The sequence below is a fragment of the Calothrix anomala FACHB-343 genome (genome assembly GCF_014696435.1).
GTDB lineage: Bacteria > Cyanobacteriota > Cyanobacteriia > Cyanobacteriales > Nostocaceae > Aulosira > Aulosira anomala_A.
Genome location: NZ_JACJQG010000018.1, coordinates 57,672 through 115,342 on the forward strand (window position 1 = coordinate 57,672; position 57,671 = coordinate 115,342).

44 protein-coding genes, 1 pseudogene and 1 CRISPR repeat array (2 of these 46 cut by a window edge) are annotated in these 57,671 nt (G+C 40.7%); of the genes and pseudogenes, 29 read left to right on the forward strand and 16 right to left on the reverse strand.

All coding sequences use genetic code 11. The annotated features are described in order from the left end of the window. Nucleotides 1–703 carry the 3' portion of a sucrose synthase gene (locus H6G08_RS12610; protein ID WP_190542602.1) on the forward strand. The gene continues 1,718 nt to the left of window position 1, outside the view, so 703 of the gene's 2,421 nt are visible here — the last part of the coding sequence; its start codon lies beyond the left edge, outside the window; it ends in the stop codon at nucleotides 701–703. 685 nt (nucleotides 704–1,388) lie between these two features. Here H6G08_RS12610 and H6G08_RS12615 read toward each other — a convergent pair. From H6G08_RS12615 to cax, 3 genes and pseudogenes are all read right to left on the reverse strand, one after another. After that, complete coding sequence (locus H6G08_RS12615) at nucleotides 1,389–1,919, reverse strand: peptidoglycan-binding domain-containing protein (protein WP_190542605.1); 531 nt, start codon at nucleotides 1,917–1,919, stop codon at nucleotides 1,389–1,391. 718 nt (nucleotides 1,920–2,637) lie between these two features. Next, nucleotides 2,638–2,838, reverse strand: a pseudogene (locus H6G08_RS12620) (peptidoglycan-binding domain-containing protein); the annotation flags it as partial. A gap of 193 nt (nucleotides 2,839–3,031) precedes the next feature. Then, the gene (cax, locus tag H6G08_RS12625; RefSeq protein ID WP_190542611.1) at nucleotides 3,032–4,123 is read right to left on the reverse strand and encodes a calcium/proton exchanger; all 1,092 of its coding nucleotides are present in this window, start codon (nucleotides 4,121–4,123) and stop codon (nucleotides 3,032–3,034) included. Between the two features lie 665 nt (nucleotides 4,124–4,788). Between cax and H6G08_RS12630 the strand changes: the two genes are divergently transcribed. After that, nucleotides 4,789–7,518 carry a DUF3536 domain-containing protein gene (locus H6G08_RS12630; protein ID WP_190542615.1) on the forward strand — a complete coding sequence of 910 codons (2,730 nt, stop codon included), beginning with the start codon at nucleotides 4,789–4,791 and terminating at the stop codon, nucleotides 7,516–7,518. Nucleotides 7,519–7,762: 244 nt separating this feature from the next. Here the strand turns inward: H6G08_RS12630 and psb34 are convergent, their stop codons facing one another. Continuing rightward, complete coding sequence (psb34, locus tag H6G08_RS12635; RefSeq protein ID WP_190542618.1) at nucleotides 7,763–7,933, reverse strand: photosystem II assembly protein Psb34; 171 nt, start codon at nucleotides 7,931–7,933, stop codon at nucleotides 7,763–7,765. Nucleotides 7,934–9,251: 1,318 nt separating this feature from the next. Then, nucleotides 9,252–13,970, reverse strand: coding sequence for a HEAT repeat domain-containing protein (locus H6G08_RS12640; RefSeq protein WP_190542621.1), 4,719 nt, complete (start codon nucleotides 13,968–13,970; stop codon nucleotides 9,252–9,254). Nucleotides 13,971–15,265: 1,295 nt separating this feature from the next. Between H6G08_RS12640 and H6G08_RS12645 the strand changes: the two genes are divergently transcribed. Further along, nucleotides 15,266–15,769, forward strand: coding sequence for a hypothetical protein (locus H6G08_RS12645; protein ID WP_190542625.1), 504 nt, complete (start codon nucleotides 15,266–15,268; stop codon nucleotides 15,767–15,769). Nucleotides 15,770–15,870: 101 nt separating this feature from the next. Here the strand turns inward: H6G08_RS12645 and H6G08_RS12650 are convergent, their stop codons facing one another. Beyond that, nucleotides 15,871–16,767, reverse strand: a complete 897-nt coding sequence (locus H6G08_RS12650) for a LysR family transcriptional regulator (protein ID WP_190542628.1) — start codon at nucleotides 16,765–16,767, stop codon at nucleotides 15,871–15,873. A gap of 108 nt (nucleotides 16,768–16,875) precedes the next feature. Between H6G08_RS12650 and ilvD the strand changes: the two genes are divergently transcribed. Both ilvD and H6G08_RS12660 read left to right on the forward strand, forming a co-directional pair. Then, a complete protein-coding gene (ilvD, locus tag H6G08_RS12655) occupies nucleotides 16,876–18,576 on the forward strand; it encodes a dihydroxy-acid dehydratase (protein WP_190542631.1) in 1,701 nt (566 codons plus the stop codon). A 289-nt stretch (nucleotides 18,577–18,865) separates the two neighbouring features. After that, nucleotides 18,866–19,072 (forward strand): hypothetical protein, encoded by a 207-nt coding sequence (locus H6G08_RS12660; RefSeq protein ID WP_096641579.1) that lies wholly within the window; start codon nucleotides 18,866–18,868, stop codon nucleotides 19,070–19,072. A 186-nt stretch (nucleotides 19,073–19,258) separates the two neighbouring features. On the opposite strand, the gene H6G08_RS12665 is transcribed toward H6G08_RS12660, so the two are convergent. After that, nucleotides 19,259–20,716, reverse strand: coding sequence for an AAA-like domain-containing protein (locus tag H6G08_RS12665; RefSeq protein WP_190542633.1), 1,458 nt, complete (start codon nucleotides 20,714–20,716; stop codon nucleotides 19,259–19,261). Nucleotides 20,717–21,093: 377 nt separating this feature from the next. Between H6G08_RS12665 and H6G08_RS12670 the strand changes: the two genes are divergently transcribed. Continuing rightward, entirely contained in the window at nucleotides 21,094–23,013 is a 1,920-nt protein-coding gene (locus H6G08_RS12670) for a calcium-binding protein (protein WP_190542637.1), read from the forward strand. Between the two features lie 130 nt (nucleotides 23,014–23,143). Here H6G08_RS12670 and H6G08_RS12675 read toward each other — a convergent pair whose 3' ends face one another. Continuing rightward, complete coding sequence (locus H6G08_RS12675) at nucleotides 23,144–23,614, reverse strand: anthrone oxygenase family protein (protein ID WP_190542640.1); 471 nt, start codon at nucleotides 23,612–23,614, stop codon at nucleotides 23,144–23,146. 282 nt (nucleotides 23,615–23,896) lie between these two features. Between H6G08_RS12675 and H6G08_RS12680 the strand changes: the two genes are divergently transcribed. Beyond that, on the forward strand, nucleotides 23,897–24,118 hold the full coding sequence (locus H6G08_RS12680; protein ID WP_199322530.1) for a hypothetical protein: 222 nt from the start codon (nucleotides 23,897–23,899) through the stop codon (nucleotides 24,116–24,118). 433 nt (nucleotides 24,119–24,551) lie between these two features. Here H6G08_RS12680 and H6G08_RS12685 read toward each other — a convergent pair whose 3' ends face one another. Next, complete coding sequence (locus H6G08_RS12685) at nucleotides 24,552–25,094, reverse strand: DUF4334 domain-containing protein (protein WP_190542642.1); 543 nt, start codon at nucleotides 25,092–25,094, stop codon at nucleotides 24,552–24,554. 278 nt (nucleotides 25,095–25,372) lie between these two features. Between H6G08_RS12685 and H6G08_RS12690 the strand changes: the two genes are divergently transcribed. Further along, nucleotides 25,373–27,805 carry a glycoside hydrolase family 31 protein gene (locus H6G08_RS12690; protein WP_190542645.1) on the forward strand — a complete coding sequence of 811 codons (2,433 nt, stop codon included), beginning with the start codon at nucleotides 25,373–25,375 and terminating at the stop codon, nucleotides 27,803–27,805. 1,378 nt (nucleotides 27,806–29,183) lie between these two features. On the opposite strand, the gene H6G08_RS12695 is transcribed toward H6G08_RS12690, so the two are convergent. Continuing rightward, nucleotides 29,184–30,248, reverse strand: coding sequence for a potassium channel family protein (locus tag H6G08_RS12695; protein ID WP_190542648.1), 1,065 nt, complete (start codon nucleotides 30,246–30,248; stop codon nucleotides 29,184–29,186). A 348-nt stretch (nucleotides 30,249–30,596) separates the two neighbouring features. Here H6G08_RS12695 and H6G08_RS12700 point away from each other — a divergent pair, with 348 nt between their 5' ends. The 5 genes from H6G08_RS12700 to H6G08_RS12720 all read left to right on the forward strand — a co-directional run bounded on the left by H6G08_RS12700 (nucleotide 30,597) and on the right by H6G08_RS12720 (nucleotide 35,960). Then, a complete protein-coding gene (locus H6G08_RS12700; RefSeq protein ID WP_190542651.1) occupies nucleotides 30,597–31,880 on the forward strand; it encodes an aspartate aminotransferase family protein in 1,284 nt (427 codons plus the stop codon). 228 nt (nucleotides 31,881–32,108) lie between these two features. After that, the gene (locus tag H6G08_RS12705; RefSeq protein ID WP_190542654.1) at nucleotides 32,109–32,816 is read left to right on the forward strand and encodes an ROK family protein; all 708 of its coding nucleotides are present in this window, start codon (nucleotides 32,109–32,111) and stop codon (nucleotides 32,814–32,816) included. A gap of 204 nt (nucleotides 32,817–33,020) precedes the next feature. Continuing rightward, nucleotides 33,021–34,034: an SDR family oxidoreductase gene (locus tag H6G08_RS12710; protein WP_190542656.1), complete on the forward strand. Its 1,014-nt coding sequence runs from the start codon at nucleotides 33,021–33,023 to the stop codon at nucleotides 34,032–34,034. Between the two features lie 382 nt (nucleotides 34,035–34,416). Next, nucleotides 34,417–35,313: a bile acid:sodium symporter family protein gene (locus H6G08_RS12715; RefSeq protein ID WP_190542659.1), complete on the forward strand. Its 897-nt coding sequence runs from the start codon at nucleotides 34,417–34,419 to the stop codon at nucleotides 35,311–35,313. Nucleotides 35,314–35,510: 197 nt separating this feature from the next. Further along, nucleotides 35,511–35,960, forward strand: coding sequence for a hypothetical protein (locus H6G08_RS12720; RefSeq protein WP_190542662.1), 450 nt, complete (start codon nucleotides 35,511–35,513; stop codon nucleotides 35,958–35,960). Between the two features lie 91 nt (nucleotides 35,961–36,051). Here H6G08_RS12720 and H6G08_RS38685 read toward each other — a convergent pair whose 3' ends face one another. Together H6G08_RS38685 and H6G08_RS12725 are read right to left on the reverse strand one after the other, a co-directional pair. Further along, on the reverse strand, nucleotides 36,052–36,213 hold the full coding sequence (locus tag H6G08_RS38685; RefSeq protein WP_390625607.1) for a zinc ribbon domain-containing protein: 162 nt from the start codon (nucleotides 36,211–36,213) through the stop codon (nucleotides 36,052–36,054). A 150-nt stretch (nucleotides 36,214–36,363) separates the two neighbouring features. Continuing rightward, nucleotides 36,364–37,233, reverse strand: coding sequence for a WYL domain-containing protein (locus H6G08_RS12725; RefSeq protein WP_190542666.1), 870 nt, complete (start codon nucleotides 37,231–37,233; stop codon nucleotides 36,364–36,366). A 97-nt stretch (nucleotides 37,234–37,330) separates the two neighbouring features. On the opposite strand from H6G08_RS12725, the gene cas3 reads away from it, so the two are divergent. From cas3 to cas5d, 9 genes are all read left to right on the forward strand, one after another. Beyond that, on the forward strand, nucleotides 37,331–39,508 hold the full coding sequence (gene cas3 / locus H6G08_RS12730) for a type I-D CRISPR-associated helicase Cas3' (protein WP_190542669.1): 2,178 nt from the start codon (nucleotides 37,331–37,333) through the stop codon (nucleotides 39,506–39,508). 234 nt (nucleotides 39,509–39,742) lie between these two features. Then, entirely contained in the window at nucleotides 39,743–40,075 is a 333-nt protein-coding gene (locus tag H6G08_RS12735; protein WP_190542672.1) for a hypothetical protein, read from the forward strand. 57 nt (nucleotides 40,076–40,132) lie between these two features. Continuing rightward, nucleotides 40,133–40,375, forward strand: a complete 243-nt coding sequence (locus tag H6G08_RS12740; protein WP_190542675.1) for a DUF433 domain-containing protein — start codon at nucleotides 40,133–40,135, stop codon at nucleotides 40,373–40,375. Nucleotides 40,376–40,380: 5 nt separating this feature from the next. After that, nucleotides 40,381–40,740: a DUF5615 family PIN-like protein gene (locus tag H6G08_RS12745; RefSeq protein WP_190542678.1), complete on the forward strand. Its 360-nt coding sequence runs from the start codon at nucleotides 40,381–40,383 to the stop codon at nucleotides 40,738–40,740. A gap of 138 nt (nucleotides 40,741–40,878) precedes the next feature. Next, nucleotides 40,879–41,331: a type VII toxin-antitoxin system MntA family adenylyltransferase antitoxin gene (gene mntA, locus H6G08_RS12750; RefSeq protein ID WP_190542682.1), complete on the forward strand. Its 453-nt coding sequence runs from the start codon at nucleotides 40,879–40,881 to the stop codon at nucleotides 41,329–41,331. Next, on the forward strand, nucleotides 41,328–41,771 hold the full coding sequence (hepT, locus tag H6G08_RS12755) for a type VII toxin-antitoxin system HepT family RNase toxin (protein ID WP_190542685.1): 444 nt from the start codon (nucleotides 41,328–41,330) through the stop codon (nucleotides 41,769–41,771). Before mntA ends, hepT begins: the two co-directional genes overlap by 4 nt. After that, the gene (cas10d, locus tag H6G08_RS12760; RefSeq protein WP_190542687.1) at nucleotides 41,764–45,126 is read left to right on the forward strand and encodes a type I-D CRISPR-associated protein Cas10d/Csc3; all 3,363 of its coding nucleotides are present in this window, start codon (nucleotides 41,764–41,766) and stop codon (nucleotides 45,124–45,126) included. The genes hepT and cas10d overlap by 8 nt, the downstream gene beginning before the upstream one ends. A gap of 68 nt (nucleotides 45,127–45,194) precedes the next feature. Then, nucleotides 45,195–46,205 (forward strand): type I-D CRISPR-associated protein Cas7/Csc2, encoded by a 1,011-nt coding sequence (cas7d, locus tag H6G08_RS12765; RefSeq protein ID WP_190542690.1) that lies wholly within the window; start codon nucleotides 45,195–45,197, stop codon nucleotides 46,203–46,205. Between the two features lie 5 nt (nucleotides 46,206–46,210). Beyond that, nucleotides 46,211–46,918 (forward strand): type I-D CRISPR-associated protein Cas5/Csc1, encoded by a 708-nt coding sequence (gene cas5d, locus H6G08_RS12770; RefSeq protein WP_190542693.1) that lies wholly within the window; start codon nucleotides 46,211–46,213, stop codon nucleotides 46,916–46,918. Here the strand turns inward: cas5d and H6G08_RS12775 are convergent. Continuing rightward, on the reverse strand, nucleotides 46,915–47,325 hold the full coding sequence (locus H6G08_RS12775) for a hypothetical protein (RefSeq protein ID WP_190542695.1): 411 nt from the start codon (nucleotides 47,323–47,325) through the stop codon (nucleotides 46,915–46,917). The two genes, cas5d and H6G08_RS12775, sit on opposite strands and share 4 nt — an antisense overlap. A 107-nt stretch (nucleotides 47,326–47,432) precedes the next feature. Between H6G08_RS12775 and cas6 the strand changes: the two genes are divergently transcribed. From cas6 to cas2, 4 genes are all read left to right on the forward strand, one after another. After that, complete coding sequence (cas6, locus tag H6G08_RS12780) at nucleotides 47,433–48,251, forward strand: CRISPR-associated endoribonuclease Cas6 (protein ID WP_190542698.1); 819 nt, start codon at nucleotides 47,433–47,435, stop codon at nucleotides 48,249–48,251. Between the two features lie 150 nt (nucleotides 48,252–48,401). Then, entirely contained in the window at nucleotides 48,402–48,995 is a 594-nt protein-coding gene (cas4, locus tag H6G08_RS12785; protein WP_190542701.1) for a CRISPR-associated protein Cas4, read from the forward strand. Between the two features lie 137 nt (nucleotides 48,996–49,132). After that, the gene (gene cas1d, locus H6G08_RS12790) at nucleotides 49,133–50,137 is read left to right on the forward strand and encodes a type I-D CRISPR-associated endonuclease Cas1d (RefSeq protein ID WP_190542705.1); all 1,005 of its coding nucleotides are present in this window, start codon (nucleotides 49,133–49,135) and stop codon (nucleotides 50,135–50,137) included. Between the two features lie 22 nt (nucleotides 50,138–50,159). After that, the gene (gene cas2 / locus H6G08_RS12795; RefSeq protein ID WP_096642015.1) at nucleotides 50,160–50,447 is read left to right on the forward strand and encodes a CRISPR-associated endonuclease Cas2; all 288 of its coding nucleotides are present in this window, start codon (nucleotides 50,160–50,162) and stop codon (nucleotides 50,445–50,447) included. Nucleotides 50,448–51,139: 692 nt separating this feature from the next. After that, nucleotides 51,140–51,820: direct repeats of the CRISPR family, unit length 37 nt; unit sequence GTTGAAATTTCATTTACTCCCTATTAGGGATTGAAAC. Between the two features lie 43 nt (nucleotides 51,821–51,863). Here the strand turns inward: cas2 and tbcS are convergent. The 3 genes from tbcS to H6G08_RS12810 all read right to left on the reverse strand — a co-directional run bounded on the left by tbcS (nucleotide 51,864) and on the right by H6G08_RS12810 (nucleotide 55,696). Further along, nucleotides 51,864–52,931: a tetraprenyl-beta-curcumene synthase gene (tbcS, locus tag H6G08_RS38690; protein WP_422614290.1), complete on the reverse strand. Its 1,068-nt coding sequence runs from the start codon at nucleotides 52,929–52,931 to the stop codon at nucleotides 51,864–51,866. A gap of 151 nt (nucleotides 52,932–53,082) precedes the next feature. Further along, the gene (locus H6G08_RS12805; protein WP_190542708.1) at nucleotides 53,083–53,298 is read right to left on the reverse strand and encodes a hypothetical protein; all 216 of its coding nucleotides are present in this window, start codon (nucleotides 53,296–53,298) and stop codon (nucleotides 53,083–53,085) included. A gap of 427 nt (nucleotides 53,299–53,725) precedes the next feature. After that, nucleotides 53,726–55,696 (reverse strand): SDR family NAD(P)-dependent oxidoreductase, encoded by a 1,971-nt coding sequence (locus tag H6G08_RS12810; protein WP_190542711.1) that lies wholly within the window; start codon nucleotides 55,694–55,696, stop codon nucleotides 53,726–53,728. Between the two features lie 588 nt (nucleotides 55,697–56,284). Between H6G08_RS12810 and H6G08_RS38695 the strand changes: the two genes are divergently transcribed. From H6G08_RS38695 to H6G08_RS12825, 3 genes are all read left to right on the forward strand, one after another. Next, nucleotides 56,285–56,500, forward strand: a complete 216-nt coding sequence (locus H6G08_RS38695) for a pentapeptide repeat-containing protein (protein ID WP_390625608.1) — start codon at nucleotides 56,285–56,287, stop codon at nucleotides 56,498–56,500. Between the two features lie 23 nt (nucleotides 56,501–56,523). Next, a complete protein-coding gene (locus tag H6G08_RS12820) occupies nucleotides 56,524–56,919 on the forward strand; it encodes a hypothetical protein (RefSeq protein WP_190542717.1) in 396 nt (131 codons plus the stop codon). 91 nt (nucleotides 56,920–57,010) lie between these two features. Beyond that, on the forward strand, nucleotides 57,011–57,671 hold the 5' portion of the coding sequence (locus H6G08_RS12825; RefSeq protein WP_190542720.1) for an FAD-dependent oxidoreductase. Its footprint extends 467 nt past the window's final position; the window shows 661 of its 1,128 coding nt (coding positions 1–661); the start codon lies at nucleotides 57,011–57,013; the stop codon falls past the right edge of the window.

Sequence of the window (57,671 nt, forward strand, 5' to 3'; positions counted from 1 at the left end):
AATGGCGCGTCTCGATAGAATTAAAAACCTCACAGGTTTAGCAGAATGCTTCGGGAAAAACCAAGAATTACAAGAGCATTGTAACTTAATTTTAGTAGCAGGTAAATTGCGCGTTGAAGAATCAGGAGATAACGAAGAAAGAGACGAAATTATCAAACTTTACCAAATAATTGACCAATACAATCTTCACGGTAAAATTCGCTGGTTAGGCGTGCGTTTATCTAAAACCGACTCAGGAGAAATTTACCGCGTCATCGCCGACCGTCAAGGTATATTTGTCCAACCAGCTTTATTTGAAGCTTTTGGTTTGACAATTCTTGAAGCCATGATTTCCGGGATACCAACTTTCGCCACACAATTTGGCGGCCCCTTAGAAATTATTCAAGACAAAGTAAATGGATTTTATATCAATCCCACCCAATTAGAAGAAACCGCCGCCAAAATTTTAGAATTTGTCAGCAAGTGCGAACATAATCCCGATTATTGGCACCAAATTTCTCAGCAGAGTATAGAGCGAGTTTACAGTACCTATACTTGGCGAATTCACACAAACAAGTTGCTATCTCTAGCCCGAATTTATGGCTTTTGGAACTTTACATCTCACGAAAACCGCGAAGACTTGCTGCGCTACATCGAGACTTTATTCTATTTAATTTACAAGCCAAGAGCGCAACAACTATTAGAGCAGCATAAGTATCGGTAGTTGGTCAATAGTTAATAGTCAATGGTCAACAGTCAATAGTCAATAGTCAATGGTCAATGGTAATTGATAGTAGGGGGAAATTTTTCTTCCTACTTTTTCTTATTTAGTTCAAAAAAATGTAGATAAATTAGTAGATAAATTGTAGGTTGGGTTGAACAAAGTGATACCCAACATAAGAGGTTGTTTGAAAAGTTTTTGGCTGTACCTTTTCACTTATTGATCCCCCCTACCCCCCCTTAAAAAAGGGGGGAAATACAATCAAAGTCCACGGCAGTTGCTTCAAGTCGGGAAACCCGCCCAACGCACTGCCTCCCCTTTTTAAGGGGGATTTAGGGGGATCTAAAACTTTTTGCTACCAACGACAGGACTTTTAAAACATCCTCTAAACTCGACTTTATCCATTTTTACGAAGCCCAAAACCCGACGCTGAAACCATTACGGGATGGTAGTTTTAGTTTTTGGACTTGAGTCCACATCAGTGACATGGAAAAAGTATTTGCCAAAAAACCAGGATTTTTGCCGGATAAGGAAAGCCAAGTTCTTAATTTTGGATAAAGTCGAGCTAAAGGCAGAAATATAAGCTTAACCTACTAGATATGTTACAAACATCAATTTCCTGATAATCATTACCAATGAGAAATGACCATTGACTATTGACCATTGACTATTGACCATTGACCATTGACTATAATGTCAACTCTCGCCAAGTTCTTTGACCGACAATTCCATCTACTAATAAACTCCGCCGATTTTGAAATGCTTTTACAGCTGCTTCTGTCAAAGGGCCAAATATCCCATCAATGCGCATTCCATAGCCATTAGCAATTAGTAGCTTTTGCAAGACTTTTACAGAAATACCTGAACTACCAAAACGTAAAATTGGCAAGGTTTGACTATTATAATTTTTGACTCTGGCTTTGACGATTAAACTATCTGCAATAACAGAGCGAGGATACCCTATAAGATTTCTGTCAAGTTCTTTTAATAAATGTTCTTGCTGTACTTGAGAAGATAATGGCTGACTTAGAGAATTACCATCTGTCTCTATAAATTCTGGTGGTGTAATTTGCGCAGTGGAAACTACCTGAAGTGACTGACTCTGGATAAAGTTCTGTATCTCGTTTTCTTCATGAAGCGTTTGCTGCTCTGGTATATCCAGTAAATATACTTGTCCTGTTGTTACCAAGCCCGTCATTAGCAGGCCAATTTCACTCATATAGTTCGTTCTACTAACACCAATATTCCTTTTGACATCAACAACTGCTATTATTCCGGAATAAAGTATAGGCAAAAATAAAAAAGATTCGGAGAATAATAGTAATTCATAATTTGTAATTAGCAATTAATAATTAATAAATATCAGATTGAATCTGGATTGACACTGGTTATACCAAATCAAATAATGTTGGCGACATATCAATATATTCTAGAGGGCATGGCACTGCCATAACCCTACAATCTGTCACATTATTTTTTTTAATTCGGATTAAATTTTTTATTGGCTAAAAATTGCGATCGTTTGCATACAAAATATGGTAGGTAAATAAATATATTCCCTACCTATAGAGCAATACGGTTCAGTTAGCCTCAAAAACAAGATTTGGTGTAGGTTGGGTTGAGGGACGAAACCCAACATTTCCAGGGGTTTGTTCGGTTTACACACGGTAAGCCCAACCTTGTATCTTAAGAGTATCGTTCGAGAAAACACTGTAAATCTAAATGTTTGACTTGAGAGATTTAATACTTAGGAGTCGTGTAAAAATAAATTGAACAATTTAATATTTGTAGTGCGGGCATCTTGCCCGCGCGAGCAAGATGCTCGCACTACTTATTTTTACTTGATGCCTTATTAGTTTGACGGGAGATTATATAATTTGATGTTAATTAGCATACAGTTACTTGAGGGTTAATTTCTCTGCTGAGTTCGACTGATGCTAATTAGCTAACTCGCGCCAAGTTCTTTGACCAACTATACCATCTGCCTTTAAATTTCGCTGACTTTGAAACGCTTTAACGGCAGTTTCAGTTAACGCACCAAAAACACCGTCAACTTTAATCGCATAGCGGTTATTTATTAACAGCCGTTGTAAAACTCTGACAGCATCACCCGCATCACCAAAACGTAGGTTTGGCAAACCGACGTTAGATGTAGCCTGTGTATTTAAAGGTTGTGCTTGATTTGTTTCCATAATTAGGGGCTAGGGAAGGGGACAAGGAGGACAATTGTACAGACGCGATTCATCGCGTCTCTGAGCAATGACCAATAAAAAACGATCGCTCTCGATTAAAGTGTAGGCGATCGCTCATAAAATTGAAGTTTGTTGGTAACTAACCAATACCCTCAATGATAGGATGGAAGTAGAAAGCTATACCTAAGACTGTATAAGCGGCTAATAATAGAGTTCCTTCCAGCCAATTAGATTTACCATCAGAACTGATACTATTGGCAATTAGCACCGATACTGCCACCGCGACTAATTCAAAAGGTTGAAAATTTAAATCCATTGGTTGACCTAGCACCCAGCCAGCTATCACTAATACGGGAGCAACAAATAAAGCTATTTGCATACTCGATCCCACAGCGACGGAAAGAGAAAGATCCATTTTATCTTTCATCGCTACAGTCACGGCGGTAGCATGTTCCGCAGCATTACCTACAATCGGGACAATAATTACCCCAGTAAATAGTGCTGTTAAACCTAACTGCGATGTCGCTACTTCTAAAGAATCAACGAGCATTTCTGACTCTAAGGCAACAAAGAGCGTACATACTAGCAATACACCACTCCATAGCCAAAGATTTGGCTTTTTATGGCTAATTTCTTCTTCTTCTACCTCTACCATACCCACATCATATAGATAAGAGTGGGTTTTCATGGAAAATAGCAGGGTGAGAGCATAGACCAAAATTAATACTATAGCCACAGCTACCGAGAAATTTTGGATAGTTTGTTCGCCAATACCAGTAGAGGTAATTTGCATCGCTGTGGGTAATAATATGGCAATTACCGCCAAATTCATAGCCGAAGCATTTACCCGCGCGACAATGGGCTGAAATGTCTGTTCTTTATGACGCAGTCCGCCTAAAAGCATAGAAAGACCCATCACTAGTAGTAAGTTACCAATAATCGACCCGGTAATACTGGCTTTAACTACATTGACAAATCCAGCATTTAGCGCCACCAGAGCAATAATTAGTTCCGTAGCATTCCCAAACGTTGCATTCAACAACCCCCCTAGAGAAGGGCCGACAACTACAGCTATTTCTTCTGTGGCTGTACCCATCCAAGCTGCTAAGGGGAGAATTGCTAATCCAGCTGTGATGAATACTACCAGTTCTCCCCATTCCAAATAATGGGCAGCCAAGGAAACTGGTATAAACAATAACAGTACGAGAAAGATAAGGTTTTTAACTGACATCGATCGCTTTGAGTTAAGGGCATTTAGTCACCGATTTAATAGTCAATGGTCAATGGTCAAGGGTCAATAGTCAACAGTATGGGCAGGGGGCAGGGGGCAGGGAGCAGGGAGCAGGGGGCAGGGGGCAGGGAGCAGGGGGCAGGGAGCAGGGGGACAAGGAAGACAAGGAGGACAAGGAAGACAAGGGGGACAAGGAGGACTAATGACTAATGACTAATGACCATTGACCATTGACCATTGACCATTGACCATTGACTATTGACTATTGACAATTCCGCGATTTTACGGTTTCGGTTTTGATGGCAGATATGTAATATAAGATTGAGTTTTAAGTAGGTTTTGCAATGTTTTGTAGCAAAACTATAACTAGAGGTTGATATTTTATCGTAAAAATGCGGTTTAATATATTAAAAGACAATTAAGTTTATTGGCTCGACCAAATAAACTCCCAAATAGGGGTTTTTCGATGGATAATAATTTAATTGCTTTTGGGAAAGGTCTGTGCGATAACGCAGATTTCCCGCTATACTAAAACCGCTTTCTTGGAAGGGCTGTATACCATCGTTGTTATCGGTACGGATTTTGGGTTAAAGCCTGTGAAGAAAGTTTTATAGATCCGTTTTTGTCGTAATTGCAAGTTTTTTTTGATTTTGGATAACAGATACATGACTTCTGCTGCTGAACTGCCAGCTAGCTCTGGCTCTACATTTACGTCACAATACGATGCGAAACACACCCCGCAAAGCGATCCCCTGAGAACGGCGACGGGTGTGTATGTCACGGTACACGGTCATTTTTACCAGCCACCGCGTGAAAATCCTTATCTAGACGCGATTGAACGCCAACCTAGCGCGTCGCCTTTTCACGATTGGAATGAGCGGATTCACTGGGAATGCTATCGTCCGAATGCCTTTGCTAGGGTGTTAAATGACCGGGGCGAAGTCATTGATATTGTGAATAATTACGAGTATTTGAGCTTTAATATCGGCCCCACGTTGATGTCGTGGCTAGAACGCTACGATGTGGAGGTTTATCAGCGAATTTTGGAGGCTGATGCTAAAAGTTCCCAGCGCTTGAATGGTCATGGTAATGCGATCGCGCAAGTATACAATCACATCATCATGCCTCTGGCTAACGAACGCGATAAGTATACGCAAATTCGTTGGGGCAAAGAAGACTTCCGCTCCCGCTTTGGGCGCGATCCCGAAGGTATGTGGTTGGCAGAAGCGGCTGTAGATTATGCCACTTTAGAGGCTTTGGTGGCGGAAGGAATTCGCTTTATTGTCCTCGCACCATCGCAAGCACAACGCTGTCGTCCGCTACCAACAAAAGACGATCCCCAGCCAGAATGGCATGAGGTTGGCGGTAGTCAGATTGATCCCACCCGTCCCTATCGTTGTTATTTAAAGCCGACATTGAGTATTGCATCCTCACCTCTCAATGCAGTCTCTGACAAGGCTACCTTGGATGATGCAGAATCCTTAGCTGGATTACCTTATATTGATATTTTCTTCTACGACGGCCCGATATCACGGGATATGGGTTTTAGTGATGTTGTCTATAGTTCCAATCATTTAGCAGCAAGGATCGGTTCTGCAGTCCGTGGGGATCATCGTCCAGCGCAATTAATTTCTGTCGCCACCGATGGGGAAACCTTTGGACATCATAAAAAAGGAACTGAGAAAACCTTAGCCTATGGTTTTATCAATGAGTTTCCTCAGCACGGTTGGACAGTAACTAACTATGCACATTACCTAAGTTTAAACAGTCCCGCTTGGGAAGTAGAATTAAAGCCCATCACCGCTTGGAGTTGCGCCCACGGTGTTGATAGATGGCAAGATGATTGTGGTTGCGGTGGTGAAGGCAGTCTTTGGCATCAAAAATGGCGTCGTCCCCTGCGAAATGCCTTAAATTGGCTGCGGGATCGGTTAATTGAAGTGTATGAAGAGTATGGAAAGCAATTTTTCCGCGATCCCTGGCTAGCAAGAGATGAGTATATTCAAGTAATTCGCGATCGCTCTGCTACCAATGTTAGCCGTTTTCTCAATCACCATCAAACTCACAAACTCACCGCCGCCGAACAAGTAGATGCTTTGCGTTTATTAGAAATGCAGCGTCATGCTTTGTTGATGTTTACTAGTTGTGGCTGGTTTTTTGAAGAACTTTCTCGCCCAGAAGGGACACAGATTCTCCGTTATGCTGCCCGTGCTTTAGAATTAGCTGGGGATGTGGCGGGGATGCAATTAGAAAAAGGCTTCCTCAAACGTTTAGGTTTAGCCCCTAGTAATATCGATCATTTCAAACATGGTGCGGAAGTTTATCGCCAATCAGTGTTAACTGCCCAAATTAGTTTAAAGCAGGTAGCAGCCCATTATGCGATTACTTCTTTGTTTGCCAATCATCGACCGACAGAAAGCTATAATTTCCTAACTGCACAAGATACTCATGGCAAACATCCCCATGTATCTCAAAAACATGTTTACTGCTACAGCGCTAATGAGTTAGATTACCAGCTACAACGCATGGGATCGCTAACTTTGGCGGTTGGTCATTTGCGCTTGGTGTCAGATATTACCTGGGAAAGTGAAGATTTAGTGTTTGCAGTTCTCCATTTAGGCGGCTGGGATTTTCACTGCTGCATTCAGCCTTTTGCGGGGAGACGAGACTACAGCCAAATTAAAGAAAAGCTGTTTGTGTCTTTAGAACAAGCTAGTGCAGCCAAAACTATTTTGATGATGACGCAGTTATTTAGTGACGAAACCTTTAGCTTAGAAAATCTCTTTGCTGAGGAACGCCACAGAATTATGCGGTTGTTGAGTCAAGAAACACTGACAAGACTAGACCAGCTTTATACTCAAACTTACCGGGATAATTACGGCATTATTGCAGCCTTTCACCGAGATGAATTAGCTGTACCGCGAGAATTGCAAGTAGCGGCGGAGATTGCCTTAGGTTATCGTTCTATGACAACATTGCGATCGCTTGAGCAAGATATCACCGATGTGCAATTAAGTTTAAGTTATATCGTGGAATTAGAAGCGATCGCCAACGAAGCCAAGCACATGCGCTGTCAGCTAGATATTCCCGAAGGTAAACAGATATTAGAACAGTTGATTATGCGCCTACTTTGGCAATTGTTGCACGATCCCAACGGCAATTGGGATGCAGATATCCAAGTTCTAGAACGGTTAATTGATACCGCATATCAGCTAAACTTGGGCATTTCCTTGCATCGATCCCAAGAACTGTATTTCAGCTGCTTGCAAACTCAAATATTACCCCTGTGTATTTCAAATATTAATCATGGGCGAGGTAATTCACAATGCGATCGCTTGTTGAAACTAGGACAAAAATTAGGCGTTGACATGAATGGCATGATCAATCAATTGCGTTAGTTAATCCCACAATCCCGCCGTCACCCTCCAAGGGTGCGGCTAATTGAACAAAACCCACCTGCGTGGGCTAAAAAAATTCAGCCTGCTTGAGCAGGCTTTGTAACGATAGCCCCAGGCTTCCAGCCTGCGGGCGTTATTTCGGTTATGCGAGAGAACTTTCTCCATAAATAAAACCCCGGTGACTAGCCGAGGCTGATGGGAGAAGTTTCAATGACGATTTGATAGCGATTAAGAAGGAAAAATTTTAGCTAACACCACAAGCAAACAATATCAACGCTGTAACTAATAAGGTTGCAACTGCGCCTTGGAAAGCGTAGCGACTTTGCTGTTCATCTGAAGGGTAAGCCGCGTAGTAAATTTCTGGTTCAGTTGCGTAGTTGTTGAGAATACCTTCTTCGTTAGTTGTTGTATACATGGTTTGCTGTTCCTGGTTATTACCTTATGTAACTAAATTTAACGATTTTGTTACGAATGGTCAATAGGAGTTGACAACAAAAGCCTGATAGTATCCATAAGGGTGACTTATTACAATTAGGACTTACGCAGTGTCAGATATTTTTCATGCTTTTTGTCAATGGTCAATAGTCCATAGTCCAAAAACCTGAATTTTGACTATTGACTTTTGACTTTTGACTACCCTTGTGAGGGTTTTTGTGTTCGGTGCGTAAGTCCTAACAATTTTCAGCTAAAAATACCACGCTCTCAGGGCACAGCATTGCTCATACGTGTCAGCTTATACCATTTTGAAAAAAGAACGCGACAGATGGGTAGTAGGGGCACGGCACCAGTAAGATAATTTGATATGCCAAAAGATTGCGGATGCCGTGCCCCTACAAAGAATTTATCTGTCTAAAAATAGCCTCTGTCTTATACCAATTTGAAGAATGATCGCTACAAATGTAGGTTGGGTTGAGGAACGAAACCCAACACCCCAACGCCTTGTATATGTTGGTGAAGTACCTACAGTGACGCTTCGCGTACACAGTAGGCTTCCCGTCTCATTCGCCGTTGCCTCGTTAAACTCATGTTTAATTTGGTCTTACACAGCGTCTCTGGTCTTGCGACCTTTATCTCCTCAAGGGAGAACCCAGGCAGCCGCCCATCTTCCATAGGCAGTTTAATTTTTGTTCGTACAACATTCCTCGGATTTACTGCAATGGCATACCATCTAGAAATGTTCTTTCCCCGATCTCTGATGTTGCTGCGGCAAGTCTTACTACTTTGAAGTTAGCCTTTGTGTTCCATACAGTCGAGTGGGTCATCGACCAAGTTAATCTTATCAAAAAGGCGTGATTCAATCAATATTTTGCTCGTTTCGTCGTTGTGGTCTGAGCGGTTTTCGCACTTGCCAAATATGGTCAGACCACACTCCTCAACTCACGCGCAATTCATCTCAACACTGACCTGGGTACAGGTACAGTGTGAGCCTTCTTGCTGTTTAAGGTAAATGAAGTACGCGCTTCGGGGCATGGCAGTGCCAGTGCCCCTACAATCAACGATATAATCTGTACTTCACCAACTAGCAATCTGCTGTATCTAGTCATCTTGAGATGACTTTAGCTATTAGCAAGGAACTTCAGTTCCTTGCGGTAACTGGGTTATGCGTTAAGTTGACACCAATCGGCACTGCCGTGCCCCTACGATAGATGTGGTTCAAATACCTGATAAACTACTGTAAAGTCTAATCTCCGCGTATTTGCGTCTCCCCTGAAAGCGCGTCAGCCCAAACCTGACTACGCTAGAGGAATTTCATAATAAGGTAACGGATTTTGCCCCGCGCCCATTAGCCAACGCGCATCTGGTTTCCACGCACCGTTGAGTTCTTCGCGGCGGCGGGTGTTAACTGTTAACTTATCGCCTGCAAACTTCAGCAGATTGTATTGCAGGGGATAACCGGGAACCCACTCGCGGACTGGTGCGCCAAATGTTCCGGCGCAGATGCGGTCAAGTTTGCGCCCGTTGGTGCTGAGGTCGTAACGGTATTGGCTGGTTTCGGCTTTGTGGATGTGTCCGTGGAGAAAGAAGCGGAAGCCAGAGACGGCTAACTGTTCCATAAAGCCTTGGTCTTTGATGCGGTCATCCCATGCGCTGTCTAGGGGATGATGCCAAACAGCAATTTTAATGCAGTTTCTATATTCTGGATTGCGGCGAATTTCACTGAGGGCGTTGCTGAGTGCATTCATGTTAATGCTGGCACGGGATTTGTAATGATGATCCAATTGCCAAGCGGAGTTTAGCCCTAGTATTAGCAGGTTTTGGTTGGGGAAATAATCGAGGGTGTATTGCTTGTCATATTCCAGGGGATAGGGTTTACCTTTGATGGTTTGGTAGAAGTTGCTGAAGTTTTCAAAGCGTCTTTTGTAATCTTCTGGCTTTACAACTGCAATGTAATTACCACTGTCATCAATAACGTGATTTTCATCCATTGACCCTTGATATTTTTTACGAAGTACTGGTGTGTAACCTTCTTCTTCTGATATTTTCCAATTCAGGTCATGATTACCGGGAACGATGATAATTTGCTCAGGTTTGAGGGGGAAATCTTGGCGGAGGTGGGAGAGAAATTCTTCAGCGATTTGGTATTCTTCGGGGGTGGAGTAGTTGGCGATGTCACCGGAGAGGATGAGGGTATCAAGGTGAGGAATGTTGAGTTCTTTTCGTAAATCGTTTGCTAGTTGGTTAGACCAAAGTTGGGCTTGATTGGGCGTGGTAAAGTGCAGGTCTGAGAGGTGGAGAATGTAATTTATTGTGCTGGGTAAGCTTGACGGAGTAATTGGAGATGGTGTTAATTTAGGCTGTAATTGATTGTCGGCAAACACACTACGCCAATTATCGGCAGGAATAGTTTTAATATTTTTACTTAATTTATTTAATTGCTCCTTAGCCTCTATTCCTAAATAATCGCTATTCGCCAAGCTGTCAATAAAATGTAAGAGGAAGTCGTACCCCTCCATCTCTAGCACATGGACTAAATGAACAGTGAATTGTAGGGAAGTACCTTCTAAATCTACTTTTTTAATCAATTCATTAAAATCCAAATATGACAATAATGTTTTTCGGTCTTTGACTGTATGGAAGTAATTTTCTAGTAAATCTATTAATTGTTTCTTAAGCGACATTTTATCTGGATAAACTCCTATATTCTGATAATTTTTTATGGTGTAGTTGTAATATTTACAGTTTTCTTGTATTGCTTCAAGTACTTGTAGTCCATAATGCAGCGTATCTCCATTATTTGCGGCTACAAACTCTTCATTTTTTAGCAGATTCATAATCTGGAGTATCGCCTGCTCAGATTTGATTTTTACCAGGGCTTCTTTCGCACTATAACGCACATTGGAGTCTTCATGTTCGAGCAATTTAATTAATCCCGGAATCACCTGCTCAGATTTGATTTCTCCCAGGGCATCTGCCGCACGACAACGCACATCGGAGTCTTCATGTTCGAGCAATTTAATTAATTCCGGTATCGCCTGCTCAGATTTGATTTCTCCCAGGGCATCTGCCGCAATTCTACGCACCCAGGAGTCTTCATCTTCGAGCAATTTAATTAATCCCGGTATCGCCTGCTCAGATTTGATTTTTACCAGGGCTTCTGCCGCAGTTTTACGCACCCAGGATTGTTCATCTTCGAGCAATTTAATTAATCCCGTTATCCCCTGCTCAGATTTGATTTTTACCAGGGCATATGCCGCACTAGAACGCACATCTGAGTCTTCATCTTCGAGCAATTTAATTAATCCCGGTATCGCCTGCTCAGATTTGATTTTTCCCAGGGCTTTTGCCGCACGATAACGCACATCGGAGTCTTCATCTTCGAGCAATTTAATTAATCCCGGTATCCCCTGCTCAGATTTGATTTCTTCCAGGGCATCTGCCGCACTATAACGCACCTCGGAGTCTTCATCTTCGAGCAATTGAATTAATCCCGGAATCGCCTGCTCAGATTTGATTTCTCCCAGGGCAGATGCCGCACGATAACGCACATCGGAGTCTTCATCTTCGAGCAATTTAATTAATCCCGGAATCGCCTGCTCAGATTTGATTTTTACCAGGGCATATGCCGCATGAGAACGCACATCGGAGTCTTCATGTTCGAGCAATTTAATTAATCCCGGTATCGCCTGCTCAGATTTGATTTCTCTCAGGGCTTGTGCCGCATGAGAACGCACATCGGAGTCTTCATGTTCGAGCAATTTAATTAATCCCGGTATCGCCTGCTCAGATTTGATTTCTCTCAGGGCTTGTGCCGCACGATCACGCACATTGGAGTCTTCATGTTCGAGCAATTTCATTAATCCCGTTATCCCCTGCTCAGATTTGATTTTTCCCAGGGCTTCTGCCGCAATTATACGCACAGAGTAGTCTTCATCTTCGAGCAATTTAATTAATCCCGTTATCCCCTGCTCAGATTTGATTTCTCCCAGGGCATATGCCGCACTAGAACGCACATAGGAGTCTTCATCTTCGAGAAATTTAATTAATCCCGTTATCCCCTGCTCAGATTTGATTTCTCCCAGGGCTTCTGCCGCAAGAGAACGCACAGAGGAGTCTTCATCTTCGAGCAATTTAATTAATCCTGGTATCGCCTGCTCAGATTTGATTTTTTTCAGGTGATATGCCGCAGTGATACGCACAGAGGAGTCTTCATCTTCGAGCAATTTAATTAATCCTGGTATCGCCTGCTCAGATTTGATTTTTACCAGGGCTTCTGCCGCACGAGAACGCACATCGGAGTCTTCATGTTCGAGCAATTTAATTAATCCCGGTATCGCCTGCTCAGATTTGATTTCTCCCAGGGCTTTTGCCGCAATTCTACGCACATAGGAGTCTTCATCTTCGAGCAATTTAATTAATCCCGGTATCGCCTGCTCAGATTTGATTTCTCCCAGGGCTTCTGCCGCAATTATACGCACAGAGTAGTCTTCATCTTCGAGCAATTTAATTAATCCCGGTATCGCCTGCTCAGATTTTGTTAAACCTAAAAGCCGGATTTTAAATAACAGGGGAATTTCCAACTCAGCAACTAAATTAACTGTCTGCTGCTGCAAATCTGACTTTACCGCACCTGCTAACCTTGCCCCTAACTGCCAATCTACCTCTAAGGCTAACTTCACCACTCGCAAAGCCGACACTTCATTATCCAGCAATTCCAGCATCAATCTCAGGGGTTCTGTCCATTTCAAGTAATTCAAATACTCTCGCTTGAGACAATCATCGCTGAGGTTTGTTAACTGCTTGAGTAAGCATTCGGCGGTGTAATATTCCTGAATTAGTTGGTGGCGAAATTCAATTTGCTCATTGGCACCAAGTTGAATTAAATGGTATTTGAGTAAATCTCGCAGTGATTTGAATGCGTGGTCACGGGGTGGATCAAATTTCTCACCCTTCAAAAACTCCGTTAAAACTTTCTCAACTTCTGACTTGGGTATGGCGACATTTAATTCTGTCAGCTTATCCCCTTTAGTCATGCGGAATGCCAGATGTTGTAATAATAAGAACCACCAATCCCAAGTTTCATCTTTAACTAAGATATCTTGCTTGAGGTTTTTATAAGAATTTTGGGTAAACTCGCGAAACACTAAACCCAAGTTCGGCGGTATCCCAACTTTGGGATCAAATAATGAACAGAGCATCCACAGCAGCAGTGGCGTTTCCCCAAATTCCCGCAACCTGTCGCCTAACTTCTGCAACATTTGCTCACCCTGTTCTGGAAGATAGGCGCAGACAAATTGCTGCATCTGTTCTGCTGTCAGGGGTTGCATTTCTAGCTTCTTGGTAATGCCCAAATCGCCCCCCACGCCTAAATCCCGCGTGGTGAATATCATCGGCGTGGTTTTTTCGTAGTCTTGGCGGAATTTATACAAGTCTTGCCGCGCTGCTTCTGAGGGTAATTCGTTGATACCATCGACTAACAGCAGTAATTCGCCAGCAAATAGCAGTTGTTCTATGGTTGTAGTATCTAGCAGTAGGCGATGGCGTTTGCAGAAGTCTCGAATTAAATCCAGTATGGAAGTCTGGTAATAGCGTAACTCTACCAACACGGGGATGATCCCCCCAGCCCCCCTTAAAAAGGGGGGTTCTGAAGATTTTACTTCCCCCCTTTCTAAAGGGGGATTGAGGGGGGATCTCGCCTTCTCTGCTTCCTCCAGCAACAACCGCACTAAGGCTGTGGATTTCCCAGAACCAGGACGCCCTACTAGTAATACGTGTTCTTTAGCATACTTCCGCAAGCCTTCCAGCACATCTAATCGCTCGGTTTTCTCCTGTGCTGCGTTGGGTTCTCCCTTAGCTGGCTTGACTGTCTCCACCGTAAAATTCAGCAGTAAGGGCGACTTTTCCCGTTCAACTCGCTGCTTTCCAATTACATCTGTCAGCGTGTAAGCATCCCACCATTGTACGTATTTTTTATCATTGCAGAGAGATTGTAGATAGTCAGACCAGTTGACCATAGGGCGTGAGAAAATGGGGTGCTTGGGTAGCAAGTATGCGGTGGTGATTGCTGAGTGCTAAGGAAAACGCAGCTTATTATAGTTTAGCTTCCCAGATTGTGTTGTTGAGGTTGCTTAATGGTGTTTTGCTGGACTTAGCGTAAAATTTCGTGAAGGGGATAATGAATCAATTCAAAATTCAAAATTCAAAATTCAAAATTCAAAATAAAATACAAGTTATTGTGGTTATCGGTTGAGTCCATACAATTTTAAGGGCACGGCAGTGCCGATGCCCCTACAGGCGACGATATAATTTTGGATTGTATTCAACTGAGAACGGCTATATTCGGTGAGTAGGGGGACGACGAAGAAAGATTTTTGGTGAGGCAGATATGCGATTGATCGCAGTCTTGCCCCTAAAATGACGATATTTTTGGAATTTAATATCTCTAATGAGGTTATTTTGTTCGTGAGCGAGGTTATTTTGCTCGTGAATGAGGCTTTTTTGCTCGTGAATGAGGTTATTTTGCTCGTGAATGAGGCTTTTTTGCTCGTGAGCGAGGTTATTTTGCTCGTGAACGAGGTTATTTTGCTCGTGAATGAGGTTATTTTGCTTGTGAATGAGGTTATTTTGCTCGTGAATGAGGTTATTTTGCTCGTGAATGAGGCTTTTTGCTCGGTGAATGAGTTTTTGAATCTCGTGAGGGAGTATTATAGTGCTTCTCGTTTAGATGCAATACTCAATAGAGCACAGCAGTGCTCATTGGTGTCAACTTAAGGCGAAACCCATAGCCCGCCTCAGAATGAATTCTGAGTCTAATAACAAAAGTAAGCTAAAGCTAACTAAAAATTATCACTTATCCCCTGTTTACTTTAGTCTACGGTGTACACACAAGTCTTATAACCTAGCCCGATAACGTTTTGATCCCCCCTAACCCCCCTTAAAAAAGGGGGGAAGAGAATCAAAGTCCCCCTTTTTAAGGGGGATTTAGGGGGATCTAGCTACATTTTGCACTTAGCACAGAGATCTGTGTACACCGTAGGTTTACTTTAGTAGGGGCAGGTTCACAGATATGCTCGAATAATTCACGACTATCTCGCTTAACCCGCCCCTACTTTGCCTTTGTCCCTTGGAATTCATTCCAAGGCGAGTAGGTAAGCCTTGCAATAAGCTATCTGTGGCTTAAGTTGACACAGGTGAGCAGTGCTGTGTCCCTACCGATGTGTGACATTCTTTTTTCAAATTGGTATAACTAGCGCAGGATTGTACTTTATATTAATCTCAATTATTATCTGCGTGACTTTTACCTTTCGCTATGTCTAACCCATTACCTGCGGAACCTCAACCAAAGCCACTCAGCGAGTTTGAATTAGGCTTGCTCAAGGAAGAATACTTTTTTCTGCAAAATACTATTGAGGACTACAATAAGCAGATTTGGGTAATCAAAGCGCTGGGAATTACGGGGACTGGGGCTGTTTTAGGATTGATGATACAGCAAAAAACCAATGCTACGGCGATCGCACTTATTGGTTGTGCTATCCCTGCATTTTTTTGGATACTCGAAAGTCAGTGGAAACACTTTCAGCGCGGTTTTTATCCCCGTGTCGCGGAAATCGAAACAATTCTGACTCAGCAGTGTGGTTTTCATAGCCCAAGTATTTATGGTAACTGGACTCGCACTCTCAAGCGCATTCCCACACCCAAACGTAAAGGCTATGTTTGGGATGGGTTATTAAATAGCACTGTTTATATCAGCTATGTCCTAGAAATTGGTTTTCTCTTGCTCATGGCAGCGATCGCACCTACAATTTGGAAATAGAGCATCAAGCAGGAAGTAGATAAATGCGATCGCGCTGCAAATTACTCGCTCACAAAAAAATCTATCTCCCCAGTCAACAGTCAACAGTCAACCGTCAACAGTCAACAGTCAACCGTCAACAAAAACTGTTGCGTAAATTGTAAAAAATTTTCTACCAGAGGCGTTAAACAGTTTTGCTGCCAAATCAGCGCAGTTTCTATTACAGGTGCTGCTTCCAATAAAGGACGATAAGTAACACCAGGCCTTTGCAGATTTTGTAGTGAAGATGGAGTAATCGCCAAACCCATTCCCGCCGAGACTAGTCCAATAATTGTCTGCATTTGCACTGCTTCTTGCGTAATGTGCGGTTTGATATTTCCCTGACTAAAAACACTCATAATTAAATCGTAAAGTCCGGGTGCGAGATAGCGGGGAAATATAATTAAAGGTTCATTGAGGAGATTTTGCACAGAAATATGTTCTGTTTGCGCTAGTGAATGAGTTGGCGGTAAAGCAATAACTAAGGTTTGTCTGTGAATACACTGGTATGAGATGGTATCATCTTCTAAAGGTGGATGAGCAAAACCTACATGAATTCCCCCATCTCTCAAGGCTTGCTCTTGTTGACTTGTGGTTAACTCCCGTAACACTAATTCTACTGCGGGAAATTGTTCGCGAAATTGTCGCAAAATCAAGGGTAATAAGTCGTAAATCACCAAACTAGTAAAGCCGATGCGCAGTTGTCCTGTTTGTCCTCTACCAATCCTTTGAGTTAAGGCAACTGCGGTATCTAATTGCATCAGTAATTGATAAGCTTCTTGTAAAAACACCTTACCTGCTTCTGTTAGCTGTACTTGTCGCTTGGTTTGGCGATGAAAAAGTTTAACTCCGAGTTCTGCTTCTAGCTGCTGAATTTGTTGGCTGAGAGGCGGTTGTGCTATGTGCAGTCTTTCTGCAGCTTTACTGAAATGTAGTTCTTCCGCTACAGCAATAAAGTAGCGCAGGTGTCGTAGTTCCATATTTTTAATACTTTAAAAGTCTTAATTGCTAACTAATATATATTGGACATCTCAAAACAGCCTACATATCATACTCATATCGAGATCCCAGGAGTAGGAGAAAAAGCAATGTCAGAGAATTTTCGTAGTCAAGCAATTACACAGGGAGTACAGCGATCGCCTAATCGCGCTATGCTACGAGCGGTGGGTTTTGAGAATGAAGACTTTAACAAAGCAATTGTGGGTGTAGCTAATGCCTACAGCACCATCACGCCCTGTAACATGGGAATCAATAAATTAGCACAAAGAGCAGAAGCCGGAATTAAACTGGCGGGTGCAATGCCGCAAATTTTCGGCACAATTACCATTAGCGATGGGATTTCAATGGGAACTGAGGGAATGAAATATTCCCTAGTTTCGCGAGAAGTAATTGCAGACTCCATTGAAACAGTCTGTAATGGACAAAGTATGGATGGGGTGATTGCTATCGGTGGCTGTGATAAAAATATGCCAGGGGCGATGATTGCCATAGCGAGAATGAATATCCCGGCTATTTTTGTTTATGGTGGGACAATTAAACCAGGACATTATAACGGTAAAGATTTAACGGTTGTTAGTTCCTTTGAAGCTGTAGGCGAGTATAGCGCTGGTAAAATTAACTCTGAAGAACTATTAGCAGTTGAACGTCAAGCTTGTCCTGGTGCTGGTTCTTGCGGTGGGATGTACACGGCTAATACTATGTCTTCAGCTTTTGAAGCAATGGGTATGAGCTTACCCTATTCTTCCACAATGGCGGCGGAAGATGAGGAAAAAGCCGATAGTACGGAAGAGTCAGCCAAGGTATTAGTAGAAGCAATTCGCCATCAACTGTTACCCCGACAAATTATCACCCGTAAATCTATTGAAAATGCCATCTCTGTAATTATGGCGGTGGGTGGTTCAACTAACGCCGTGTTACATTTTCTCGCGATCGCGCGTGCGGCTGGTGTAGAACTTAATTTAGATGATTTTGAAACTATTCGCGGTAGAGTCCCGGTTTTATGCGATTTAAAGCCCAGTGGTAGATATGTCGCCACAGATTTACATCAAGCTGGCGGTATTCCCCAAGTAATGAAAATGCTATTGGTACATGGATTACTTCACGGTGACTGTATCACTATCACAGGTAAAACCATCGCCGAAACCTTAGCCCATATCCCCGACGAACCACCCGCCAATCAAGATGTAATTCGTCCTTGGAATCATCCGATGTATGCGCAAGGCCATTTAGCCATTCTCAAAGGAAATCTGGCGACAGAAGGAGCAGTAGCAAAAATTACCGGGGTGAAAAATCCCAGTATTACCGGCCCTGCAAGAGTATTTGATTCCGAGGAAGAATGTTTAGATGCCATCCTTGCAGGTAAAATTAAAGCTGGTGATGTAATTGTCATTCGCTACGAAGGCCCCAAAGGCGGCCCCGGAATGCGGGAAATGCTAGCACCTACCTCAGCAATAATTGGTGCGGGTTTGGGCGATTCTGTAGGTTTAATTACTGACGGACGCTTTTCTGGCGGTACTTACGGAATGGTAGTCGGACATGTTGCACCTGAGGCTGCTGTTGGTGGCGCGATCGCTTTAGTCGAAGAAGGCGATAGTATTACTATTGATGCTCATGGGCGCTTATTACAAATCAACCTTGACGATGCCGAATTAGCTAATCGTCGCGCTAAATGGCAACCCCGTCCACCCCGTTATACCAAAGGTATCTTAGCCAAATATGCTAAGTTAGTTGCTTCTAGCAGCGTTGGGGCTGTGACAGATTTAGATTTATTTACAGCTATTTTCAGGTAAATAGACCACGCTGTAGGGGCACGGCATTAGTAAAATTATTGTATGTACCAACAGATTGTCGGTGCCGTGCCCCTACGATAGATGTGGTTCAAATAGGTGAAAACTGCTGTAAATAAGTCATTTGTTAGAGACGCGATGAATCGCGTCTGTACAATTTCTTCCTTGTTCCCTTTGTCTCCCTTCCATGCCCAATGCCCCATGCCCCATGCCCATTTTTAACAAAAAATGGTCACTTACGGCTACGTCTTGTATCGTAAAAAGTAATGGCCTCATCACAAATATAAAAATCATGGATAGCAGACAACTGGCTAGATACATGGAAGCCACGGATGGCATCGCTAAACCTTGGCTCTTAGTGCAACTGCGCCTGAAAAAACTCCAAGAACGTCAATCCCAGATTCCTCAAGAAGTTTATGTTGAGGAATTAGAAGATATCTTCCAAGATATGATGAACTTGGGCGAATGGTGGCAAGGTATCGAAGATGAGGTATTTTGATTAGTTAATAGTCAAAATTACCTAGAGTTAGCAGTTGTGTGTACTCAAGAGAGATGTCGTACACGCGATCGCACTCCAATTTAACGTAATACTACAGTGCAATTAATTAAATCATCTCTCACCGATCCTCCCTGGCTTACCTTTCTGAGGCTAGCAAGGGGGGATCACTTGTTAGGATCTAGCCCTTTAACTGAGGCGATTCTGAAAATACTGGCGGTACAAGTCGCAACTTGGTATCACTTTATTTTCATGAGAATATACTACCAAACCCATGCTATGTAATTTAAAGGCTGATTCTGAATCTAGTTCGATTGGTAACGAACTGTTAACAACTTGGTTAAAGGCTGTGGCTAAATTGGCATGGGGTTCGAGATTGCATAAATGCGATCGCAAATGATCGCTATAAATTCCCGCTTCTGTTGGGGCTGTTTGTAACAACTGCTCTAGGGTAATATCTTGCTGTTGCAGGTGATAAAGGGCGAGTCTGACTAAATAAGGATGTCCCCCTACCATTTCCATCAGTTTTGTTACTTGGGCATCCGTCCAATTTAGCCTCTGATGGCGCTCAACGAGAATTTTCACTTGTTCTGAGGTGAATTCTGGTAATTCCACGCTCAAGCCGACGTTAAAGGGCGATTGATTGATATTTAAGGGGATATATACTTCCTTGGAATGTACCAAAACTAAGCGGAGTTTTTGCCATAATTCGCTACTGCGATCGCCATATTTAGCATATTCATACCAAGCGCGTAACAAGCTAAAAAAGTCTTCGGCTATGTCGCGATAGGGAAAAATGCGATCGACACCATCTAAACTAATAACTAAGGGGCTGTTAATTTCTTCTAACAAACATTCTTCAAAATAAGCAGTAGCTTTATCTTTACTGCCATAAATACTCCAATAATCATCTAATTGATGCAGTTGCTTTAATTTCCGTCCTACACTTTCACAAAACCAGCGTAAAAATATATCTAAGCTGGTAAAAACTGCTTTATCTGCTAAATGAAAACTTAAAGATACTGTTTGATAACCATGCTTTCGCGCTTCATCTAACATCCTCGCCATCAGGGAAGTTTTACCCATCTGTCCCGGTGCTTTTATCCGAATTAAAGCCCCTGGTTGCAAAATTTCTTGATAACAACGTTCTTCAATCGGCGGACGTTCAATATAAAATTTAGAAGCTAAAGGTACTTGACCTGCGGGAAATTCTAACTCTGTATTTAGTTGGGTTCCTGCATTGCTATTTACAGCAATTAATTCTGACGCATTGCTGGGATAACCTGGATAATTTGATGTTGTTGTCCCCACTGTTAACGGTGAAGATAACATGAAATCAGATTGTATAATTGTCTCTAACTGCTTTGTTAGCGCCCCATTACGTAAAAGTCTTTGTCGCTCGATAGCTGCTTGAAAATTCTTTTTACTTACCTTTTCACCAAATGCTTCTGACAACATTTGCCACAGCTTAGGGCCTACATCATGTTGGAGATACTCGGTAGTATAGCCATAAGTTTGAGCAATCTCATCATATTTCTTCCCTTGCCAAGAACTACGAAGTATTGCCACTTCAATATCTTTCAAGTGTCTTTTAGTCTGGGCAACAACTGCTGCATCTAAGATTTTGAATGCTGTTTCAAAGTCCATTGCTCAGGGATGAATTACAACTATTGGCTGATTTAGCTACAACTCGAATTTTTAACTTTCCAGATTTTTTCTTTAACAATCTGGAAATAGCGAAAATCGAGACATTGCTTATTTTTACACAGATGAGTCTCCTTAAATATTGTGACTTAATCTTACTTAAGATTTTTGCGGACTGAATTGTTGCTCATCAAACTCCTTAAATTATCCACATTTACCTTTTACAGAATCAAAGGCAACATAGCGATCGCCAGTATATCAATAGTTAAACATTTTATCTGTTGTTAACTCAGTTCTTTGGTTCCAACCCCATCGAGCCGTTACGAATTATTACTACATCACAAGCAAACTCACAACCTCATTCAAGGAGACACAACATTATGGCTATTATTGGTAACCCTACTCCTGGTAACGACAATATCAGTGGTGATAGCGCGAATAACTTAATTGATGCCTTGGCAGGTAATGATACTGTCAATGGTAACGGTGGCAATGACACCCTCATCGGTGGTAGTGGTAATGATAACCTGCTCGGTGCTGTCGGTGATGACGTTCTTATGGGCGGTGATGGCAATGACAATCTTTCTGGAGATATATTTAACGGCATTGGTAATGATAGCCTCAACGGTGGTGCAGGAGACGATCAACTTAATGGAGGGTTAGGGCGAGATACTCTTGTTGGCGCAACAGGTAACGATACTTACTCTATCGGCTCAGTAGATACCATTGTGATTGAGCAGGCGAATGAAGGCAACGATATCGTTAATTCTTCCATCAGTTATACTCTGGGAGCCAACCTGGAAAGATTGACACTCGTGGGAACTGCCAATATCAATGGTACAGGTAATTCTTTGAGCAATATCATTCTTGGCAATAGCGCGAATAATGTTTTAAATGGTGTAGCCGGGGATGATACGATTAATGGTCTTGATGGCAATGACACTCTCATTGGTGGGAGTGGTAACGACATTCTCAACGGTGGTAATGGCAACGATAACCTTTCTGGTGACACCGGGAACAATCTTGTAAATGGTGGTGCAGGTAACGATATTCTCATCGCCCAAAACGGACAATTTCCGGGTATAGGTGATGTTGGCGATACCCTAATTGGCGGTGCTGGTAATGATGAGTTACGTGTCACGGGAGCCACAAATTATGTTTTGACTAATAATCAGCTATTTGTGGGTAATTTAGTCCATCAGTTTTCTGAGATTGAGAGAGTTAGGTTAACAGGTACTTCCGGTAACGACACGATTAACGCCTCTCAAGCTTTGTTGACAGATAGAACTTTTCTTTTTGGTAATGAAGGTAACGACACCATTATCGGTAGTCGCGGTTTAGACCAAATTTACGGTGGTAGCGGTAACGACAGTATCGTCGGTGGTGCAGGATTTAACTTCCTGCGGGGTAACGATGGTAATGACACCCTTAGAGGCGGGAATGACAATAATAATTTAGAAGGTGGCGCTGGAGATGACTTAGTTCAAGGTGGAACAGGTAGAGATACTTTTGTCGATAGTGCTTTTGATGGCGCAGGTGATGACCGCTACATCGGCGGTGCTGGTGATGATTATTTATTCATAGATGGTGACAATAACTTTGAGCTGTTCTCATTTAGTGAACCAACTAAAGCTCAACTCAAAGGTGGTAAGTTTGGCTTGGGTGCAAACTTAGATGACTCAGCCACAGGTACTGATACCCTAGAAGGTATTGAAACCGTAGAAATTCACGGCGGAAATGGTAGCAATCGCATTGATGCTAGTCGCGCCTTTCAAAATGTGATTCTCAATGGTCTTGATGGCCGTGATATCCTGCTGGGCGGTAGCGGTAACGATACAGTATTTGGTGGATTAGGCAATGATAATCTCAACGGTGGTGTAGGTAACGATCGCCTAGATGCCGGTCTTGGTAATGATAGTATGTTTGGTGGTGTAGGTAATGATACCCTGCTTGGTAGCGGTGGCTTTAATACCGGCGAAATAGATACCTTATCTGGCGGTTCTGCATTCAATGGTGTTCAATATGTTGATACTTTCTCCCTCAATGATTCCTATCGCCAAGCCGGTCATGCAATTATCACAGATTTCTCTGTCATCGAGGGCGAAAAACTAATTTTACGCGGTACTGCGAGCGATTACACTTTTGTACAGCAACAGTTTAGTACTGGTACTATCACTAATAACTCATCTATTGTTGATACAGTCATTTTCTTCGGTGCGCCTGCTTTCGGTGATGTAATTGCTGTAGCTGAGGATGTGAGTTTTACAGCGACAACTCCAGGGATTACATTTATTAGTTGATGTCAACAAAGTGCGATCGCTAATGAGTGCAAATTGCAAGTTGGTGAGGTACAGATAATCGTTCATTGTAGGGGCATTGGCACTGCCATGCCTCGAAGCGCGTACCTCATTTACCTGAAATATGCTGTATTTATTTAGTAAGACCGATCGTCAGCAATACCGCAGCCCCCAAGGAACTAATTGTGCGGACATGATTCCACAATGTCCAATTGGTGAGATATCTAGCCCAAAGATTTGCACCCTCTGTACTATCTGGATTAGCGATCGCTAGGGCATCATTGAGGGGTACATTGAAGGCGATTGTAACTAAAATTGTCCCAATTAAGTAAATTAAACTACCGATGAGCAAGTAAATATTACCAGGTTGAGCCAAATTTGTGCAGGAAGCGATCGCTATCCACAGACAAGCCAAAGCCGTACCAAACAGCGCCAGCATAAACCAGGGATTGATCGCGGTAATATTAACCGATTGCATGGCGATTATGCCTTCTTTTGGTTGCAGTCGCCCCAACGCACTCATCACAAAAGTCGAGAAAGCAAAAAAGACTCCCGCCACCAACCCGCAGCCTAAAGCCGTGACAAGTTTTAATGCAAACGGCATAAAACCCTCCTACAAATGCATTTCCTGTAGTTTCAGAAATTATGCACCTAGCATATAAGATTACTATTTGATTTTAAAACTAACACCAATTGAAAAAAAGAATCAGACAGATTGTAATGTTACAACAGTATTTTAAATTCCCAATTAGATGATTATAACTTTGGTAGTAAATAGGAACCTAACTAGAGACAGTCAAGAACGATCGCTTTATATAAATAGGATGAGGAATAAATCAAGCAATTGATAATGCAATGCTTAGTAGATATATTCCTCAAGAAATAGATGGTGATTTCCAACTGGAGTCTTCCACTTCCTTTAGAACAATACCTAAATCACAGAGTGGTCATATATTTCTTCTCCGATGGACAATGGATACCGATTAAATACTGTCGTTTAGCAAAAGCAATCGAAATTTCTCAACAAGCCCAGCAGGAGTCAGCCAGTGAAATGTTGTTATTTCCTGTAGATTTAAATCCAAACTTTTTTAATCAACAACTTTTTTGAATTAATTGAAATCCTCCCGCCAAATACAGGTTGACGGGAGAGTTTTTATGTGATACGCATCAGTAGATTTCCCTAATTTAGACGGATTATTTTTGATTTATCCCAATTGGCAAAAAGAATGCGCCAGATTGTAGGGGCACTGGCACTGCCATGCCCTCTAGAATATTTTTATGTGTCGCCAAGATTATTTGAATTTGTATTATACCAATTTTCTGTGAAGTGGCACATAAACCCCCGCAGGCTAGAAGCCTGGGGCTAAACAAACAAAGCCTGCCTACGCAGGCTAAATTATATGCATTTTTATATTAAATTGGTATTAGCTAATCTGAATAACATAGGATTTACGCATACTCTACGAGTTCTTGGCGTCTTGGTATCTTGGCGGTTCGATAAATTAAGGTTTTTGATAATTTTTGCGTAAGTCCTATAACAATTAAATGCATCGTCTGAGAACGAAAAAGAAAGGTTGATTTATATTCTTATAATCCATAATTCCTAACACAGTATTCTCATCTACTTTGCGAAAGGAATCATTAATCGGCAAATAATCATAAACCATCGTCGCAGTCACTTTTCCTCGATACTCCATCATCCGCAGTCTAGCTTGAGGTTTCTCAGTTTTCAGTAAAGAATTCATCCAGACTAATAACGGTTTTAGCGAATCATTTCGAGGAATCGGCAATTTCAATACCCAGTTGATTAAATTAGCATTAGGCGCAATCTTAAAGATTTTTCCCCGATTATCTAAAAATAACAATGGATGAACATTTTCCGCATCGACAAATTCTTTCCCATACCAATTAGAAATTTCTAATAACCCATCGATTGGATGATCTGTATGCAATCCAGATCCTTGCCAACGACCAAACATAAACTCTAAATTAACTGGTTCAAGCACATCAAATAACTGTAAAGCTTCTTCTTTTGTAGTTTTACCCGTTTCCAGAATCAATTGAGTATTTTCTAAAGTATTCATAGTTGTGCTTGCTATTATGGGATTTTCCAAATTACTAAATTACTGAAATGACTTTATGGTACTTAATTTTATGTTAGCAATCTCTCTGAATTATGGGTGACTTTATGACTGTAGAAATCAGACAATCTTTTGGCTTAATTCTAATTGCGTAATTCTCAAATATAAATCCTACTCAGGGTGAATTAACTTTTTGGCGTTAGTTGGCAAATTATTGAAGAGTTGGCAGTCCAAATTCTGCAATAACATTCAAAAACCTTGGGTAGTGGAGCAGCTTAATAATGGATATATTCAAGCAAATCCAATTAAAATTAAAGTTTTTTTTGGGTTCATTATTTTATCTGAGTTATGCTCCCAAAGCGCTTATATACACGAAAAGACGAGACAAATTAGAACGCCAGTTTATCGCCAGAACCACAGATGACGGTGTAAGTTTACCGGGAAAATTAATCCGTGCTGAAGCTACTGCAACAGGTGCTAATTTTTATTTTGAGCTTGCAGAATTAGAGGTTTATTTTCTCGCTGAAGATTTAGTGCGGGTTGACTGGAAACAAGGTATAGCACCGATTCCTTACGGAATTGCTCGTCAGGAATGGCCGGAAGTAGAAGTAAAATTAACAGAAACCGAGACTAACTGCGCTGTATTTACAGAAAGGCTGAAGGTAATTGTTGAAGTAGATGGTAAGCTAAAATTTAGCGATCGCTCTGGACAAATTATCCGCGAAGAACTACCGCCCCAGTATAAAATAGAAGGCTGGGTTCATCAAGCACAACTCCGCCCAGAAGAACGCATTTATGGCTTAGGGGAACGAGCTTCTTCGCTAAATCTGCGGGCGGCTAAAGATGAGCGGCAACAAAGTAAAACCTACCGCATGTGGAATTATGACGCCGCAGGTATGTATGCTCCCGGCTCAGATCCCATGTATCTCTGCATTCCCGTGTATTTGGGTATGCATTCTCTAGGTAGTTATTTGATTTTTTATGAAAATTCCTTTGATGCCAATTTTACCTTTGGGGAAACTGCTACAGCTGACTTTACAGGCGGTGCCCTACGTTATTATTTCACGGTCGGTTCTCCCAAACAATTACTAGAGCGATACACCGAATTAACTGGACATGCGCCTCTTCCCCCGCGCTGGGCGTTAGGCTATCATCAGTCAAAATGGGGATATCGTACCGAAGCGGCGGTGAGAGAGGAAGCAAAGGCTTTTCAAGCGCATAATTTACCTTTAAGCGCAATTCATTTAGATATTGATTGTCAAGTTGGCTACCGAGCTTTTACCATCGACCCCGAAAGATTCCCAAACTTGGCAAGCTTTACCCAGGAACTTGCGGAAATCGGTGTACAATTTATTGCTATCCTCAACCCAGGAATTAAGTACAGTCGCCACAGTAATCTATTTTTAGAAGGTCAAATTCTCGATGGTTTTTGTAAACTGCCTAATGGCAAACTGTTAGTTGCACCTGTTTGGCCTGGTTGGTGTGTATTTCCCGATTTTACTAACCCCAAGGTGCGCAGTTGGTGGAGCCGCCAGTATGCTTATTTGCTAGATGTGGGCGTGGCAGGTTTTTGGCATGATATGAACGAACCTGCGGCTTTTATTACCGATGGCGATCGCTCTTTACCCAAAGTTACCCAACATTATATGGAAGGCCGCGGCGGCGATCATCGAGAGGCACATAATATTTACGGACTGTTACAAGCCGAAGCAGGTTATGAAAGTTTGCGTCAATATCGCCCAGAAAAACGACCTTTTATAGTTTCTCGTGCTGGTTGGGCAGGACTTCAGCGTTATGCTTGGACTTGGACAGGCGATGTAGAATGTACTTGGCCTGCATTGCGTCAAACAATATCCACAGTTATTGGTTTAGGCTTATCTGGTATTCCCTACAGCGGCCCGGATATCGGTGGTTTCCAGGGTAATCCTAGTGCAGAGTTATACTTGCGCTGGTTCCAAATGGCAACATTTTTCACCTTTTACCGCACTCATTCCTCAAATAACGTTGAACATCGCACCCCCTGGACTTATGGCGAACCATATCTGAGTATTATTCGCTCTTTCTTGGAATTGCGCTATAGCTTGTTACCCTACTTTTATACTTTATCTTGGGAAGCTACACAAAAAGGTTATCCTCCCGTGCGTCCCCTGTTTTGGGCTGCTAGCGATGATATGAGATTGTGGGATGTGGAAGATGCTTTTATGTTGGGTGATGCTTTACTAATTTGTCCGATTGTCCAAGAAAAAGAGCGATCGCGTCAAGTAATGTTACCCCCTGGGAATTGGTATAGTTTTTGGGATGATACCGTCTTTGCAGGCGGAAAACAGGTAACACTTTCCGCACCATTAGAAAATATTCCTGTATTGGTGAAAGCTGGGAGTATTTTACCTATGGAAGAGAATCAGCAACTTACCCTACATATTTACCCATCTGGGGAAGGTGAAAGCTTAACTCAGCTATATAGCGATGCGGGTGATGGCTATGGTTCATCCCGATTAGATACATTACATCTGGTAAGATTTGCAGATAATTTAGAACTGACACGGGAAGAACAAGGCGATTATCCTTTCCCCTATACCAGCGTCAAACTGCATTTACACGGGCTAAAAATTCAGCAAGCTTGGGTTGATGATGTAGAAGTGACATCTCAGGGACAAGAATTAGATTATATAGAATGCGATCGCTTTTTCAAAATTCGGTTGCAAATAGATTGAAAATGGGCATGGGGCATGGGGCATGGGGCATGGGGCATTGGGCATGGAGGAGAATTGTACAGACGCGATTAATCGCGTCTCTGACAAATGACAAATAAAGCAATAATTACGGAGTTTCTCATATTAGATATAACTTGTCAAAATAGCAAGACAATCAATAGATTTGTTGTAAATTTAACCCTTTGGCATTTTGGCAACTATCCCCAAAACTTACTTGATATATTGCAATTATTACCAAGATGTTTACACTCATATACAGAAGACGGGGCCGCACCCGTCTTTTTGATTTTTTACATTTTTACTATTTGGCATTTTGGCAACTTACCAAAATTTAGCTATGCTATTTTCATAAGGCTTGTCAGGAATAAACTGGGGTTTAAACAGGAAATAATGAACAACTAATGGTTATTTATGTTTGCACCCTTAATAATTCTGGCAACCTATTTAATTCGCTGTGTATTTTTTTCAGAGTCCAAGGTGTATTACCTCTTTCAAGCTATCTTGGCGGGATAATTCCCGTCTTTTATTTTGCGTAATTTCTTGGAGATTCTTTTAATATCAATCTAGTACGACAAGGCAAAATTTATAAGTCACAATTCACAAGAAATAATCATTATATTACAAGATTTTTACCTACAGCAGATTATCGTTGATTGTAGGGGCACTGGCACTGCCATGCCCCGAAGTGCGTACCTGATTTACCAGAAATATGTTGTATTTTAAACGGTCTGTTTATTTCCGCCGACTTGTACTAGTTAAAATTTAGTTAATTGTCGAATTAGCATAGGTAATATTATTTACATATTCTTAATAAGGCGAGTTAATTTCCTTTTGTCAATTTCTCGACAATCTCAGGATAATGATGCATGAAAATCTCTTTTTCCTAGTGTCTATTATCATTTTGATTTAGGTACTATCATCTGTTTTTGGATTTGAACACATCCTAGAGGAAGATGTCAAACCTAAAAATAAACAGTAGATTAAATCGGGATGTTGTTATGCACTGGATTTATATAGAGGTCTGGTAACCAGCCAAACCTTTTTTTTATTTGCACATTAAAAATAGCAGTTTGCATCGTTAAGGGATGAATTGAATTAATTGATACCCACACTTTGTACATGCAGTAGGATAGTTTACAGATTACAGCAATTTTCAGGTAAATAGACCACACTGTAGGGGCACGGCACCCAAAATCTTCTCGTATATACAATAATCTTACTGGTGCCGTGCCCCTACTATGATTGTGGTTCAAATGCATTAAAACTGCTGTAAGAGCCAATTATTCACAAATATCTGGCTTAATCCACGCCTACAAGCTGTGAATATCTTTCCCCTTAACACTTGCACTCTGCAACCCTACCTTTACGGCTGAATGCATCAGCTTTGCTTCGGTTTCCGCAACTTTTGGGAAACGATGGGGCCGAGAATTTGGTTGAGACTACGCAATTGTTCGGCTGTACCCATGCAAATGAGGGTATCACCTGGCATTAATACTGTGTCACCAGTGGGGCCGCCAATCAAGTTACCATCGGTACGGCGAATTGCTAGAACTAATGCGCCGGTTTGCGATCGCAATTTGGCTTTTTGTAGGGTTTGTCCGACAAAAGGACAGTAAGCTGGTTCTAGGAGAAATTCTTCCATGTACAATTGGCGGTCTGAACCAGAAAGTATACCATCAACAAAATCTAAAATTTGCGGTCTCAGGGCTGCAGCTGCCATCCGCTTTCCGCCTGTAATATAAGGAGAAATTACCGCATCAGCGCCTCCGCGTTGTAATTTTTGTAACGCTTCTTCCGTACTAGCTCTGGCGATCGCTCTAATGCCCGGATTCAAAGTTTTTGCTGATAAGACTGTGTATAAATTTTCTGCATCAGAAGGCAGTGCTGCAACAATACAAATCGCTCGTTCTATGCCAACTCTTAACAGCGATTCATCTAACGTGGCATCACCTTGGTATACTATATAACCTTCGGTTTGTGCCCTTTGCACAGATTCCACTTCGGAATCAATGACGACGAAAGATACACCTTCTGCCCGAAATTCTTTGGCGATTTGGCGTCCCGTCCGACTAAATCCACAAATAATATAATGTCCCGATAAGGATTCCATTAAACGCCTCTGTTGCCTGATGCGAATTCCTTCTTGAAAGTAGCCTTCAATTACTGCTTGTGTAAATAAATTGACAATGTAACCAATATTGATTACACCCGTCAAAATTAAAGCGATGGTAAATAATCTGCCGCGATTGCCGAGGGGGTTAGTCTCACCATATCCGACTGTAGCCAAGGTAATCACCGTCATGTAAGCAGCATCTTCCCATGACCAACCCTCAACCAAACAGTACCATAAAGTCCCAAGCAAGAAAACACAGCAAAGCGCGATCGTTGCTAGTATCAACTCCTTTTGAATACGTTGATATTTTTGCTCAGGTATTAAGTACACAATTTTTTTACCTCTGCGATTGATGAGAAAATGTTAATGGTCAATGGTCAATGGTCAATAGTCATTTGTCATACCAATCCGCGTTTTGATAGGTAATTAATATTTTGGTAGGGGCGGGGTAACCCCGCCCTTCCTTGTGTGGGTTTCAAGGGCACTTAAGGTTAGGCATTGTCTAAAAAGTGTGGGAAAATCAAGATTGAATACTTAAATTCCTTAACCATATTTTAAGATTTTTGTCAATCTAAAAATTATAAAATCATGAGTTCTCAAAAATAGTCGAAATTTTTGAGAAATTTCTACGACACTAGTAGATAACTATACGATTAAAGATTTTCTTAAGGAGCGGTAGTGAGCATACAAAGTTTAGTTGAAGCAGCCACCAACCCCCCAAAGTCTGATTCGTTGTCATCAAGCCCTTTTGATGCCAACAGCTTTGATGAAGCGGTGATGTCTACTTATGCTCGATTTCCCCTAGCCTTAGAACGGGGTGCAGGATGCCGGGTTTGGGATAGCGAAGGGCGAGAATACCTCGACTTTGTTGCCGGAATTGCCACTTGTACATTGGGACATGCCCACCCAGCTATGGTAGAAGCGGTGACGCGGCAAATCCAAAAGCTGCATCACGTGTCTAATTTGTACTACATTCGCGAACAGGGTGAATTAGCACAATGGCTGATTCAACATTCCTGCGCCGATCGCGTTTTTTTCTGTAATTCTGGGGCGGAAGCTAACGAAGCCGCAATTAAACTGGCGCGGAAATACGCCCATACTGTCTTAGAAATTGAACGACCAATTATTTTAACCGCTAATGCTAGTTTTCACGGGCGGACTTTAGCCACAATTACGGCTACAGGACAACCCAAGTATCAAAAACACTTCGATCCCTTAGTGCCTGGGTTTCATTATGTGCCTTACAACGATATTGGCGCGATAGAAGCGGCAATTAGCGAACTCGATGAAGGCGATTACCGCGTAGCAGCAATATTATTAGAACCATTACAAGGAGAAGGCGGCGTGCGTCCAGGCGATCGCGCTTACTTCCAAAAACTGCGGCAAATTTGCGACGAAACCGGCGTTTTGTTGATTTTTGACGAAGTGCAAGTCGGAATGGGACGCACCGGTAAATTATGGGGTTACGAAACTCTCGGCGTAGAACCGGATATTTTCACCAGCGCTAAAGGATTAGGTGGTGGTATCCCCATCGGTGCCATGATGAGTAAAAAATTCTGCGATGTCTTCCAACCAGGAGAACACGCCAGCACCTTTGGCGGTAATCCCTTTGCTTGCGGAGTCGCCTTGAGTGTCTGCCAGACTTTAGAGAAAGAAAATATCTTAGAGAATGTGCAACAACGGGGTGAACAACTGCGCGAGGGCTTAAATGCGATCGCTGCTAAAAATCCTCATCTTATCGCCGATGTTCGCGGCTGGGGCTTAATCAACGGTATGGAATTGCAAGCAGATATTCAGCTAACAGCAGCTGAAATTGTCAAAGTTGCGATCGCTGAAGGTGTATTGCTTGTACCAGCAGGGCCGAAAGTTCTGCGGTTTGTACCACCATTAATTGTCACAGAAGCAGAAGTTAACACAGCCTTACAAGCTGTAGAAAAAGCACTAGCAACGTTGACAGTTTAGGGCATGGGGCATGGGGCATTGGGCATTGGGCATTGGGCATTTGGCATTGGGCATGGGGCAAAGACGCGATGAATCGCGTCTCTACAATGGTTGTCATTCGTCTCCCTTCCCTAGCCCCTAGCCCCTAGCCCCTATTCTACTTGTGAAGACTATCAAAACTTCTGCACGTAAATCAAAAACAGGAGCGCATAATAACCAAGTAGCACAACATAGCTGGGAGATATGGCAATGGTGGAAGATAATGGCTCAATTCGCACTCTATCAGTAGATATTGGTGGTAGTGGTGTCAAAGCTTTGGTTTTAGATGTTACAGGACAACCTGTAACCGAAAGGGGACGTTTAGAAACACCCCAACCAGCAAAACCAGACACAGTAATTAATGCCATTGCTGTTTTAGCAGCTAATCAAGGTGAATTTCATCGCGTTTCTGTGGGTTTTCCTGGTGTGGTGCGTCATGGAGTCACGGAAACGGCGGTAAATTTAGATCGAGATTGGATTGGTTTTGATTTTCAAACAGCCTTAGCCAATAAATTAAATAAACCTGTACGGGTAATTAATGATGCCGATATGCAAGGGTTAGGCGCGATCGCAGGTAAAGGTGTGGAATTAGTGATTACCTTGGGTACAGGATTTGGTTCCGCGTTATTTGTTGATGGTAAGCTAGTCCCGAATATGGAAATGGGGCATCATCAGTTCCGCAAAGGCGAGACTTACGAAGAACAACTAGGGCGGGCGGCGTTAGAAAAAATTGGCGATAAAAAATGGAATCGACGCTTAGAAAAAGCGATCGCATCTCTCGAACATTTATTTAATTATGATTGCCTTTATATCGGCGGTGGTGAAGCCGTCCGCGTCAATCTCCAGCTACCTTTAAATGTCAAACTAATTCCTAATATTACCGGTTTATTAGGCGGCATAGCTTTGTGGAGAGATTAGTTATTAGTCAATAGTCAATAGTCAATAGTCATTGGTTATTTGTGAGAGACGCGATTAATCGCGTCTGTACAATGATCATTTGTCCCCCTGCTCCCTGCCCCCTGCTCCGTGCCCCCTGCCCCATCCAGCCTAAGCCCAGCGAGAGATGAACTTAGCACAAATCGCGCCTATTGATTGAAGGGAAGGTGTTAAGAATGATTAACTATGCAATTAAAATCAATTGGGCAGCAGGTGGTAGCTATCGTTGGGGCTTCTAGTGGGATTGGGCGGGATACAGCAGTGAAGTTTGCGGAACGGGGCGCGAAGGTGGTAGTTGCTGCTCGTAGCGAACCAGGATTACAGTCTCTGGTGGCTGAGATCCGCAATTTGGGCGGTGAAGCCACCTATGTAATTGCCGATGTCAGTGATTTTCAGCAAGTAAAAGCGATCGCAGATAAAACTGTAGCAGAATACGGACGCCTCGATACTTGGGTGCATACGGCTGCTACAGGTGTTATCGCTCCCTTTGAAAAAATTACACCAGAGGAGTTTGCCAGAGTTGTAGATGTTACCTTGATGGGACAGGTATACGGAGCAATGGCAGCCTTACCCCATCTTAAACAAGAGGGAAGGGGAGCGTTAATTCATATTTCCTCAATGGAAGGAAGGCGGAGTTTGCCTTTACAAAGTCCCTATTCGACAGCCAAGCATGGTTTAGAAGGATTTCTTGATGCGTTGCGGGTAGAGTTACAACACGAAAAATGGCCGATTGCTGTCACATCCATACTGCCAGCAACAATTAATACCCCTTACTACAATAAAGTTCGTACCAAATTAGGGGTGAAGCCTACAGGAGTACCGCCATATTATCAGCCGAGTTTGGTTAGCGATGCCATTCTTTACGCAGCTGAACATCCCACCCGTGATTTTGTGGTGGGGGATGCGGGGAAAATCTTAGATTTAGTGCAACGAGTTTCGCCAGCCTTAGCTGATTCTCTATTATTAGCGATCGCATTTCAAGGACAGCGTACCAATGAGCCAAAATCAGCCGATGCACCCAACAATGTTTTTGAGCCAATTGCAGGCTATGACAAAGTAGAGGGAGATTTTAGAAACTTGTCCATACCCAGTTTTTTAGATAATTTGGATAAAAATCCGCCCTTGAAATGGGGTGCATTAGCAGTTGCAGCATTAGGTATTGCCACAGCTTTAGGCATATTTGGTAAGAATGAAATTTAATTCTATTTCTAATTAATGCAAAAAAGCATTAATTTTTATAAGTTCGTAATCAGGATTTTAGTTGTTTACAAAGCATAACTAAAGCCCTGACTACGAACTCATTTTTTATAATTTTTCAACATTCCTGAAATTAATACCACTTAAAAAAAGAGTACAACAGATTGTAGGCGCAAAGCACTGCCTTGCTCTCTAAAATATATTGATGTATCGCCAATTGTACAGACGCGATTAATCGCGTCTCTCACAAATGACAAATGACCAATGACCAATGACCAATGACCAATGACAAATGACACCCACCGCCATTTATCTTCAAATTGCACCGCTATACGGAGAAATATTCTGATATTATCAATTTTGTCTAATTAATCCAAAATTGATTATGCAAGCAAGCTTTTTTACTGCTGTTGCTTTACCTGTTGCCTTAGCAATTATCATGCTAGGAATGGGTTTGTCTCTGGTACCCGAAGATTTTCAACGTGTAAAGAAGTATCCAAAAGCTGTTTTAATTGGCTTAATTAGTCAGTTAATTTTTTTACCTGTTATCGGTTTTCTCATAGCTACACTCGTACCCATGCAACCTACCATTGCTATGGGGTTAATGGTAATCGCACTTTGTCCTGGTGGAGTATCTTCAAATGTAATTACATTTTTGGCTAAAGGCGATGTTGCTCTCTCAGTTACTTTGACAGCTTTTAGCAGCGTAATTACAGTATTTACAATTCCCATATTAGGAAATCTTGCCTACCAACACTTTATTGGCAAAACTGCGGCGATCGCATTACCCATTGGTGCCACAATATTACAAGTTTTCTTGATGACACTTTTGCCCATTGGCTTGGGAATGACTGTGCGGCAAATATTTCCCGAAATCGCCCGTCGTCTAGAAAAAGTCACTAACCGCCTAGCAGTTGGCTTTCTGGCGCTCATTATTCTGATACTGATTATTCGTGAGTGGAGTAATCTACCCGGCTTTATTATGCAAGTTGGCGTGGGTGTAGTGTTGTTAAATACTATCGGTATGATAGTCGGATATTATATCAGCAAATTATTTAACCTCAATTCTGCCCAGCAAATCTGCATTGCCATTGAAGTGGGCATTCAAAATGGTACACTTGCGATCGCCATTACCGCAGGCTTACTCAACAATCCCGATATGGCAATACCTGCGGCTATTTACAGTTTGTTTATGAATATCACAGGTTTAATAGCAATTAACTATGGCAGAAAATTGGCTGTAACCAGTGTTGTGCCAGAACCTGTAGAAAGTAAAGTTTAGCTAGTTTCTCTGTTTTCTTGCCAAATTAAAAACCAAGAATTAAGATTCAATGGCAAAGCAAGTACAAGGTAATGCTTGAATTTAGTAATTACAATGGGGAATTAACTCTACTGACTGCAATTACCTATTTTTAAGCATTTTGTACTTTCTTGGGTCAAAACAATGAGAATTTTAGCATTGATGAGGAGCTAACTAGCATGGGTGAATCGAAGCGAAGAAAACAGCAAGATTCCAACTACGGGAAAGTTAAAAATCCGGTAAAAAAGCTAATGAAGATTTTTTGCCCAGTTTTTGAGGATTACGAGAATTTTCAGCATCGCGATCCTGATGATATATCATTAGCGATCGCTAAAGAAGGGTACAAAGAAACAGGCTTAAGAGGCATCATTTTAAAAGGATATCTAGCCGAACGTTTAGTCAAAGATTATCCACCAGAATCTGAATTAATCGCCGGGTTCAAACAACATGGCAACATTTATGTCACTTCTACATTAGCTTTAACTTATTTAGAGAATTCTCAGAATCGAGAGAAAAATCTCCAAAATTTTGATATATACAATCCATTAACCGAATTTATCCGCATTGACAGCGATGCTGAACAGTACCATATCAATTTGTTGACATCCTGCTCTGAAATACTTACTTAAACTTAGTCAAACTTGTTGATTAGCTTAGAGATTTCTTCCTGCTTCAACCAAGGTAGACGGCTACTACTTGTCCACAGGCGTTAAGTTCAGGTCAAGCCGACCTTACTTTATCAATAGGGGCATTCTCAAGATGGACGGACGCATTTTCGTCCCTGTCTTGAGAATGCCCACAGCTTTCACAACAAAAAATCCTTTGAGATAAAATCATTGGTTGAACGTGATGGCACTTACAGCAGATTTTTTGGGATACCATCTGTCAACTAGTTCGACTTTTGTACCGTAAAAAGGTTGTTTATATGTGAGTTGACTCTGTTCTGGCGTAAAAGTCACGAGCGTTTTTAGACGCTCTAATTTTCAGTTTCTTATCCCCCAGCACCTTATTACGATTTCGCCACTGCAATTTTTATGAAAAAATATCTAACCCATAATTATGATAAAGAGTTTTAATTTTATTTTGAATAAGCGATCGCACATTTTCTGGTGTAACAATTACACAATCTGGTGCATATTGCATTACCTCGCGAATGAACCAAAAAGTATTAGAAACACGCCTAACAACACGCTTGACTTTTGCTTTATCTGGTAGCCATTCATTAATTTTGTCTTCGAGTTTGGCTTGATAAGCAAAAGCTAAACCTGCAAACAGATGCATTTCTACATCTATTTCTGCTAACCCAGAACCCCGCCACTCACCAACAATCGGTGAAACAGCAGCATCCTGAATCCTGTCTAAACGTAAACTCCAATTGTGCTGCAAGTCTTCTACATCCAAGTTACCCTCAGTCTCTTCACACCAGCAATCAAGATATTGGCGCTTTTCGTGGGGCGTAATTTTAGCGTAACGGACAGTAAAATTCCAGATATGCTGTCTTGCGTCTTGATAACTCAGTTGAAATGGTTGCTCGCGTAAAATGTAACGATCTATTTCTAAACGCCAAGCTGGCGGTAAGTTTCCTAAAAAATTGTCAACTTCAGTACGCAGAGGTATAGGTAGTTCGCTACGCTCAAGTAATAATTGTGCTATTAGTTGCGCTTGCTCATTTTGCCCAATATCTGCTAAGGCAAGCATTGCACGATGAACAGCACGCAGACGCGATTCTGACCAGTCATGATTTTTACCAATAATTAAATGATGACGAGCGATCGCTTCTATTAGTTTAGAGATATTTGGGCGATCGCCCCACTTCATCCCAAACTCTAGCGCTAAGTTTTCTAACTCGGCTTTATCTCGTTCTGATACCGATAAAGTTATAGACTGACCCTTTCTACTCATTTTTATACGGACACTTTTATACGGATATATCTTGTCAACTTCTATTTTGCGTGCCAATATTGTTTTTAACAACCAGTTACGGACACTATTTAAGTTTATGTCCGAAAGTTACAAAATTAATCTCAAATCTGTTTATTCCCAAACAGTCCCCACACCCAAAGGTGTACAATTACCCCAAGATTGGTCATTATCTTGGCATCAAGCAGCCACTTTAGAAGCCTTACGCGATCCAAATATTGATGTAATATTCAACAACGCCATGACAGGCGATGGTAAAAGTTTAGCTGCATATTTAGAAGTGCTTCAGGGTGAATCTTCGGCTATTGGACTTTACCCAACTAATGAACTAGCACGCGATCAAGAAATACAAATTCAAGGCTATATTGCAGCATTTAAACCTGCAAATCAGCCCCGTGTAGTGCGACTCAGTGGTGCTGATTTAGAAATATATGCAGAAAATGAAGGCTTAAAGAAAAGTGCTGCGATCGCAACTCTCACTAGCCAACGAGAAGCATTATTAACTAACCCTGATATTTTCCATTATTTACATCGCGGTGCTTATATTATTCGTGGCGATAGTCCAGATAAATTATGGGGCAGAATCGATAAAGATTTTGATTTATTTCTTGTAGATGAATTTCATGTATTTGCTGCTCCCCAAATTGCCAGTATTATTAATACAATGTTATTAATTCGCTGCACCAATCGCCGCAAAAAATTTTTATTCCTTTCAGCTACACCAGATAAAAATTTAATCACTAAACTAGAAATAGCAGGTTTTCGTTGTCGAGAAATTAATCCCCACGAACAAAATAAATATCAATTTCCTGAGACTGAAGAACAAGAACAGCAATTAAAATCTCAAGGATGGCGGCAAGTAGCAAGACCAATCGCTTTAAATTTTATCCCCTTAGAACCAGCTTTTAAAGCATCAGAGACTTGGTTAAAAGAAAATATTGATTTGATTGTCAATCAATTTCAACAATATCCAGGTAGTAAAGGCGCAATTATTCTCAATTCTATTGCGTCCGTCAAGCGTCTAACTCCATTTTTTCAAGAAATTTTACAGCCTTATGGTTTAAAAGTAGGCGAAAATACCGGACTTTCTGGGAAAAGAATCAAAGAGCAAAGCCTTGCTGCTGATTTAGTTATCGGCACGAGTACAATTGATGTAGGGGTTGATTTTAAAATTAACTTTCTAATTTTTGAATCATCCGATGCAGGTAACTTTACCCAACGTTTAGGCAGGTTGGGCAGACATGATGGCTATGACAAAGAAGGTAAGCAAATTCAGTTTGCAAATTTCACAGCTTATGCACTTGTACCCAACTTTTTAGTCGAGCGTTTATTTCAGGTAGAATCTCCACCCTTAACAGTTAATTGTATTTGCGATCGCCCGTTTCTACAAAACACTATTAAAGAGCAATATCGCCAAATTAATGATTTTCAGGGATATTATTGCCGTTGGGGTGCTGTACAGTCTTTTTGGTTATGTTGTCAATTAAGCGATCGCACTATTCAACAACAGTATGCCCAAAGCCGAGATAAATTTCAAACAGTCAGCGAGCAACTATTTAATACCAGTTTGAAATCTATGGCTGGACGAATTAAAGGATGGGTTAAAGAATGGCAAGAAATCTCCGGAAAATCAGGAAATCCTATTGCTGAAGATGCTGCTAGTTTTCGCGGTTCTAGTCCATTGCAATGTGGTTTGTACGACTTAACCGAAGCCAACGAAGTAGATAGGTTTAAAACCTACGACTTACCCGGAATTTTGAGCAACTTAGAAATTGAAACGTGGACAGAGGCGGCATTTACACGGACACTGAAAGAAACTGCACAACGCACCGGACAACCAATTGCCAAAGGTAGATTTGCTCACTGTCTAGCATTTATCAAGTTGCGTTCTTACCGTGAGGAAAGGTTGAACTGGAAATTTACTTACCCTGGCGACTTGCAACCAATAGCTGATGCGTGGAAAGTCCAGGTTTTAACAGGCATAGAAGTTTGGCAACCAGAAAACCAATGGATTAGGGAGATAAACAAACGTTTAAAAACACAGGGTTTGGTATGTTATGTGCTTCGCCGTCCCGTTGCAGAAGTGCGGATGCGGCTACGGCTACCGATGCACTTTCAAATTTACCCGATTAGCGACCAGTACAGCGTTCATGATGCTAACACACCGTATGCGATCGCGTTTGGTCACTCTGCACTACTACTAGATACGCTGGCGTACACCTTTAAAAGTAAAGGAGATGAGATATGGATTGCTTGAGGTTTCAATCCCTCATAGGGATTTATGGGATTCAAAGTCTAAAGGCAGAAAAAGGAACAGTAATACGTTCACAGAGTATTGTTTCAATCCCTCATAGGGAGTTAGAGTATGTTATTGCCTTAGACTTTGACTTACAGTATAAGTATAGTACAAACACTTTAGTCAAGATAAAGAAGTTTGTCTCGTTAATACGCTGTGAACTGAAAATACTGTACCTTTATCTGAAACAGGCAAATGCAAAACCAAAATGCCGACCCCCACCTGTTGAAATGCGTACTTAATGCTGACATCAATCAGCTCCAACAGATTAACCAAATGCTGATTCATCGGCTTGTTGAGGAAGTCTACAAGCATGAGTGTCGCATCAGGACTTTAGAACAGCAAAATCAAGAAATATTGCTAAAACTTAACAAATTAGAAAATCTCACAAACGCAAATACTAGTCAGCTTCAAGAGAACCAAGAATTAATTAGTTTTATAGAAGCAGAAATTCCCTATTTGAGACACTTAGTTTACAAAAACGACGACTTAGAGAATCGTTTGGCTTTTCTCGAACCATCAGACTAAGGTGCTATTTGCAGTGTACACAGCATCAACAATCTAATTTCAAAGCACAGACTAGTTATGAACGAACAAAAACTACTAGAAAGAATCACAGTCAACCCCAAAATATTTGGCGGTAAACCTATTATTCGAGGTCGCCGTTTAGGAGTTGAACATATTTTAGGGATGCTTGCAGCAGGAGATACTATCGAAACCTTACTAGAAGCTTATCCCTGGTTAGAACGAGAAGATGTACAAGCTTGCTTAGTTTATGCAAGGAGGCTAGTTGCTCATGAACGAGTTGAACCATTATTGATAGAGTAACAAATGTGAAAATACTGCTAGATACTTGTGTGTGGTTCGGGGTGCGTACCAATTTACTTGCTGCTGGCTATGACGTAGTTTGGAGTGGAGATTGGTCAGAAGATCCTGGCGATGAGGAGATTTTAGCAACTGCTTACCGTGAAGGTCGAATTTTAGTAACGCTGGATAAAGACTTTGGAGAGTTGGCAATTGTAAGGGGAAATCCTCACTGTGGCATTTTACGTTTAGTTAATCTTACTACCACAGAACAATCAGTTGTTTGTCTGCGAGTACTTCAGCTTTACGGTAATGAATTAGCATCAGGTGCAATTGTCACTGCGGAATTAGGCAGAGTGAGAATTAGACCACCAGAGAATGATGCCTAAAACTCAACAAATTAATTTCTCGCACTAATGGTGCGAGAAATTAATAAGCTGAATTTCAATGTAATTTTTACTATGTAAATAATTACTCTTCAAACCATTTATGTAATTCAACTATTTACAATAATGGAGAATTAGCAAATGCAGAACCCCATTCCAACAATTGCAGAACTGCAAGAATTAGCCTCACAACTTCCTGAAAAAATTCCTTACTTAAAAATGTTAATCCTATTTGGTTCTAGAGCCACTGGTAATGCAAACGCAAAAAGTGACTGGGATTTTGCAGTTTTGTGTGATGAAGAACAGCGTGAAGCTTACATAAAAAATAATATTTCAGGTTTGTTTGAATTACCTATGCTGATTGGCGAAGTATTAAAAATCAATGCTGACCACATTGATATTGTAGAACTTAACCAATGCTCTTGGCTAATAGCTCATTTCGTGGCTCGTGATGGAATTCTCTTGTTTGAAAAATATCCTGAGCAATTTGAATCTTTTCGATTAAATTCCTTAAAAACTGAATCAGAGTTAAAGAAATTTCGGCAAGAGCAACATCAAATTATTGAAAGAGAACTAAATAAGTGGGGAGCATGAGTAATATAGATCCCGAAATAGTTTTAGTGAGACTTAGGTTCATTACCAAATATTACAACACGTTAGAAGAGTTTCGAGCTACTACTCTCGATGACTTCTTAGCTGATTTCCGTCAGCAACTTGTTGTAGAAAGACTGCTACAATTAATGGCTCAAGCTGCGATAGATATTAACGATCATATCTTGTCAAAGCTAAATCCAGGAAATTCAAATACTAACTTTGAAGCTTTTATTGAGCTTGGTAAATATGGTGTCATTACTCCCGAACTAGCAAGACAATTGGCACCATCAGCAGGATTAAGAAATCGTCTAGTTCATGAATATGACGATATAGATCCGCAGCAAGTTTTTAGGGCAATTAGTTTTGCTTTACAGCAATATCCACTGTATGTCAGACAAGTCAACTCATATTTAATTTCCTTGAGTGAAGAGAATGGCTAAAAAAAGTAAAGCTGCAAAAGCTTCAGATAAATATCAGCAATTATCACTTTTAGATATAGAAAACACTGTAAATTCTGAATCATCAGATGAAGATTGGTTATCGGGTGATTTTGGTTTTGATAGTGATAGCGATCGCACTATCGCAACTAAACAACAATTACTCACACTCAAGCTACTGCAAGAAGCGATTACAGCGCAAAATCCTGATGATATAGTCATGGCAGATTTTGCCAAATATGTTTTACCAAATCTGCTAAAAATAGCAATTGGTGTCACAGCTAAAGGTGGTAAATTCTTTGATGAAATAGACCAACAGCGAGAAGCAGCAGGTAAAACTAAAGTTAGGCGAGATAATGCAGCCGATCAATCACTCAATACACATTTACTCAACGGTTTATTTCCTGCAAATTTAATTGAGAAACGCTTAGAAAACCTGGATACAACTATTCGGCGCGTAGTCAGAGAAAGAGAACGGCGTTTAGTCATTGCTGGGTTCATTTTACATGACTTTGAAAAATTCCCCGATGTACCAGAAAATTGCCGCAAATTAGCGTTAGTAGAACATCGTCAAATTATTGATGAAAAAGTCAAACAATTAGGACTCGATCAGTTTATCAATCCCGATAATCCAGAAGCTTATACAGAATATCTCGACGATTTATTATGCTTGGCTTACAATGCTCAACGCCGTTGGGATACTAACTGGAATTTTTCGGAATTTGGCTTAAATCCTGTTCTTAAAGACCGTACTCTTCGCAGTCTAGCTGATTTAACTTGTTTAGCTGATTCTCTCGCTTCTATTGTTAAACATCCCCAAGATGCAGAAAATCCGAGATTGCAAGAAATTATTCATAATCTCAGCGATGGACAACTGAAATTTACCTATCACCGTATTGCAGAAAATCGGGGTGTTTTAACTAATGTTGTCAATAATGCCGTAATTCAAGCTTATACTAGTCTCAATACCAATGAGCAGATATATTATGAACCTTTACTATATCTGCCAACAGGTGTAATTTATCTCGCTGCGCGTAACGCTCCTTCTCTATCTACAAAAGACTTACCAGACCTTGTAGTTAATAATATTAAGTTCCTATGTGCAGGACAATTAAAACGCAGACAAACAGGATTTGGTCGTGATGGTAAAGGCATGAAATATGCCGAATATTATAACTTATTTTTTGACTCTCCCGGCTTAATGGAAGTAGCTTTAGATGCAACATTACGCATTTTAAGTTCTACTAAACCATCTGTTGCTAAAAGTCGCAGTGATAACTTAGTTAAGTTTCAACAACAAGGGGTTTTACCTGCTGAGTTTGATTTTAATTTTACCGATGATATCCGCATTGACCAAATAGCTGAATTTGGCGATTTAGTTAGTCGTAAAATTTGGGATGAAGCCGTTAACCGGATTGAAGCAATTCGCAAGAAAGATAAAAAATTACCCGCTATACCTGCTTTTGATTTAACACATAAAGTTACTGAATTCTGGAATTTAACAGAATCTATCCCTGAAATTCGCCACATTCAGCGCATCAATGAAAGCCTGAAAGAAAACAAGTTAAAAGGTAATACTGGCGGCGTACCTTATGAATGGTATTATCTCGCTGCTAAGTATCTGGAAGCACATCCAGGCGTGGAAGATGTCAGGGAAATTTGCCAGCAAGTTATTAAATACTTGACAGGTTTAATTTCTCCCATCCTCTCTCAATATCAATTACCTGATGGTTGGGATGATTTAAGACAATGGGTATCAAGAGTGGTGATGTTGCCAAATACAAATCAACAACAATCACCTGAAACGCAAACTAAAAACTTTCTCAATGAGTTAGGTAACTATAATGCTGCTAAAAAACCTGGAAGGGGAAGACAATTAATTTGTTCAATTTCCCATTCTGCTTACACAGTAACAGAGCAGATGGAATCAGCAGTTTTATTTACACCGCAAGTTTATACAAATAAACAAATGTTAGGTGGTTCTAATGCCAAGCGCAATATTTCTAGTATTGCAGGTGTGGAAATGATGTTGCGACAAATTTTGATGAATCAAACTCAAGCAGTAGGTAAACGTTTTGAAGATGGTAAATATCGCTATCTTTACTTTTATCCAACTTATTACTTTACCCCAGAAACTAATAAGTTTTTACAGAAAGCTTATAGTGGCGTAGCTCAAACTCGCTTTGATACTAGCATCCGTAATCATTTTATCTCCAAAGATTTTCAAGCGCACTTAGATAAAGAAAATTATCAAAGTGTAGATAGTTTTTTAATAGATGAAAATCTCGATAATGAAAAAGACCGGACATTTAAGCTTGCTTATCCAGAAGACCAGCCTTTAACATTTTATTTCATGGCGCTACCTCCAGGACGAGACAGCACAGATACGGAATCTTGGGTTATGCCTACTTGGTTAGCCTTTGCTTTCCCAATGATTTTGGATGTCAAAACTGTAGTTTCTGAATCGCCAATTCCACCATTTAATGATGGTGCAGAGTTTGAAGAAAGCGTTTTTCTTGACAGTGCGCCTCATGCTTTTCGCGCTTTGGTAAAAAGAGATAGGTTCCGTTTAGATTATATTCTGGAAGGTTGGCAAGAAAACGGTATTCAATACCCTGCTCCCCTGAATGTGTTGACTGCTGCTTATGCGATTCATTTAGATGTGAATGCGCGACAAGGTAAATCTGGTTATGACGCCAACTGGGGAAGATTTAGCGAATTAGCGAAGGATTTAGAAACTAGTCCTTTGTATGCATTTTATTATCTAAATCGTTGGGCACGTAACCAGGGAGTTGACTCAGCCAGAATTGAAAAGATTCGGCTTTACACCTATCATTTTTATCCTTGTTTTGACCCTTGTGCAAAATTTGACTACACCAAAGAGGAATTAATTGTGGGAGAAGAATCAAGTCTCAATCATCCTAAGAAATTAACAGAACTTTATCGCCGCTTTTATAGAGCTAATAAGCGATATAATCCCAAAGCTAATGCTGTATTAAAACCGATTGATATTGCATCTGAAACTATACTTAAAGCTGAGTTAAGTGTATTTCGCGGTGAAACATTAGTTACAGCTGTAGCCGCCGAAGTTTTTAAACTTATGGATCGCGTTCATTCTTCCACTGCTGAGGGACGCTGGGTAATGAGTAAACGGGAGGAAGAACGACAAGCAATTTTAGATTTTGCACAGTATTTTGTAGTTGATGTATTTGAAAAATCTTTTGCAGGCGATCGCGCGCGTTTAGCAGGCCGTCAACTCAACTTAATTCGCGATACTTGCGAATTTCTTTATCGCTTAGAAGACGACAAAGAAAATTTAGAGAAAAATCAAAAGCCACCGGAATCAGATAAGGAATAAAAACCAGCTATTCTCAGCTAATAAATCTGCCAATCGCATCGAATAATCATATTTTTTGGAGAAATATCATGGCTTTGCTCAAAACTGTTGAACCTAAATTATTTCAAACCGCAATTCCCTACAAACCGATGGGTAAATATGTCCACTTTTTAACTATTCGCATCACCGAATCCTACCCATTATTTCAAACAGATGGCGAACTCAATAAAGCCAGAGTTAGGGCTGGAGTTAAAGATAAAACTACAATTAGCCGCCTGTCAATGTTTAAACGCAAACAATCAACACCAGAACGTTTAGTTGGACGAGAATTGTTGCGTAACTATGGCTTAATGACTGCTGAAGAATGCGAATACAATGTTAACTTTGCAATGGATAATCCTGATTGCATTATTTATGGTTTTGCAATTGGCGATTCTGGCTCAGAGAAATCAAAAGTTGTGGTAGATACAGCATTTTCGATTACAGCTTTTGATGAATCACACGAAACTTTTACTCTGAATGCTCCTTATGAAAATGGGACGATGGCTTCTAAAGGTGAAGATGGTTCTAAACCTGGGGAAGTTACTAGCAGAATTAACCAGCAAGACCACATCAGACCACAAACTTTCTTTCCTAGTATTGTCACATTAAAAGACCCTACTGAAGCTAGTTTTCTTTACGTATTTAATAACATCCTCCGAACTCGCCATTATGGAGCGCAAACAACCCGCACAGGTCGTGTAAGAAATGAGTTAATCGGTGTTATTTTTGCTGATGGAGAAATTACTAGTAATTTACGCTGGACTCAAGCAATATACGACAAAATGCAGGCAAATAACAGTATCAATTCTCCTGAACCTTTAGATGAAGATGATGTCATTAATGCTGCTAAAAGTGCGATTGAGGAATTAATGGCTGATGAATTTATTGTTCATACTGACTTTATTGGTGAGACTTTCGTACCCTTGCTAAGTGAAGTTAAAGCGCTCACAAATAGCGAAGCAGGAATAAAATCAATTTTGCAAAAAGCTGATGCAGAAGCTAAAGAATACGCCAACAAACACATCAGCAAAAAGAAATCGGCTGCTAAAGCAGGGTAATCGCTATGCCAATTATTTATTGCTGTCAATTAGAATTACACGACAGCCTTTATTATGCTACTCGTGAAATCGGCAGATTATACGAAACAGAAGCGGTAATTCATAATTACGCACTCTGCTATGCATTAGGCTTAGTTGATAGCGAAGTTTACTCTACCAATGTAGCTGAAGAACATTCCTATCGTTATTTTTGCTCTGAACAAGTACCGAAATATGAGGAACATTTAACGCCGCTAAATCAGCAGGGAATTTATGTCACACCTGCGCGTGCAGTTAATCATACTGCGATTCTCAATACATGGAAATATGCGAATAATAACTATCATGTAGAAATGGAGAAAACGCAAAAAAATATTCCTAGTTTTGGTAGAGCTAAAGAAATTGCACCAGAAAGCCAATTTGAGTTTTTTGTAATTTCTCAAAAGCCAATGAAGCTACCAAAATGGATTCGCTTGGGTAAATGGATGAGTAAGGCTGAGGTGATAGTGGAACAATTACCTCAACCTCAAACTACAGAAGGTGTCTTTACCTACAAATATCCTTTAAATCCTTTAGATGTAATGTTCACTAATCAAGTAATTAGCTACGATGTGGTGAATATGCCTCCAGTTAGTCTAATTCAAAATGTGCAAATGCGAGGGCAATACTACCAATTTAAAGAAATGAAAGAACTCAAGATTCCCATTTGCATGGAATATCGTTTTCGGAGTTAATTCCCGAAACCTTTAGCAGACTTTTTCTTTTTCATTGGCTCTATTGTCATTAACTCTGCTGTAAAACCTCCGGAATTTTGCAACATTAACTTGCGAATTCGCTGCCGTTGGTAAGCCTGTACTTCAGCAGCTAGGGGATGATGGGGATCAATTTTGAGGTGAGTAATAGAAGAAACATATTTTTCTTTACTTTCGGGATTATTCGGCTCTTTTAATCCGCACATAATCCCGCCATCATCCCCTGAATAACCGACAAAATCAACTTCAAATTCTCTGTCTGGATTGGCGTCTTCTCCTTTTTGCTTTAATGTCTTGAGAAATTCTTTACCAGCCTTAACTGTAATTGGTAAGCTCTGCTTTAATTTGTCAGTCAGCGCTTTGGCTGCATTGTAATCATCAATTCTCATCTGTCTTTCTCCTGGTGTAATCACACTTACCAAAAGTAGAGTAACATTTGCATAATTTAAGTTTTACCTGCATGTAGCAGATCTCAGTCTAAAAAAAAGCTGAAAAAATGCCTTATAGCCTTGTTCTTAATCTCGTTCCCCAATCTCCCATTTACCCAGAATTTCTGACTGGTAGACATTTCCATGCACTATTTCTTACTCTCATCAGTTCTGTAGATCCCAGTTTGGGAGAATATCTACACTCATCAAATGCAGATAAAGCTTTTACTCTTTCACCATTGCAAATCCAACGACAACCTAAACCACATTACCAAACGTTGCAATTTATCCATCAAAAACCTATTCCGGCTGGTACTCCCTGTTGGTGGCGTGTGTCTTTACTTGATGATGGTTTATTTAGCAAATTAACCCCATTGTGGCTAAATCTCAACCCAGAAAAACCTTGGCATTTAGGTTCGGCAAATTTGTATATTACTCAAATTCAAGGTACAGTGCAATCAAAGCAACCTTGGGCTAATGCTTGTAATTATGCACAACTTTACGAACAAGCATCAAATAAAGAGCGTAATGTAAGCTTTAGCTTTGCTACACCTGTATCTTTCCGTCAAGGTGGATACGATACAGTTCTCCCTATTAAAGAATGTGTGTTTAATAGCTTACTTAGTCGGTGGAATAAGTACAGCCTGATGGAAATCTCTAGTATTCCTATTGAATCAATTTATCCGAGTGCGTTTGATATCAATACTGAAGTTGTCAGCAACTATGAAAGTAAGTTTATCGGTTGCATTGGCACAATTAGCTATCGGATTTTAGGCGATGTAGAACCATTAGCAATTAAGCAAATTAACGCTTTAGCTGATTTTGCATTATATGCAGGGTTGGGGAGAAAAACAACAATGGGTATGGGTATGGTACGCCGAGTTTAAAAATTCAAAATTCAAAATTCAAAATTCAAAATTGAAGACATTTATTTAGGTAATTTAAATGCCATCTAGAACTAATATTACCTGTTGATATATAAGTGTTACAACCTTTAATTTACGATAAAGTATTGTTTTGGATAATCTGAATGAGTTATGAATGAAATTGATTACATTTTTATTGCGGCATTAAATCAATATTCCTACTGTGCGCATCGCTGTTGGCGGATGTTTTGTGCAGGAGAATTTATCGATAATCAATACACAATTGAAGGTACAACTTTACATGAGCGGGTGCATACAATTGGTGATGGATATCGTGAAGATACTTGGCAAATCCGCGCTATTTGGTTGAAATCTGATAAGTATAAATTGATAGGCAAATCAGATTTAATTGAAGTGGAAAATGGCACATTTTACCCAATTGAATACAAGCGTGGTCGCAAGGGTGAATGGGATAATGATGAAATGCAAGTTTGTGCGCAAGCTTTATGTTTGGAAGAAATGACGGGGAAGAGTATCAGCACAGGTTATATATATTATGCACATTCACATCAACGTCAGTTAGTAGAAATTACTCCTGAATTGCGGCAAAGTGCGATCGCAATAATTGAGGCTGTTCAACAATTGCTATTTACAGGTGCAATGCCAATACCCGTGAAAACAAAACGCTGTGATGGTTGCAGTCTTTACCCTTCATGCATACCACAAGCAACCGATAAAGTCAAGCGTTATCAAGAGTCACATTAAGCAGACAGTGAGTAGGGTGTGTTGTCTCACGGAGTAAACGCACCGATATACCATCAATGATTCACGGTGCGTTAACCTACGGCATAACACACCCGACAAATCTTCCTATTTTTTGTAATTTACTTTGAGATTTGATTATGGGCACAGTTTATATTACCCAAGAAGATGCTTTTATTGGGAAGGTAGATGAGCGTCTGAATGTTAAGTTTGAGAAAAAGACGATTTTAGATGTACCTTTGCTAAAAATCGATGGTGTTGTAGTTTTAGGACGTGCTACTGTTTCACCTGCTATCATTTCTGAATTACTTGAGCGTCATATTCCGCTAACATTTTTGACTCATACTGGTGGTTATTTGGGACGCTTAGAACCAGAGGTTACTAAAAATATATTTGTTCGCAAGGCGCAATGGCAAGCGGCGGGAGAATCACCCCAAGCGATTCATTTGGTACAGGGTTTTGTGCGCGGTAAACTGAAAAATTATCGTCAGATATTACTGCGCCGACAGCGCGAATCACAAGGACTAGACTTATCAAAGAATATTACTCGCATTGAGCAGGCGATCGCACCAATTGACACAACTCATAACATCAATTCTCTGAGAGGCTTGGAAGGTGCTGGTAGCGCGGCTTATTTTGGCTGTTTTTCTGAGCTAATTCGGGTTCCAGAATTTGATTTTAACGGTCGTGTTCGGCGTCCGCCTACCGATCCGGTGAATTCTTTACTTAGCTTTGGCTATGCTTTGCTGCGTCATGATGTGCAAGGTGCAATTAATATTGTAGGCTTTGACCCATATTTAGGTTACTTGCATTGCGAACGTTATGGTAGACCATCTTTGGCACTAGATTTAATGGAAGAATTTCGCCCCTTAGTTGTCGATACGGTAGTGTTATCTGCTTTAAATAAATGCTTATTAACAACTGCTGATTTTGTTACTGAACCCTTAAGCGGTGCGGTTTCTCTCACTGCTTCTGGACGAAAAACATTTCTACAGTTATACGCACAGAAGAAATTATCGGAATTTAAACATCCCGTATTTGGGCGTAAATGTACTTATCAAGAAGCCTTTGAATTACAAGCTCGATTAGTGGCGAAATACCTCATGGGCGAAATTGAAAAGTATCCACCTTTAATTTTGAAGTAAATACTACAGAGGAAAATTACCGATGAATGTTGTTATATCCTACGATATTTCCGAAGACAAGCGCCGCACAAAGATTCATAACATTCTCAAGTCTTATGGGCAATGGGTGCAGTATAGTATTTTTGAATGTCAGTTGAATGACACGCAGTACGCCAAACTGCGATCGCGATTGCATAAGTTGATCAAAACTGATACGGACAATATCCGTTTTTACTCTCTGTGTAGTTGCTGCTTTGGTAAGGTTGAACGTATTGGCGGCGAACCAGTCCCCGATGATACTATTTTCTTTGCCGAATGCGCGGATGGGTAGGTGTGGAAAATATAGTTTCACCAAAAATTAGGTGAAACTATTTCTACTTAAGGCTTTCAACCATTCACTGTTTTCCAATCACCCGCGCGCCTTACATAGAAAGACTTTCAGTCATTTTGGTTTTGCATTTTCACTATTGCTTATAAGGAAGGCTAGCTGAAAACCCTTGAGAAACAGCAACGCAGTTGCGCTTTTCGTACTTCAGGCAAGGGGACGGCAGTTGCTTCAAGCCGGGAAACCCGTCCAACGCACTGCCTCATGAAAGCTGCTAGAAGGTGTTTACGCCTGGGTCAGGTTTTGGTAAAATTAAGTCTAACAGGAACGGTAATCAACCTGTATAAAAACCTAACTGCCTAACGGCAATCTGTACCTTGACAATTGAAGATATGGGGTTCTATTCCATAGTTCTAGTTCCTGCCCAGGAATAGGTAAAATCTTCATGGGGGCTAGACGAAACAGAATTTGAACAAACAAATTCTTTGGAGTAATCCAACTACCGAGGGGCACTCGGAAAGTTAACGCTTGAGGAGAGAACCACCTCTAGTTTAGATACCGCAAGGGGTCTAATTTAAGTGGACTCGTTGAATCAAGAATCCCTGTGGCTTTAGCCCAGGGAGTGTCAAGTTATTATGGCGCTATCCGCGCTCCAGAACCTTGAAAACTGCATATAGATTAACTTTAAAGCTTCCGCAGTTGAAATTTCATTTACTCCCTATTAGGGATTGAAACGATTTTTAGATTTACAGCTAATAAAATGCTTACCGTTGAAATTTCATTTACTCCCTATTAGGGATTGAAACAATTGACTTGGATTCGCCAGAGTTTGAGGATGTTGTTGAAATTTCATTTACTCCCTATTAGGGATTGAAACTTCAAATTCTCGGTACTTTAGCCAGTTGGCGTATTGTTGAAATTTCATTTACTCCCTATTAGGGATTGAAACAAGCTAGCTTACGACACAGGCGTCGCCTCGGCTGAAGTTGAAATTTCATTTACTCCCTATTAGGGATTGAAACCTTTCCCGTGATGCCCACATCGCCCTTGCTCCCAGTTGAAATTTCATTTACTCCCTATTAGGGATTGAAACTCAGTACAAGACTTATTATCGATAATTTTAGCCAGTTGAAATTTCATTTACTCCCTATTAGGGATTGAAACCCCCAATTTCCCGCGCTTTCTCTATGTCGTTTTGCGTTGAAATTTCATTTACTCCCTATTAGGGATTGAAACAAACATCAGGTTGGTATGCACCCAATCCTTGATATGTTGAAATTTCATTTACTCCCTATTAGGGATTGAAACGATGAAGTGCAAGAGATTGGCGCATTCAAAACACGTTGAAATTTCATTTACTCCCTATTAGGGATTGAAACGAATGTTCATTTTGGTATCCGATGGCAGGATATGGTTGAAATTTCATTTACTCCATGAGCGCAGATAAGCCATAATCCTACCGTTTAAATAAAAAAAGTATGCTGTTGCACCACCCTTATTTAAAAGATATTTTGCCATTTGATGAACTTCTTTTTGTTGTTGTACCTTGTTATCGGCTAAGTAAATACCTAATAAAGCCTGATTAATTATTCGATGAAAATTGGTATCTGGTAACTTAGCAGCACTTTTATTAGCATTTTGGAAAAAAGTTAAAAATCTTTGAGACATTTGATAATGATTTTTGTAAAAATCACAAAAATTCAAATCCCCATTGATATGGTCTTCATCTTGGTCAATTAAATAATCAAGTAAAATATGCAATCCCTGTAACCAGGGGAAGTAACTATTTTTAACAAGCTGGCTCATATCCTCAGAAAAATTTTTATCAAAGCCATAAGAAATTAAACAAAAAATACCTAAAGTTGACCCAGTAGCAGCAGAAAACTCATACCAACTCATCTGAGGTAACTTATGCTGATACAATGCGTACCAAGCTTTAAGACGCGGGATTCTTTCTTCAATTTGTACATGCTTATGAACTTGTAAATCACAATAATAGGTAGCAAGCTCATGTAAGGTAACTGAAGTTTTTTCATAGGCTGGCATTTTCTGCAATACTGTTTGGCAAGTCTTAACTAATTTTCTTAAATAACCACCATCTTCCTGTTCTTGGCGATAACGATAATAATTGGTGCATTTTGCTCCTGGCGTTAAAGCATGAAATATAGATTCATGTAAAGCGCGAAAATCATCAGGGTTGAGAGAAGTACTGCGATCGCATAGATTATCTAAATAATCACTAATAGTTTGATAAGTGACTATAAAATCAATAGCTTCTTCACGGTAGTCTCTGGCTAACAATCCATAAATTGCTCCGCCTTCACAATGAAATGCTTTCGTTTCTAGGCTCGTTAATGCTTGCTTACGCAGTTCTGGATCGGGAATTTGTTTGGCACGTTCTTTCCATTTAGATAAATGACCATTAACTGTTGGAATTACATCACGGTAAATTCTCAACATTAATATCCAAGGGTGACTGGGGATAGTCATAATAAAATTTGTTGATAAAAATCATAATCAAAAAAAGAACTAGTGATAGAAATAAAACTGTATATGTAACAGTTGTGATTGCTAAAAAATAGAGAAGTAAAGATAACAATTTTTCTTCTACCTCCTGCCTCAAAACTAATCAATTGGTATCTCATGCCAATGAAATCTGCTGTAAATCTGATTCAGATAGCCAGAGCATAGTTTCATAGCCGACTCTATCTATATTTTGCTGCTTTAAAGGCATCTCTACTAAATATACCCAGCTATCCGACTCTGGTCTGTAGTTTTTAATGATGCCTTCTCCACCGATAAATACTACTTTTTGACCTTGGCTAAACTTCGGTAATGTCAAAATATTTGTAATCATGTCTTTTGCTTGTTGTGTTACTAGACTTTACTTATAGTTTTAACTTCTAAAAAATTAACTATTATCTGTCATAAGTTTAAGTAGATTCTGTGCCAGTAGTATTATTTTTTAAATTTATTATCTATATCTATATTCACTAAATATCTTAAGTGATTTAATTTATTTATAACAATAAATTATGATTTAATTGGTTAAAATATATGGACATTAAAGATAAGCAATGATTCAATATGAATACAATTAAATTGCTTTTAAATAATGATATTTCCTGAAATATGACATCAGATTCTAGGCTAAAAATACTAATAATGTCTTTGAGTAATTAGCAAATTCAGATATTAAAATTTTTAGTTACGGTAGATGATGTGAGGGTGATAAACGCTTGTCATCTACGTCATCCCCTCACCTCGTCCGATCATCGTGAGTTTCAGTGAGCGATCGCAGGCTGTACACCTGCTAAACCCAGATAAAACAAAGCATCCTGGATCATCAGTTCTGGCAAAATGTCTGTAAACATCTGCACTGTCTGCTGAATTTGCTGGAAATCTTCGGGATTGTCTAACAAATCGCGTACTTCTGACTCACCGATGACAACTGCAGGACTAAGCCGACTGGCAGCATTCTCTGCTCTTTGCACAATTGCTTGCTTGAGAAGTTGATATTCCGGTCGCTCGCGCCAGAGTTTGATGTCTTCCCAGGCGACAATAAAAAAGTCAGACCAATGAGCAAGAGCTTGGTAATCAGAGTTGACGATTGGAACCCCCAGAGTTTGCTTAATGTCACGATACACACTCTGCATTTTTGTAGAAATTTCTCTTGCTTCCTGCTCCCCAATTAATTGAATTTCTGGATGACGATAGGCATGGGAACCACCCCGCATATCTGCATTACCATCCTGACCAACGACTTCACCTGCTAGGGTTTTACTTAAAGCGATTTGTTGAATCAGCAATTGCGGATTACCAAAGCTAAACGCATTAAGTTCTCGTTGGATCTGCCTCTGGGCTGCTCGATCGACATCGATTTGATAACTTGGTTGATACCAGTCATTAACATCTTGATACACCTGTTCGTTCAAAGCGATCGCATCTTCTAAAAAAGATTCAGTTTGTGTGGCTCTTTTGAGTCGTTGCCAAAACAACTGCATTACAGTGGGAAACATCCCATAAGCCCGCCAGTTAGCAGGTTTCCAGGGAATCCCTAATGTATTTTGAATATCGTTGAAACAGGCTTGGACTTCAGGTGGTGCTTGGCTAGGATCGATTAATGGAAAGCCAGATTGCTTATCTTCTGCAAGAGTGGGTTGGGGCGATCGCTTATTATCGGTTCCTACCTGTTTAACCTCGGTGGTGCCTTTTGGTTCAGTTACCGGAAGTTCATTATTCCGTCGTGCAGCGCGATTGCTCAAATAAGTTAACCAAGAGGGTGACCAAGCTGAGTGGCTGTCCTTGCCAAATGCCCGTTCTTTGCCAATTCCACCCGGTTCTGGTAAGAACCGATTTACCAAACCGAATAGATTGGTACTCAATCCGGGGAACAGGGCATAGAATTTGACCGAGAACCAAGTTGGCAACGGCACAATTACTTCTGTAGCACCCCGGCGTAATCCAGCGATTGTCGCACGGGCAACCTTTTCGGCACTGGCAGAAATCAACGGTAGCGAATCACCAATGCTAAACCAGGCAAATTCCTTGCGGTGCTGCCCTTTGATCACCGCATGATCGACAACTCCAGTGCGAATAAAACCAGGGCATACGGTGGTAACGGCAATTCCATCAAGTGCTAACTCGGTTCGCATTCCTTCTGATAGCCCAACCAGGGCGAATTTACTGGCGCAATATCCCACCATATGGGGTGATGCCAGTTTTCCGCCAATTGAGGAGATATTCACAATTCGTCCATTCTTTAGCTGCCGCATCTGGGGCAAAACGGCATACATTGTGTAGAGTGGTGCCCAGAAATGCAGTTTCATCATATCGTCGTAATCCTGCATAGTCAGGGTTTCTACCGGGCCGACGATGTCTGTTCCCGCATTATTGATGAGAATGTCGATCGCTCGAAAGCGGTCTAGTACCTGTTGTACCATTTGCTCAACTTGAGCTTGATCTGTTACGTCACAGGTTAACGCCAAAACTTCTCCACCTCGTTGCCCCAGTTCAGTTTGTGCCCGTTCCAGTTCTGCTGCATCCCGCGCACAGATTGCTAGGCGTGCGCCTGCATCAATCAATTGGCGTGCCATCACCAGTCCCAATCCGCGCGAACCACCTGTAATCAGAATGGTTTTACCTTGCAGGTTGTAAATCCGTTCGCGCCACCAGCGATCGAGTAGTACAAAAACGGGTAGTAAAGCGATCGCAAAGGCGATGAGCCGCCAGAGGCTGTCATAGTTGATCTGCATTAATCAAAAACTCCTTTGATAGATTTGCAATTTCAATTGAGTCAATTGAGAACAACTCAGACAATAACGGTGACGCGATCGTGATTGGGCTGTTCGCAGCAACTTACCTGTAATCATGGCGATCGGTGCCACGATTAATCCTTTAAGCCCACTTTAGAAAATGTTGATGTCTAGTTTCTCTTTCATCAGGAAGAGAACCTAGACTTAAAATTTATATCAAACTTATGGATGATAAAACTTTATTTAAATTTATTAAATTAGCATAAAAAAACAATGTATTAGCACTTCGCTATAAATAATTTGTATTTCAGATTACATCTAAAGTTAACATAATTCACATCGTTTTATAGATATTAATTATATCAAGCTATATAAATTATTTGTGTAAGCTTGCATTTAATGACGAAGGAAAATGTATGCAATCTAGTGAATAGAATTAGTGGACTCATGCAATCAAGTTATGTTTGCTTCTAAATTAACTAAAAGTGGTATAAGTAATATAATTTTTACTAAAACTATTGCTAATCGCAAGAATTAGCTTTGTTGCCTATCACACTTATTATTTTAACAATTAGCTGTTTCTATGGTGTGAGGAAGAAACAATATTGCCAAGTTAGGGTTGAGGATGTAGTTGTCAAGTACAACAGTAGAGCTAATCTAAATTTGGCTGATGTGTATGAGGCAAATCTGACGAGAGTAGATTTAAGTGAATCTAATTTAAGTTGGGCTATTTTTAGAGGCAGCAATCTCACAGATGCTAACCTAATAAGGGCTGACTTAGATAATACAAAATTTTCTGATTAGTTATTATTTTTTGGTTTAAATATATGAGTGATAACGACCAATCTTTATCAAATCCAGCCATTGACCCAGAAAAGTCTGTTGTTACATCCCAAGAAGCTCAACCTCATATACCTGCTAATGTTGCAGGGAGTGCAATGCTAGATGCACAGGTGGTAGCTGGAAGAAACGAACCAGAAGGAGACCCTATTAACTATCCTATTGCTACCAATTTTGTGAAAGCTGACGCAACTGGCGATCCAAAAACTGCTGGTTCTGCTAGTATGATGGGGACTTATTCTCCAGATGAGCCAGTTTCAGAAAAGGGTTCGGTCAATCTGCATAACAATCCAGAAATTCCCAGCGAACAGATGCAAGGAACTTTACCTAATACCGACCCTATAGGGATGCCAATTGATTCTGAAACCAACTTTCCAGATTAGTCTAGTTAATGTTTATCTTTCGGGAGATAGTCCAGCATCCTTATCCTTTTTATTTTGGAGTCGTTTATTCACATCTGATTGAGGTTGGACTATGTCGAAAATTGCCGTTGTTGGCGCAGGGCCAGCTGGATGTTCCGCCGCATATCACTTAGCAAGAAGTGGACATGAAGTTACTCTGCTTGACAAACATGCTTTCCCAAAAGATAAGGTATGCGGTGATGGTATTAGCATTGAATCCATCCAAGCATTATCGATGATGGGAATTTACCCGCACGATATTAGAAAATCAGCTTCAGAGTATGCACCAATTGACCATTTTTTTCTCGGAGTCTCAAATCAAATTGCTCATAGTGAAACAACAAAACTCCAAGCCTATTGCATACCGAGATTTTTCTTCGATCAACTCTTATTTGCGAAAGCAATTGATGCAGGATGTAGCTTTTTAACTCAGACTGTTAACAAAAATGATTGGCATCGTCAGGGGTTATATGATGCTTTTGATACCATAATTGATGCTCGTGGTGTTTATGCAGGTGAGGTGAATGCGATCGCCATTCGTGCTTATTGGCTTGTCAAGCGGCAAGATTTATCTCCAACAGCGCTGGCTGAAGCCCAAATCCACTTTGATCGCAGCTTAGGCGTGAATGGCTATGGTTGGATTTTTCCTGTTTCTACGCAAGACGATCCGATAAAACTCAATGTTGGGGTTGGAGTTTGGTTAGATGAATATCAGAAACGAAAAACTAATATTA

Bases quoted from the DNA above. Each gene is read 5' to 3' on its own strand.
- H6G08_RS12680 (WP_199322530.1), top strand. From the start codon at position 23,897: ATGGTGATTTCCAACTGGAGTCTTCCACTTCCTTTAGAACAATACCTA.
- tbcS (WP_422614290.1), bottom strand. From the start codon at position 52,931: ATGACTATCCCCAGTCACCCTTGGATATTAATGTTGAGAATTTACCGT.
- H6G08_RS12810 (WP_190542711.1), bottom strand. From the start codon at position 55,696: ATGCAGATCAACTATGACAGCCTCTGGCGGCTCATCGCCTTTGCGATC.
- H6G08_RS12640 (WP_190542621.1), bottom strand. From the start codon at position 13,970: ATGGTCAACTGGTCTGACTATCTACAATCTCTCTGCAATGATAAAAAA.
- H6G08_RS12615 (WP_190542605.1), bottom strand. From the start codon at position 1,919: ATGAGTGAAATTGGCCTGCTAATGACGGGCTTGGTAACAACAGGACAA.
- hepT (WP_190542685.1), top strand. From the start codon at position 41,328: ATGAGTAATATAGATCCCGAAATAGTTTTAGTGAGACTTAGGTTCATT.
- cas2 (WP_096642015.1), top strand. From the start codon at position 50,160: ATGAATGTTGTTATATCCTACGATATTTCCGAAGACAAGCGCCGCACA.
- H6G08_RS12650 (WP_190542628.1), bottom strand. From the start codon at position 16,767: ATGGAACTACGACACCTGCGCTACTTTATTGCTGTAGCGGAAGAACTA.
- H6G08_RS12720 (WP_190542662.1), top strand. From the start codon at position 35,511: ATGGGTGAATCGAAGCGAAGAAAACAGCAAGATTCCAACTACGGGAAA.
- H6G08_RS12660 (WP_096641579.1), top strand. From the start codon at position 18,866: ATGGATAGCAGACAACTGGCTAGATACATGGAAGCCACGGATGGCATC.
- mntA (WP_190542682.1), top strand. From the start codon at position 40,879: ATGCAGAACCCCATTCCAACAATTGCAGAACTGCAAGAATTAGCCTCA.
- H6G08_RS12685 (WP_190542642.1), bottom strand. From the start codon at position 25,094: ATGAATACTTTAGAAAATACTCAATTGATTCTGGAAACGGGTAAAACT.
- psb34 (WP_190542618.1), bottom strand. From the start codon at position 7,933: ATGTATACAACAACTAACGAAGAAGGTATTCTCAACAACTACGCAACT.
- H6G08_RS12630 (WP_190542615.1), top strand. From the start codon at position 4,789: ATGACTTCTGCTGCTGAACTGCCAGCTAGCTCTGGCTCTACATTTACG.
- H6G08_RS12710 (WP_190542656.1), top strand. From the start codon at position 33,021: ATGCAATTAAAATCAATTGGGCAGCAGGTGGTAGCTATCGTTGGGGCT.
- cas3 (WP_190542669.1), top strand. From the start codon at position 37,331: ATGTCCGAAAGTTACAAAATTAATCTCAAATCTGTTTATTCCCAAACA.
- H6G08_RS12675 (WP_190542640.1), bottom strand. From the start codon at position 23,614: ATGCCGTTTGCATTAAAACTTGTCACGGCTTTAGGCTGCGGGTTGGTG.
- cas7d (WP_190542690.1), top strand. From the start codon at position 45,195: ATGGCTTTGCTCAAAACTGTTGAACCTAAATTATTTCAAACCGCAATT.
- H6G08_RS12645 (WP_190542625.1), top strand. From the start codon at position 15,266: ATGTCTAACCCATTACCTGCGGAACCTCAACCAAAGCCACTCAGCGAG.
- H6G08_RS38685 (WP_390625607.1), bottom strand. From the start codon at position 36,213: ATGGTATCCCAAAAAATCTGCTGTAAGTGCCATCACGTTCAACCAATG.
- H6G08_RS12705 (WP_190542654.1), top strand. From the start codon at position 32,109: ATGGTGGAAGATAATGGCTCAATTCGCACTCTATCAGTAGATATTGGT.
- ilvD (WP_190542631.1), top strand. From the start codon at position 16,876: ATGTCAGAGAATTTTCGTAGTCAAGCAATTACACAGGGAGTACAGCGA.
- H6G08_RS12740 (WP_190542675.1), top strand. From the start codon at position 40,133: ATGAACGAACAAAAACTACTAGAAAGAATCACAGTCAACCCCAAAATA.
- H6G08_RS12805 (WP_190542708.1), bottom strand. From the start codon at position 53,298: ATGATTACAAATATTTTGACATTACCGAAGTTTAGCCAAGGTCAAAAA.
- H6G08_RS12735 (WP_190542672.1), top strand. From the start codon at position 39,743: ATGCAAAACCAAAATGCCGACCCCCACCTGTTGAAATGCGTACTTAAT.
- cas6 (WP_190542698.1), top strand. From the start codon at position 47,433: ATGCCTTATAGCCTTGTTCTTAATCTCGTTCCCCAATCTCCCATTTAC.
- H6G08_RS12715 (WP_190542659.1), top strand. From the start codon at position 34,417: ATGCAAGCAAGCTTTTTTACTGCTGTTGCTTTACCTGTTGCCTTAGCA.
- cas1d (WP_190542705.1), top strand. From the start codon at position 49,133: ATGGGCACAGTTTATATTACCCAAGAAGATGCTTTTATTGGGAAGGTA.
- H6G08_RS12820 (WP_190542717.1), top strand. From the start codon at position 56,524: ATGAGTGATAACGACCAATCTTTATCAAATCCAGCCATTGACCCAGAA.
- cax (WP_190542611.1), bottom strand. From the start codon at position 4,123: ATGTCAGTTAAAAACCTTATCTTTCTCGTACTGTTATTGTTTATACCA.
- cas4 (WP_190542701.1), top strand. From the start codon at position 48,402: ATGAATGAAATTGATTACATTTTTATTGCGGCATTAAATCAATATTCC.
- cas5d (WP_190542693.1), top strand. From the start codon at position 46,211: ATGCCAATTATTTATTGCTGTCAATTAGAATTACACGACAGCCTTTAT.
- H6G08_RS12725 (WP_190542666.1), bottom strand. From the start codon at position 37,233: ATGAGTAGAAAGGGTCAGTCTATAACTTTATCGGTATCAGAACGAGAT.
- H6G08_RS12670 (WP_190542637.1), top strand. From the start codon at position 21,094: ATGGCTATTATTGGTAACCCTACTCCTGGTAACGACAATATCAGTGGT.
- H6G08_RS12690 (WP_190542645.1), top strand. From the start codon at position 25,373: ATGGATATATTCAAGCAAATCCAATTAAAATTAAAGTTTTTTTTGGGT.
- H6G08_RS12665 (WP_190542633.1), bottom strand. From the start codon at position 20,716: ATGGACTTTGAAACAGCATTCAAAATCTTAGATGCAGCAGTTGTTGCC.
- H6G08_RS12775 (WP_190542695.1), bottom strand. From the start codon at position 47,325: ATGAGAATTGATGATTACAATGCAGCCAAAGCGCTGACTGACAAATTA.
- cas10d (WP_190542687.1), top strand. From the start codon at position 41,764: ATGGCTAAAAAAAGTAAAGCTGCAAAAGCTTCAGATAAATATCAGCAA.